Here is a 48,952-nt window from a genome sequence, read left to right on the forward strand (position 1 = left end):
CCGAAGGGGGCGCACTCGAAATGCGCTAGGTCGGAAACGGCGCCAGGGTTCAAATCCCTGCATCTCCGTAATGTAAAAAACTCAAAACCATCGGGAATCATGATTCCGTGGTTTTGAGTTTTTTTATTAACAGTAGCATTACTGATATATGATCTTTCAGCCGGGGCAGGAACTATTACGATACTGTCATTCCTAAAGAGAGATGATCTTGAGCTTCGTAACAGGCTTCGCACGAAGCTGCCGGGGATTATATGTATTATGGTAAATGTCATAATGATTTTTATAACTCTTTTTATAAATGACAAGAGTATATACAGGGAAAAATAAATCAGCCTCGCCGGTTGGGCGAGACTGGTTTTGAATCAAACTACCTTTGTGGTCCACTTGGTGCAGTCCCAGATGTCTGTTGCGATGTCTCTGTAGAATTCGGGCTCATGGCAGACCATGAGGATACTGCCTTTGTACTCAAGAAGGGCTTTTTTCAGTTCTTCCTTTGCATCCGGGTCCAGATGGTTTGTGGGCTCGTCCAGAACCAGAATGTTAGATGGACGGTTCAGGAGCTTGCAGAGACGTACCTTGGCCTGCTCTCCTCCTGAAAGAACACGGATCTTGCTTTCTATATGCTGGCTTGTGAGCCCGCATTTTGCCAAAGCTGCCCGGACTTCGGACTGATTAAGTCCCGGGAACTCATCCCAGATTTCCTGAAGACTGGTGTTGTCATTGTCACCCGCAGTCTCCTGCTCGAAATATCCTATGTCGAGATTGTCACCAAGCTCAACTTTTCCGGAAATGGGCTCGATAAGTCCGAGAAGACTCTTGAGAAGAGTGGTTTTTCCGATACCGTTGGCACCTGTCATGACTATGCGTGAACCGCGCTCAAATTCAAGGTTCAGAGGGCTTGAAAGAGGCTCATCGTAACCGATAACCAGGTCATGAGTTGAAATCAGGTACTTGCCGGGAGTTTTTGAGTAAAGGAAATGGAACTCGGGTTTCGGCTTTTCCTGAATCTTGTCAATACGCTCCATCTTATCCAGCTTTTTCTGACGGGACATGGCCATATTTCTCGTGGCAACACGGGCCTTGTTTCTCGCCACAAAATCCTCAAGATCCGCTATCTCCTGCTGCTGGCGTTTGTAAGCGGCATCCTGCTGAGCCTTCTGGGCCGCATAAACCTCTTCGAAGTGGTTATAGTCTCCCACGTAGCGGTTAAGCTGCCTGTTGTTCATATGATAGATAATGTTTATGACGCTGTTCAGGAACGGGATGTCATGGGATATCAGGATGAAGGCATTTTCATAGTCCTGAAGATACTTTTTGAGCCATGCTATATGATCCTCGTCAAGGTAGTTTGTGGGCTCGTCCAGAAGCAGGATCTCGGGCTTTTCAAGAAGAAGCTTTGCAAGGAGCACCTTGGTTCTCTGTCCGCCTGAAAGTTCTGTTACATCCCGGTCAAGTCCCAGATCCAGGAGTCCGAGAGCTCGTGCCACTTCATTGACTTTGGCATCTATAAGATAGAAATCATGGGCTGTGAGAAGCTCCTGAAGGGTTCCTGCCTCATCCATGTACTCAGCCATCTTCTCTTCGGAGGCTTCAGCCATCATGCCGTAAAGCTCATTGCAGCGTTCATCCCAACGGTATAGCTCGTCAAATGCGCTCTGAAGGACGGTTCCGATGGTCATTCCTGCCTGAAGCACCGCATGCTGGTCAAGATAACCCACCTTCACGTGCTTTGACCACTCTATCTTTCCTTCGTCAGGCTGCAGTTTTCCTGTGATAATGCTCATGAATGTGGACTTTCCTTCACCATTGGCACCCACAAGGCCGATATGCTCTCCCTTTAAAAGCCGGAAGGAAACGTCATCAAAGATGGCGCGGTCGCCGAAGCCATGGGTCAGGTGTTCAACATTTAAAATACTCATAAATATAAATACTCCGTTCTGCCGGATTTCCGGCAAGTGCTGGGAAAAATCATCTTAGCCGACACGAATGGGTTCTGTGAAGTACGTTATCCGGAGAGTCGGCCTGTTCAGTTCTCGTCAGTGGAAACATCAGTCCGGTGGGATGCGCTTCGCGCGGGCCGGTGCTATGGCAAGTCTCCTTCCGGAAACTGTCACAGGCCCAGAAGGACTGACATTAAATTCCGGATTCCTGCGGAAGCTTCCGCGAGAAGCTTTCACGAGTCTGGTGTGGCATGTCATATTTTTATACAAAAGAAAACCAGTATCAAGTTTCCTTGAATACTGGTTTTATGCCGGTAGCCGGGGTCGAACCGGCACGCCCATCACTGGGCACGGGATTTTAAGTCCCGAGCGTCTGCCTATTCCGCCATACCGGCAGCACCAAATTATAATATAAGATATTTGGCTGCTTGTCAATAATAAGAAATATTAATTATGCTCCGGCGAAGAAGAAATACTAATTATGCTCCGGGACCGCCTGAGGGTCCTGCGGTGTCTCCCGCCGGAATTCCGCCCGGTCCTGCAGATGGGCCGTCGGAAGGTCCGAAAGAATCACCCGAATTATCCCCGGGATGTGACGGGAATTTATCCTGAGAATCTTCGGATTTTCCGGTGTTCTCAGAATCACCGGCTGTTTCTTTATCTGCCTTTTGTGAAGAGTCTTCTTTACCGGAATCGGTTTCTTTATCTTGTGCCTCTTCCTTCTTAGTCTCTTCGGCAGTCTCTATCTCTTCTATGGTCTCGGAAGTGGTCTCCTCTTCTGTTTCTGCCTCAGTGGTGGTTTCAGCTTCGGTTGTTTCCTTTGTCTTTGTTTCTTCGGCCTTTGTTTCCGTTGTTTTGCTTTCGGAGTCCTTCTTCGTTTCTGCCGCTGTTTCATCGGAGGCTCTGGTGATTCCGGTTCCGCCTCCTATTTTCGGGATGTCGGCATTCTGAAGCTCGCCTATTCCGGTTTTTTCCTGAATATGGGCGGAGATTTTCTTAACTGTATCATTCAGAGTGAAGTTTGCAGCGTCATCACCGTAAAGGAAGGGGTGAAGCTGCAAAACGTTTGAAGCCAGGGTTGCCGGAACTACCACGTCCATCTTTCCGACGAGAGTTGTATCTCTTGAGAACGGGAAGCCAACAGCATTTGCCAGATTATAATTCTTGACATTCTTTGCCATATCCAGCACATCATCAAGGCCTATGCTGGTCTTTACCTCTGACATCACCGTCATGGCAGTTGCTGCCAATGTCTTCTTATCCGCTGTTTTGGCCTTCTCTATAGCGAGCTGCAAAACCTTACGCTGACGGGCTGTACGGTTGAAGTCTGTATCCATGAGACGGAGTCTTCCGTAGGCAACAGCCTGCACACCGTCCAGATGGTTCATTCCGCTGTGCTCAAGCTGTACCGAACCAAGTCCGGTGGAGTTTACAGTCTCAGTGATAAAAGCATTGATATACTTGAACTCTGAGTCACTGATGTCGAGATCAATGCCGCCAAGCATGGTTATTCCCTCTGCCACCGCTTTCCAGTTGAAGGTTACGTAATCATCGATATCAAGCTGCAGATTGCGCTCCAGTGCCGCTATGGCCTGCTCGTAGCCACCCTTGAAATAGGCCTCGTTTATCTTGTGGTAGTTGCCTTCATCATCGATCTGGAGGTAAGAATCCCGGTATACGGAGGTAAGATTAACATCTCCGGTCCTTCTGTTGATACTTGCCACCATGATGACATCACTGAGGGCTCCGGCGCCTAAATTTCCGTCACGGGAATCCACACCGAAAACCGCTACTGTCCAGTATTTAGGCTTCATGAGATTCTTTATCTGGCTCCATGCAAAGAAGCCTCCGACAATTACAAGCACACATATAAGAACAGTTGCTATAATGCGTTTTACAGGGCTTTTGCCTCGTCTTCCCGGGCGAATAACGGAACCGGATGCAGTGTTTCTGCCGCGTGCTGCCGAACCATTTCTGACTGAACCGGGACGTACGGTATTGTCTTTTTCGTAAAGCCTCTCGTTTTCAAAGGCCTCCTGTTCAAGATCAGCCAGATTCCTGTTTACGGCGCTGCTTCTGTAGCCGGTATTTCCGGATCTGCCGGGATTCGGTCTCCTGTCGGCTGATTCCGCTCTGTATCTTCCGTCATAGCTTTCGTCGTATCTGCTGCCTGATGATCTTCTTCCGGTATGATTTGGAACATCTATGAAATCATCCTCGTATGAAGCTTTATTTCTTTCCGACCGGGCACGCATTTCTGAAAGGCGTTCTTCGGAACCCTTAGACCGTGCTGTCCTTCGCGGAAGACGGGAAAACTCGTCGTAATCTGAAGTTTTCATAATATCTCCATTCCTCTGTTTTGTGCTTCAGACTATCTGAAGCCTTGATGGTTTGAGTACCATAAGTATCTGTCATTCAAATGGATGCCTGCATGACTCATTCATCCTGACATCTGTTTAAAGCAGAGGAATTATAGCAGAGTGCCAATGGGAAAAAAAGCGTTTTAACAGTATCGACAGTGGAAATTAAAGCGAAATTAATAAAAGATGTGAGTGTCAAAAGTCGATAGCGGCCCCCTTCGTGCTTCCGTTTATATCAAAAAAAAGAGCTCCGCGTCGCTGCGGAGCCCTTTCGTAAACATTATACGTATCGAAAGATCGATTACTTGATTGTTGCTGTGTTGAGAAGCAGCATGCAGAATACCAGTGCGAAAAGAGCAACTGTCTCGATGACACCGATTACTACGAAGTAGTTTGCGGTACCCTTTCCGGTAGCGCCAAGAGCGTCAGCAGAAGCTGCTGCAGCCTTGCCCTGGAAGAATGCTGAGAATCCGATTGCGATTCCGCCGAAGATACCGATACCCAGTGAAAGAGCCGGATCAATGGTTCCTGCGTTCCATGCACTTGCGATGAAGTTCATAAGAAGGAAACCGTAAATTGTCTGTGTAAGAGGTGCACCTGCAAAAGCTGTCATGATGAATGGAGCCTGCTTGCCGGCTGCGTAGCACTTCTTCCATGCTCCTACTGCTGCCTGTCCTGCCATACCTGCACCAAAAGCTGATCCTAATGCAGACAGACCAAGTGCTGCTGCCATACCAATATAAGCGATATTCATAGTCTTTCTCCTTTAAATTTAGATTTGAACTTAATTCTTTATTTTATCGTTCATTTTAAATGGATCATACGCTGTACCTGTCCACTCGAGACCAACCTGTCCGGAGAACTCAAGTACGTTAAGACGTACGCCATGAACTACTACTGAAAGGATACACATAACGATATTTATTACGTGTCCGATGATCACAACTATAGCTCCCGCTATGATGAGCGGTCCTGAGGACATACCGGCTGCCATGTTGTTGAAACTCTGTGAGATCGCAAGACCTGCCATTCCGACTGCAAAAAGTCTGATGTAACTCATTACGTTACCGAAACAGCTGATGGTGTTCAGGAAGCTTGTGAATGCTCCTCCGAGACCTGCCTTAACTCCCTCAGCAAAGCTCATTCCCGGAGCCATGCCGCTGAAAAGAACTACAAGCACGAAGCCTACGCCGATTGCGGCAAAGACCGGTGCGATCTGGATGCTCTCTCCTATTACCAGGTAAAGTGAAAGGAGATACATGCCTACGATGGTGATCATCCATCCTATATCCGATACAAAGCTTAGATCCTTTTCTCCCAGCTTCTTCTTAACAGCAAGCAAACTTCCGACTTCCATCTGAAGTGCTCCGATTGAGAAGGAGAATTTCATGATGTTGCTCTGCTGCTCTGCTCCGGTAAGTCCGAAATATTCAGGATAGTTCGCAAATCCCGGAAGTACCATCGCCTTTAAGACAGGTACGTTCATTGCCGATTCCATACCGAACCAGGTTCCTGTAACGGCACCCCAGATAACGGTTGAAATAGAAAGGACAAGAAGCAGGAATACAGGTGTTGTAAGCTTCTTGGTCTTTGCAATAATTGCGATGGCGGCAATCAGGAAGATCATTCCGTATCCTCCGTCACCGATGATCATCGCGAAGAACAGTGCAAAGAATATCAGGAACCAAAGCGAGATATCCGCCTCTCTGTAACCGGGAAGGATTCCCAGCATATCGTAAAGCGGTGAAATAAGCTTAGTCACCTTGTTATAACGGAGCTTTGTAGGGATGGTTTCATCTTCCGGTGAAACATCTTCTACGGCATAAGCCCAGTTGTTTGTCTTGGCACCCGCCTTGAATGTCTCGAGATCGACTTCGGGGATATAACCGGAAATCCAAACCAGCTTTTCATCGCATTCTGCTGTCTCACTGGCGGAAGAAAAGTCTTCTTCGTTCTGAGCCTTCAGCATCTGAGCCTGGAAGCTGTTTTCATATGCGGCTGTATCTGTAAGTGTCTTGACACATTCGGATTCTTCCTTTCGGAAAACATCCATATCCTTACGGAGTTCATCCAGTCCCTTTTCGGGAAGGGAGAATTCCGTAGCCGGAATATCCGGCGGAAGTGTTCCAATTACTGCAAGTGTATCGGTCTTTTCTACTGATGCGAGTCTGATGGACTTAATGTTCTCGTCCTTAAGTATCTGTTCACACTCAGCCTGACCTACCCTGTAAAAATGGAGGTCGAAGCCGAGCTTCCGGAGCTCTCTTACATCAGAAGGAGAAAAACTTCCCCAGGGCTCAATTCTTTCAATCTCGGCCGCGGTACTGGATATCTCCTGAGAAAGACTGTCTTTTTTACTGAGCGCCGCTTTGGCACTCTTGTACATTTTGTCAAATGCTTCGTCAGAAAGAACCGGAGGAACCGGGGTTTCCTTTGATTTCTTATCCGGCGCATAATCGAGAAGTCGGGAAACTGTTTTTGCAAGATCACTGAACTTTTCTGTTGCAGCGTGGGTTGCGCTCTTCCTCTCTTTAATGTGCAGGAGACCTAAATCACGTAAGCCCTCCAGCATTTCATCTTTATGAGAAACAGTGGTAACGACGTGGACCATTTTCATCTTTTCTATCATCGGCCTACCTCCACAAGTTTCTTCTTTGAAATCTTTCCGCGTACAACTGCGGCAGTCTGCTGGTCACCGAGATAAACACCGATGACGCGGATATTTTCCTTTGCCTCCGGTATCTTGACCTTTTCGAAGAGGTTTACTCTCTGTGATGTGGAGCGAAGCTCCTTATCCAGAAGTTCAACCTGCTTTCTTAAGGTAGATACCAATGCATCCAGACGCGCAATCTCACGCAGTTTTATAAGTGCAGTATCGACCCATAAAGGATAGTCATCAACGCTGTAGGATATGTCCTTGAAGGTGAGCTCCTTGAAAGCCGGGAGCTTTACACCGGCGATGTTCTCAGTCGTAACAATTACTTTGTCAGGCTGCACCAGGTTGTTCAGCTGCTTCTCTGCGTCGAACAGGGTGTTCTCCGCGAAAACAGCGATCCATTCATCAAGGTTTCCTATCATATCCTCACGCTCAGACTGCTTCTTTTCAAGATCAGCCTTTATCTGCATGATTACCGACTGAAGCTGCTGTTTCTTTAGCTGCAGGGTAGGCAGATAACGTTGATACTGTTTCAGGTGATCTTTCTGCACTTTCTGTTCATTTTTAGTGAGTTTGATCGCCATAAACTGCTCCTTTAATCATCCAATGTCTTTGGCCATCTTTCCTTGATAAGACTTGTCTTAAGACCGGTTTCGTTAGGCTCAAAGCAATCTGCAAGGATTTCCCATCCGAGATCAAGAGCAGCTTCCAGCGGAATGTTTACACTGAGGTCCATAAGCTTGGACTCAAACATTTCACCATACTTAAGAAGCTTGTCATCCCATGCACTCATGGTAAAGCCCATTGACTTCTTCTCAAGACTTTCCTTGTACTGTGCATAAAGCTTGATCATACCATCCATCAGTGCACGATGGTCATCACGGGTCTTGCCGTTGACGTTCTGCTTAAGTCTGGACAGAGAACCGAATGGCTCGATATGTCCGTTCTTTAAGTAGAACTGACCCTCTGTGATATATCCCGTGTTATCAGGTACAGGGTGGGTAACGTCATCACCCGGCATGGTAGTAACACCGAGGATAGTGATGGAACCTGCGCCTTCGATGGCAACCGCCTTCTCATAACGGGAAGCGAGCATACTGTAAAGGTCTCCCGGGTAACCACGGTTGGAAGGAACCTGCTCCATGGTGATTGCGAGCTCCTTCTGAGCATCACAGTAGCTGGTCATATCTGTAAGAAGTACAAGTACCTTCTTGCCCTCAAGAGCGAACTGCTCTGCAACGGCAAGTGACATATCAGGAACCAGTGTACTCTCAACGGTAGGATCCGCAGCAGTGTGAATGAACATAACTGTGTGGCTCATAGCGCCGCCCTTTTCAAGGGTGTCCTTGAATGACAGATAGTCATCATACTTAAGACCCATACCACCGAGAACGATTACGTCAACCTCTGCCTGAAGAGCGATTCTTGCAAGCAGCTGGTTGTAAGGTTCTCCGGATACTGAGAAGATAGGAAGCTTCTGGCTCTCTACCAGTGTATTGAAGAGGTCGATCATCGGGATACCGGTACGGATCATCTTCTTCGGAACGATACGCTTAGCCGGGTTGAATGAAGGACCGCCGATATCGATCATGTTATCCTTGAGAGCAGGGCCGTTGTCTCTTGGAACACCTGCACCGTTAAAGATACGGCCTAAAAGGTGCTCTGAGAAAGAAACCTGCATGGGTCTTCCGAGGAAACGTACAGGATCGTTAGTACTTACACCCTGAGCGCCTGCGAAGACCTGAAGAGAAACCATATCTCTGTCGAGCTTGATAACATTGGCATAGCTGTCACCAACGAGAGCGAGGTCTCCGTTACGGATGCCATCGGCTCTGACGGTGATAACGTTGCCGACTATTGACTCAATTTTTGTATATACTTTCTGCATAAGACCTCCTAAGCTAATGCCTTTGATTTAAAGAAATCTGTGATCTTATTCTTCTGAGCTTCAAATTCAGGTGTTTCAAAAACAGTTCCGTGCCAATCAAGGAATTCCTGTCTTAACTGGTTGAAGAAAGAACGGATCTCATCTTTATCTTCGAGGTCATATTTAAGCATCAATGCTTCGTAGAGAACATCGAATTCAATACGCTGTCTCTCCGGAAGGCATGCTGCATCGATAGGATCAAATGAGTTCTGCTGCAGATAAACGGCATCCAGCAGCTCACCCTTCTGATAAGTGATGTAGTCTTCTGCTGTGGTACCTTCCTCACCGATAACCTTCATCATCTGGTTGATCTCGATACTTCTGCGGAGGATTCCGCGGGCCTTTTCAACGAGATCCATATCGATGATTCCCGGATACTTTGACCAGGACTCCATAGGGTCGATGGCAGGATACTTACGTGCATCGGATCTTTCACGGGAAAGTCCGTGGAAAGCACCTACAACCTTAAGAGTTGCCTGTGTAACAGGCTCTTCGAAGTTACCGCCGGCAGGTGATACTGTACCACCGATGGTTACTGAACCAATAGAACCATCCTTCAGACGAACCTTTCCGGCTCTCTCATAGAAGGAAGCGATGGTTGACTCAAGGTAAGCAGGGAATGCTTCCTCGCCCGGGATTTCCTCAAGACGTCCGCTCATCTCTCTCATGGCCTGAGCCCAACGTGATGTTGAGTCTGCAAGAAGGAGAACATTGAGTCCCATCTGTCTGTAATACTCTGCGATAGTTACGGCTGTGTAGCAGGATGCTTCTCTCGCTGCAACAGGCATGGAAGAAGTGTTACAGATGATAACTGTTCTTTCCATAAGTGAACGGCCTGTACGAGGGTCATCCAGCTCAGGGAATTCTGTAAGAACTTCAACTACCTCACCGGCACGCTCTCCGCAGGCAGCGATGATAACGATATCCGCTTCTCCGTTTTTAGCCTCCATGTGCTGAAGAACTGTCTTACCGGCTCCGAAAGGTCCGGGTACACAGAAGGTACCGCCCTTTGCTACAGGAAGGAATGCATCTACGCATCGAAGCTTCATGATAAGCGGCTCATCAGGCTTCAGTCTCTCTTCGTAACACTTGATAGGCTGCTTTACAGGCTGAGTGATGACCATGGAAAGCTCCTTCTCCTCTCCTGCGCCGTTTGCGATAACGCAGATTGTGGAACGGACATTGTATGAGCCCTTTTCCTTAATAGACTTAACTGTCCAGTCACTTCCCTTTAATGTGAACGGAACCATGATACGGTGGGTGAAGATACCCTCCGGAACAGTTCCGATAGTGTCTCCTGCGGAAACCGGGTCTCCGACCTTCGCTACAGGAGTGAATTCCCAATCCTTATCCGGGATAGCGTCAAGGTATACACCTCTCTGAAGGAAGAAACCGCACTTTTCTGCAAGCTCAGGAAGTGGGTTCTGAAGTCCGTCATAGATCTGAGTCAGAATTCCCGGTCCCAGATCAACGCTCATCAGTTCTCCGGTGAATTCTACCGGATCCCCGATTTTGATGCCGTTTGACATCTCATAAATCTGCATACTGGCTACACCGTTAGTAATACGGATGACCTCGCCCTTCAGGCGCTTATCGTCTACAAGAATATAACCAACCTCATTCTTGCGGACAGCACCTTCAAAGCTGACATTCGCCAAGTTACTGTTGATGCCAGTCACATGTCCTGTTACTGTTTCCATATAAGTCTCCCGATAAATTTATCAAAATTACAAATTGTAAACACGCTGCTGTACCTCACTGAGCAGTTGTCTGAATTCCGAAGAACCCTTGTCGTGATCAAAGCAGCCCTGACGTTCAAGTAATTTCAGCTTCATGGCATATCCGAACAATACGTGATCGTCGAACATGTGAAGTCCTACAAGCTCGTCAAGCTGCTGGAATTCATAATCCAGCATGATTTTTTCTGCTTCGAGGGGGTCCTTTGCTGCCAGTGCGGAGCTTACAACCTGAGCAGTCATGAAGTCCTTATTTGCCGGAGCGGGATAAGATTTTCCCAGTTTCATGCTTCGCTGATAATTAAGCTCTTTAGTCAGTGAACCATAAACGCGGTTCCACTCCTTTACGAGAGGACCGTCAGTTGAAGAAAGTGTAAGATCCTTAAGGAGTCTGTACTTATCTTCGCTTACTGTTGACACACACAAATCAAGGAATTCCTGATAGCTGAGAGGCATTTCTCCGTCACTTCTGAGTTCCGGCAAGCTCGATACTAGATAATAATATGCAGCCATCATTCACCTCCCGTTAGATGTCAAGGTTTCTGAAGTATGGCATCACCATCTCGGCAATTTCAGCTTCGGTACAATCAAAATATCCGGATCCATCCTTCGCTGCGAGACGGAATCCTGCCTTGACGCCCTTTGTAGGTCTGATCTCAAGACCATCCTTGATCTCCTGAGCCAGCTGGCTCTTTAAAGCATCTGAAACCTCAGCTATCTCTGCGGTGTACTTGGATACATCCTCACCGGTGACAGCTGCTTTGATAAGTTTTCCGAGAGCCTCTCCGGTCAGCGCCTTTTTTACGTCGTCCTTGAGAATTTTCTCGTATGCAGCCTGTACCTCTGTCTTAAATGCAAGCACAGCATCCCGTTTTGCCTGCTCGGCGCTGACAGAAGCACTTTCCTTCATGATTCCGATTTCCTTTTCAGCGGAAGCCTTCACACTTTCAGCTTCTGCCTTAGCATCGGAAACAATTGCATCTGCTTTTTTCTTTGCTTCTGCAATGATAGATTCTGCTTGTGCGTTGGCAGCATCGATACCCTCTTTACGGATCGATGTGACCAAATCCTGAATCTGTAATTCCATAAGTTTCCTCCTAGTAAAAATCGATACGCTTTTGATCATACTTTTCTACACTTATCGCTTGTGCCACAGATAAAGCTAATGAAATTGCATATTAGGAATGTCTGTGCAAGGAATAAAGAGCAGATGCCGCCTGCCTGCATCTGTTCCGGGAAAAAGATGCGGTTTGACAGCTTACTAAAAAGTACATCGGCGTTTTACGGAATAAAATTAGTTTTCACAAATCATAAATGCATAATAATTTTAAGTGAAAAAGAAATTAATTTCTCCGTGTCGATGTATACAACGATAAATTCTACACCAATTTTTTAACAATGGCAATAAAAGTCAGGACTGTGGTTGGACAGAATCCTCTATTTTGGCAAATCAGAGCAGGTTTTTATTGGTGCTTATGTACAAAAGCCAGAAAGCTTCAAGCAGGCAGGATGAAACCTAATCCCAAATATCTACTGCGTATTTCACAAATGTGGTAGGATGCTGACGCTTTATGGAGGGGTACAGATAATGAAGTGGGGAGAGATTGTTAATATAATAACGATAAAAGCCTTTAATGGATTCTATAAGTTTTTATCCCGTGTTTTTTAAAAAATACATAGAAAAACGTATAAAAAAAGAGAAAACTCATCCCCTATAAAGGAGTGAGTCTTCTCTTCTTGGTCTATAGAAATTATTTTCTATCAGGCGTTGGCTGTATCTTTAGGCTGCTCTGCCTTTTCAGCAGGAGCTGTTGCCGAAGCCTTGGCTTCTACAGTTGCTTTTGCCTTATCGGCTGTAGCAGGTGCTGCCGCAGCGGCCGGTGCCTTGGCACCATCAACAGGAGCCTTTGGGGCAGCCGGTTTTACCGGACGCTTACCTGTTATAGCGCCTACCGGGCACTTCTGTGCACAGATGCCGCAATCCTTACACTTGTCATTCATGACTGCAAGACCGTCGATAACGTGAATTGCATCGAACGGACAGTTCTTCTCACACATTCCGCATGCGATACATCCTACGGCGCAGGCATCCTTAACAGCTTTGCCCTTAAGATGATTCTGGCAGGAAACGATGTGCTTCTTCTTATAAGGAACGAAATCGATGATGTGCTTAGGACATGCCTTAATGCAGGCTCCGCAGGCAACACACTTTTCCTTATCTACCTTTGCTACTCCGTTTACTATATGAATAGCATCGAACTTACAAGCCTTAACGCAGGAACCGTATCCGCAGCAACTGTACGGACACTCTTTCTCGGAACCGTTAGGTACTACAGCAAGATCTGAACAATCTGCGATACCTGTATAGTGGAAAGCCTGTTTTGCCTTTGAACAGTCACCCTGACATCTTACGTAGGCAACCTTCTTATCTGCTGTATCGCCTGCAGCATCGGTTCCCATGATGGCAGCGATCTTCGCTGCTACAGGTGCGCCTCCTACAGGACACTGATTAACAGGAGCAGCTCCGGTAGCGATAGCCTTGGCACAGCCGTCGCAGCCCGGGAATCCGCAGGCACCACAGTTATTACCCGGAAGTGCCGCTCTTACCTTTGCTTCTGTCTCATCAACTTCTACCTTGAACTTCTCGGAAGCAACTCCGAGGAACAGTCCAAGTATCAAACCGGTCGCGCCGACAAGGCCGGCAGCGACAATAATAAATGTTACTATCATGTCGTTACCCCCTTATACCAATCCGGCAAAACCGAAGAATGCTATGGCCATAAGTCCTGCGGTAAGAAGTACGATGGGAGATCCCTGGAAAGACTTAGGGATGCTGTCATTGCCCTCAATAACGTTCTCACGGATATATGCCATCAGGATAAGAGCAAGTGCAAATCCGATGGATATACCAAGACCATAAACAAGACACTCTGCGAAATTGTATCCATAAGTTACATTGTTCAGTGCAACACCAAGTACGGCACAGTTTGTTGTGATAAGAGGAAGGAAAACACCGAGGGCGTCATAGAGACCCTTCATGTTCTTCTTCATGAACATCTCAACAAGCTGAACAAGTGCAGCGATTACAAGGATGAATACGATGGTGGTGAGGTATTCAAGACCATCCTTCAGTCCGAGAGCCTTGCACAAAGGAGATGATGCAGCCATGAATGCCACGTAGATCGCGTGGGAAACCAGGGATGCAAGTACGATTACGAAGATAACGGCTGCGCCCATTCCCTTTGAGGAATCAACCTTCTTCGAAACACCGAGGAAAGCACAGATACCGAGGAACTGAGCCAGTACTACGTTTGATACAAGTGAATATTTAATTGCTATTAACAGTAAATCTATCATGCTCATGCCTCCTTCTTTACGTCAGAAGCTGGAGCTTCTACCTTGTTAAATGCACCCATTACATCACCGGATGTAACGAACTCAGGAACTTCCTGTCCGCCGTTTGTTGCTGAAGGAAGCTTAAGCTTGTTCTGGATCGCTGCAAGGAACGCAAGAACGATGAAGGCTCCCGGAGCAAGTGCGAAGATACCGATTGAGAACTCCTCAGGAATAAGACGGAAGTTGAAAACAGTACCCTTACCGATGATCTCACGGACAGCGCCAAGCACTGTTAATGAGAATGTGAATCCGATACCCATGCCGAGACCGTCACAGAAGGAAAGGACAGGAGTATTGAAAAGTGCATAAGCCTCTGCTCTTCCAAGGATGATACAGTTAACTACGATCAGAGGAATATAGATACCCAGTGACTCGTATACAGCAGGTGTGTAAGCCTGCATAAGAAGCTGTACGATGGTAACGAGAGATGCTATAACTACGATCTCGCCCGGGAGACGTACTCTGTTAGGAATTACGTTTCTTAAAGCAGAGATGACCATGTTTGAAAACATAAGTACGGCAGTAGTGGAAAGACCCATACCGATGGCATTGAACGCACTTGTTGTTGTGGCAAGTGTAGGACACATACCAAGCATAAGAATGAAGGTAGGATTCTCCTTGATGATGCCGTTATAAATTCTTTCAAGATACTTATTCATTTATCACGACCTCCTTCACTTAACGATATAGTTCTGTACAAATTCTGTTGCCGCATTTGTTGAATTAACAACAGCTGTTGAAGTCATGGTAGCACCGGAGATGGCATCGATTTCGTTCTCTCCTGCTCCGCCGCCCTTCTTGACACTTAAGCTTGTGCCCTTTCCTGCAAACTGCTCATAGAATGCAGGCTCAAGAGCTCTCTGGCCGAGACCTGCTGTCTCAGGAAGAGTCTCAGGGAAGGAAATACCTGTTACCTTGAGGTCGGAATCAACACCGATAACGACTACAACGTTTCCGCCGTAACCTGCAGCCTGAGCCTTGACGATATATCCGATCTCAGCTCCTGATGCATCCTTTGCGGCTACTACCGATATAAGCTCTGCTCCGCCGTTGTCTGCAGAAACAGTTCCTTCTGTCTTTGCGGTCTCAAGAGCTTCAAAATAGGTTTCGTCATCATAAGTCTCCGCAGCCATAACCTGCTGGTAGGAAGCTATGGTGGAAGCATTGTTAATAGCCTCGATCTGATCTTTGGTCAGGCCATATACGGCACCGAGAAGAAGTCCCGATACAAGTGTGATGGCTGTAAGGATGAGGGCATCTTTTACAAATGAATCTTTTTTCATTTCTTATCGCCCTCCTTTCCGAATGCTGCCGGTATTGTCTTTAAGTTGATGACAGGAACGATGATGTTGGTAAGGATGATGGCATAGGATACTCCCTCTGCTGAACCACCGAAAAGTCTGAAAAGACCTGTCATGATACCAAGGATAACACCGTAGATGATCTGTCCCTTTGGAGTGATGGGTGATGTAACATAATCGGTAGCCATAAAGAATGCACCGAAAATGAGTCCGCCGCCCAGAATCTCGCTTAAGAGATAGGTCATGTCAAATCCGTGTCCGCCGAACAGAAGTGTGAATACTGCTACTGTTCCGATATAGATAAGAGGAATCTTCGGAGAGATAACCTTCTTGATGATGAGGTAAGCTGCACCGAAAAGCAGGCAAAGCTTTGATACCTCACCGATGGTTCCGGGAATACGTCCGAGGAACATGTCGAAAAGGCTGATCTTTGCCATATCTCCGCCTGCCTTAAGGTAAGCAAGAGGTGTTGCACCTGAAAGCGCATCGGCACCGATTGTTGTCCAGCCTGTCATCTTTCCTGCGAAAGAGATAAGGAGGAAACATCTTGCGCCGAGAGCCGGGTTCATCCAGTTCTTTCCGAGTCCGCCGTAAAGCATCTTGATAACGATGATTGCAAATACAGCACCTACGCAGGGAATCCATACAGGGATGTCAGGCGGGCAGTTAAGAGCAAGGATAAGTCCTGTTACTGCTGCTGACCAGTCGCCGATGGTGATGGGAAGCTTCATGCACTTCTCATATAAATACTCTGATAACACAGCGATGGCTACGGTACAAAGTACAACAAGTGCAGGATTAAAACCCCACTGGATGATACCGTAGAGAGTTGTGGGAATCATGGCTATGACAACGTCACGCATGATCTCCGCTGTGGTTACTTCATCACGAATGTGAGGATTTGAGGAAAGATTTAACATCTTATTCATTTCTTCACCTCCTCAGTAGTTTTTGTTTCAGCGGCCTTGGCCTCTTCTGCTTTTTTCTTTTCAGCAGCTGCTTTACGCTCTGCGTTGACGCGGCGCTTCATTTCCTTGAAGCCCTGTGTGAGAGGTCTCTTGGCAGGACATACATAAGAACAGCATCCGCACTCGATACATTCCATTCCGTAAAGAGTTGAGAACTTTTCTGTATCCTTGCTGAGGGCAGCCTTCATGAGCATGGTAGGAATGAGGTTTTCAGGACATGCCTCTACACAACGTCCGCAGTTGATACATGCTGTTGTAGGCTGTGCTGAAACCTGATCATGAAGAAATGCAAGTATAGATGAGGAATTCTTTGCAACAGGAACATCCAGCTTGAAAAGAGGGATACCCATCATAGGTCCGCCGCAGATGATCTTTTCAGGATCACCCTTGAAGCCGCCGGCCTGGTCGATGATCTCCTGATAGTTCATGCCGAGAGGAACCTTGAAGTTACCCGGCTTTGCTACCGCATCACCTGTAACTGTAAGAATCTTGCGAACCAGTGGCTTGGATTCGCATACAGCCTCATAGATAGCAACCATGGTGTCGGCATTGTCAACGATGCAGCCTGCGTCAGCCGGGAGCATGGATGAATTGATCTTTCTGCCTGTTGTTGCGAAAATAAGCTGACGCTCTCCGCCCTGTGGATATTTGGTTTTGAGAGATACAACCTCGATCTTTGACTCGCCCTGTGCCTTCTCGGAAAGGAGTTTGACAGCCTCAGGTTTGTTGTCCTCTATGCAGATAAGTCCCTTTGCGTTGGGGAAAATAGAGAGCACAACTTTAAGACCTCCGATGATCTTCTCAGGGGTCTCCATCATGTCTCTGTAATCAGATGTAAGAAATGGCTCGCACTCTGCACCATTTACAATGAAATAATCAATCTTGTTGATATCCTTAGGCGCGAGCTTTACGTGTGTCGGGAATCCGGCACCTCCTAATCCAACGATACCGGCATCTTTAACGATGTTGACGATTTCCTCACGGCTGAGCTTTGTGTAATCTCTGGCCTGACCAAATCCCTCGATCGCTTCATATTGCTGGTCGTTGTCAACGACGATTGCGTCTACCATGGCTCCACCGGCTGAAAGTCGCTTCTCGATAGCCTTTACGGTACCTGAAACGGAACATATAACCGGGCTGGAAATGAATCCACCTGCTTCAGCAAGCTTCTGTCCTACAAGGACACGATCTCCCTTGGCCACAAGTGGCTTTGCAGGAGCACCAATATGCTGAGAAAGCGGATATACCATGAGTCCCTGCGGCTTAAGCTCTACTATAGCCTGATCCTTTGCAAGATCCTTGCCGTCATAGGGATGAACGCCACCCTTAAAAGTGGTAACACCCATGTTCGTATACCTCCCAAAATAATTTCATAGACTGTTAGTATTATAACGAAACTTACCAATCATAACAATAAAAAACGTAGATGTGTACAGTATTTAGTGCATATTTTCTACAAAAATATTGTTAAAACTTTGTCGTTTTCTACAAAAATGCAATACGGAGATGCGAAAAATTCACGGCTTTGGGATATTGTATACAATAATACAAAGAAAACCCCCGCAAGGAATTCCGGCATTTAACCTGTTCTTGGAAAAAACGATAAGAATACAATGATACACACGGCGCTAACAGCATATATATCGGAAGAAAAGCAGTTAAAGATTACATGATTATGCAGAATGTATTGTATTTTTATGATTATTTAAAAAAGGAGAACGTGACAGCGCCACCTTCTCCTTTTGGTTATGTTTGTTATATAAACGTTTATGTATTCATCCGTCGAGTATTGATGGATAAGTGGTCCGTAGTTTTCTGATACCGGACTCAAACATTATCATCACTCTACTGTTACAGATTTTGCAAGGTTCCTTGGCTTATCTACATCAAGACCCTTGGCAACACTCACATAGTAGGCAAGAAGCTGTAAAGGAATCACTGCAAGTGAAGTTGAGAAGTACGGATTTGTTGTTGGAACATACACTGTAAAGTCGGCTGTGTCCTCGATGTTGTAGTTTCCGTAGGTTGTGAGGCCCATGAGATAACCGCCTCTTGACTTCACTTCAACCATATTTGAAACCGTCTTCTCAAAAAGCTCAGGCTGAGTGAGGATTCCCACGATGAGCACTCCCTTATCGATAAGGGAGATGGTTCCGTGCTTCAGCTCTCCTGCTGCATAGGCCTCGGAGTGGATGTAGCTTATCTCCTTAAGCTTAAGTGAACCCTCAAGACCGATTGCGTAGTCAACTCCTCTTCCTATAAAGAATACGTCCTGGGCATTTGCCTGCTTTGCGGCGAACCACTGTATACGCGCCTTGTCCTTGAGGATATCTTCGATCTTCTCCGGAAGTGCCTGAAGATCATTTATAAGATCTCCGTAAGTTGTCTCGTCGATGGCTCCTCGTACCTTTGCGAACTCCATGGCCAGGGCATATCCTGCGATAAGCTGTGTTGAATAAGCCTTTGTTGTGGCTACTGCGATCTCAGGACCAGCCAGAGTATAGAATACATTATCGGCTTCACGGGCGATGGAAGAACCGATGACATTAACGATACCCAGAGTCTTCAGGCCTCTCTCCTTTGCCTCCCTGAGAGCCGCAAGTGAATCTGCTGTTTCTCCTGACTGGCTGATGATGATAACGAGACCATTTGGATCCAGAATAGGATTACGGTAACGGAACTCTGATGCAAGCTCTACACGAACCGGAATTCTGGCAAGACCCTCGAGCACATACTGGCATACAACGCCCACATGGTAGGCTGAACCGCAGGCCACTATATAGATTTGGCTAATGTTTCTGATCTCGTCTTCACTGAGACCCACACCGCTTAAATCCAGCTTTCCGTCCTTTAAAACAGAGTTAATGGTATCACGGACTGCTTTAGGCTGTTCGTGGATTTCCTTCATCATGAAGTGCTCATAGCCGCCCTTCTCTGCTGCCTGGGCGTCCATCTTGATCTCAACCAGTTCCTTTGTCACAGGCTCCTGATCAAGTGTGAAAAACTCGGCATTACCCTCTGTGAGCTTTGCAATCTCCTGATTGTCAATGTAGTAAACGTTCTTACAGTACTTTAAAATGGCAGGAACGTCAGATGCGATATAGGTTGAACCGTCCTGAACACCGATGATCATAGGTGCGTCTTTGCGGGCAACGTAAATCTCTCCGGGACAGTCTGTAAACATGAACTCAAGTGCATAGGAACCACGGATGCGGACCATGGCGCGGGAAATGGCATCAATAGGTCCCTGACCGTACTTCTGATAGTAGTAGTCAACAAGGTTTACTGCCACCTCTGTGTCTGTCTCTGAATAGAACTCATAGCCCTTCTTCAGAAGCTTGTCCTTTATCTCCTGGAAGTTTTCGATGATACCGTTATGAACTGCAACAACCTGATGATGGAAGCTCATGTGAGGGTGAGCATTGGTCTCGCTCGGTTCACCGTGTGTTGCCCATCTGGTGTGACCGATACCGCAATCGCCCTTAAGTGCCTTACCGTCATCTGTCTTCTCGGAAAGGTTCTTGAGACGTCCCTTTGCCTTTACAACTTCAATTTCTGATTTATCGTTTCTTACGGCGATTCCTGCTGAGTCATATCCTCTGTACTCAAGCTTGCTGAGTCCGTCCAAAAGGATAGGTGCCGCCTGTTTATTTCCTACAAAACCTACAATTCCACACATAATAAAAAAATCTCCTCTCTCATTGAACAAAGATAATGTGGGAAGATGTTGATAATTGTTGCTGATATTCCGGATATATATCATTATATCCTGCTCTTTACAGAATCTTTAAAGAAACAACGCATCAAAACAATCAAATCATAATTGTTAAATAATGCCGAGCTTATTATCAACATATCAAAACCGATATAGCAAATCTTTCCGGGACATCATATACCTGAATCCTTAAAGGAATCTGGAAAACAGAGAATTCCAAAAGAACAGATCAGGTTTGAATGCAACAAAAGAAAGAGGCTGCTACACCGTCTCTTCTACACATATATCAAAATGTCAGTGAGTGAGAAAATTTCTGTTACGGTTTTGATTCCGCTTTTTCTTTTTTCTCTTTCGATTCACAATTCCGTGACAGCATCCGCCGAGTCTTTCGATAACTGTCATCCTCGTCGACCAATTACGGTCCTGGCGCTAACGAGAGACGCTTTCCTCCAAATGTCCTGTCTCCTGTTTGGACGTAATATAACATAAAAATCAAAATACGGCAAGTAGAGGGAACAGGGCGGAAGGCATAGGAATCCTACTGCTTTTCATTCAGTGAGCTGTCAATTGACGCATATACGGCTCGTATGGCATCTTTGTATCTTTCCTCAGGCACCCCTATCAGGAGATTCAGTTTTCCGGCTCCCTGATTTATGGTGCTGATCTCAATACCGGCTTCATCGAGAGCGTGGAGGACCTTGACATTGGCATCACTGGTCTCTGTGCCTCTTTCTCCCACAACAGCTATCATGCTTAAGTTTTCTTTGATGCCGAGGTAGTCGGGGCTTAACTTTGTTTTGATTTCTTCCATAAGCTCAGCCTTGCATGGCTCCAGAAGATCACTTCGGATAACCAGGGTAATGGTGTCGATACCTGTGAGGCACTGCTCGAAGGGAAGCTTACGCTCCCTGAGTATATCCAGCATAACGGCGCTGAAACCTGAACCGTCGCTGACCATGACCTTTTCCACCTGAATCACAGACATACCGAGGCGACCGGCAACTCCCACCACAGGGTACTTGATCTTTCCTTCCGGAAGTTTTCTTACGATGGTGGTTCCGGGATCATCAGGACTGTTTGTGTTCCTGATATTTATGGGAATTCCGAGATTTGATGCGGGAAGAACAGCATCTGTATGGAGAACTGAGGCTCCCATGTAAGAAAGAGTACGAAGCTCACGATAACTGAGATACTCAACTGATTTTGGAGAATCTACGATACGGGGATCCGCAGCCAGAAGGCCGGAGACGTCAGTCCAGTTTTCATAAAGGTCAGCCTGTATGGCGCTTGCCACAAGGCTTCCCGTAACATCGGATCCGCCCCTTGAAAAGGTATGGATCCTCCCCTCGGAATCAGCCCCGTAAAAGCCTGCAACAACAGCATTTTTAAGAGGGCGGAGAGCAGCACTCATGGCACGTTTTGTCATGGCAGCATCCAGGGTTCCGTCTTCATTGAAGCATACACACCAGGCGGGATCCACAAAGGTAAATCCGATGAATGCCGCAAGTATCCGGGAATTCAGGTATTCCCCTCTGCTTGCCATATACTGACTGTCAGGCTCTTCACTGAGATGTTTTCTGATAATGTCTATTTCATCATCCAGAGTGAAATCAATGTTCAGGGCATCTATGATATCCTGAAAACGTTTTTTTATTTCAGTTAAGTCCTGATCATAATCCTCTCCGTTTTTTGCATGCTGATAACATCTTAAAAGCATGTCGGTTACCTTTATATCCTCCGGAAATCTTTTCCCCGGAGCTGATGCCACGATGAACCTTCTTGAAGGATCCTTTTCCAGGATGCGTTTTATCTTTTGAAACTGTACGGCGTCAGCAAGAGATGTTCCGCCGAATTTTGCCACAACTGTTCTCATAAATTTCCTCTATATAAATTTCAAATCAGATTGGATCTTATCCAAGAAGTAGCTGTCATTTTTCAGATTATCCATAAATCTTTATCCCATCCTTAAGCACTTCCTTTAGCAGTGCTTCGTTGTTCAAAAGCTGCTTTACGTCCAAAAGATCAACTTTCTTATGAAGGCTCTCTCTTAAGCGTTCAGTCATTTCAAAAAAACGAAGTCCTGTTGTTTCTGTATATATCAGAAGATCAATATCACTTTCTTCCGTCGCTTTTCCTTTGGCATATGAACCAAAAAGGTAGCAGAAATCAACCTTGTAAGTTGCAAATATCTCTGCACACTTTTCTTTGATTTCTTCAAGTCTTACTATACCATGAGTTTCATCCACTATGTTTATCTTTTCCAGTTCCTGAAGGAGGAACCTATATTTGGGATTGCCTTCTTTATTCGGATCATTTTCATACATAACATAGGAGCGTAGTGAAACACCAATCCTTCTGGATGCTTCCTGCTGAGTCAGATTTTTTTCGATTCTGCGAAGTTTTAGTTCATTCATCTTTGCATTCCTCTCTACTATTATAGTATGCAATAATTACACAGTTTAGTCCAATAGATAATGCAAATAATGCATATAGCCTATCTTTTTAATATGCAAATAATGCACATTGATTATTATGAGACATGCAAAATATTTGACTCCAGCTCTCTTCCGCTGTACTTCGTATTTTCTATCATACTTTTCATCCAGGGTCCGTAATTGTGATTCCAAAGAGCTTTCAGCATATCATCATAAACAGGATCTGCTGTGAGCTCTGCCCTGTGTTCTGCAAGAGAGCCTTCTTCATAGTACCTGAAAAATCTGTTTATCAGGTTAAGGATGTTGCCCTTTTTAAGACCTGTCACTCCCTCCTTTTCCAGAAGTTCTGATAATGTCTTATCCATGAAATTCTGGCTCTCCAGTTCCAGCTCATAAAGCTTTTCTTTTACAGAAGTGCCGTATTTTGAAAAGTCTACAGGTTCAGCGCTGTAAACCAGTCTGTCACTGGCTATGGCAAGATTTCCCATGAGATGTTTTCCTGAAAAGGGCATGCCGCTTAGGATTTCCCAAAGTCCCTCCTCTTCCAGAATATACTGGGAATGCATATGACCTGTTATGGCAAGTCTGACACCGCCTTCACGCAGCAGCCCGGCTAATTCCGGGTTGTGTATCAGGTTTGAGTTCGTACTGTTCTCTCCTGCCCCATACAAAAGGTTATGATGGGAAAGAAAAATGATCCGGTGGTCTTTGTATTTCGAAAGCATATCCTGAAGCCACTTGAGGGTTTCTGGTGAAAACTTTCCCTGAGCTCCAAGCTTCAGGTCTTTATCATCCATTGCAAGGAACAAAACATCTTTAATCATGGCAGTGAAGCTAAGGGAAGCAGGATCTCTGTCTGAAGGTTCAATAAGACCGAAATAAGCCTTCTCATATTCTTCTTCATTCATGAGATCAAAGTCATGATTTCCCGTGGTCACTATGACAGGTATGCCGCTGTCCTTTACAGTCTGAAGCTTTGACACAAGGGCATCCACATCTTCGGAATATCCGCTGTTGGTATTGTCCCCTGTCATGATAAAAACGTCCGGATGTACTGATATCACTTCTTTGATGATGGCATCGGTTATCTCTTCAGAAACTGCCATTCCCGGAACGCTCAGATGATCCACTTCCTTGTATCCCGTGTAATGAAGATCAGAAATGATAATGGCTTTTAAGCTTCCTTCATCAGTCCAGAGGGAACGTTCTCTTACCGATGATTTTTCGGATTCCTGCTCAGCACGCTGCTGAGCAGGTTCGGTATCTTTTTTGCATGAAATCAAGCAGACAAAAATTAACAAAACCAGGAAAAATCCTGATCCTGATATTATTTTTTTCCATTGCATGTGATGATCTGACATTAACTTCTCCTCTGACAGCGCAGGTATTAATCCGTAATTTCTGAACACATTTCTCAAGAACTTGATGATTTTGCATCCGAAAGCTCGCATTAATAGGTATTGTTTAAGGTGATATCGATATAAATATTCCATCATATCGACACATTTTCGTGAAAATATAGGTGATTTTGATATAAGAAAACTCCTCGCACCAATGGACGAGGAGTTTGAACTATTTAAATCACTATTCTGTTTTTCAGACTATACTTGTTAGGTAAATAGCTTTCAATACATTTTATGTATAACGAGTAAACCCAGGCCGGGTTTATTCAGAAACTACATTTAATCACTTTAATGAGTATTTATTATTACTGCTTTAATCTCAGGATTTGGGATTTTTGGACTTTCCTTCATCCTTGCCACCGGAATTTTGTTCGGTTCCCGGTCTGCCGCCATGGTTACCGCCCGGGCCGCCGCCGTTTCTTCCGCCTTGTCTTGGGGCTCCGTTTTGGTTCCCGTCAGCCGCATCGCCGCGGTTATCCTTCGGAGCACCGCCGCCCTGGCTGCCCATATCACTGATGGTGATGCCTGAAGCATCTACTTTTGAGGATCCATCCTGCTCATCTGTGATGGTGGAGAGTTCTCCTGCAAGCTGTTTCTTGATGCTTTCGGCTCTCAGAGCGATAAATTCCTTAATAGTTTCAAAAGCAGTCTTGAATTCATCGGCACTGTAGAAGGCTGTAGGGTCTTTCTCTACATATGGAAGGAGCATCTCATAGAGTCTTTCAAGTTCTGAAGTGAACTCATCTCCGGTAACGTACTCTGCAAGTTCTGCAAATCTTTCGTGGTACTTCTCAAGATATTCATCATTTGAAGTAATCCATGACCACATAGGTCTGTCAGATTCTTGGGCACCGGAAAGAGGCGAATCTATACCATAATTGATGATATAAGTTGCATTATTCTCACTGTTCTTTGATGCCTGTTTTTCGGAAGAGCTTTCATCTGAAGCGTTGCTCTTATTAACCTTAGATTCACTGTGGTACTTAGCATTCGCTTTATCAGAAGAAGCTGACTTTTTATCAGACTTTTTGCCGGATTTCTTGTCATCTGCTGAATCAGTTTCGGACTTGTCTTCGGACTTCTCAGAAGATGCGGATTTATCCTTTTCAGTGGAGTTGTCAGTCTGATCGGTATTCTTATCATCAAAAGGATTTCCCTGTGGTCCGCCGCCCGCATGCATGAAGGCACCGAATCCAAGGTTGTAATCCCATGGAATCATCTGCAGCTTACCGTTTTCCTCATAGAGGTAATAGTTATGGAGCATGTTTCCGGTGTAGCTGTCATAGTTCATGACGAAGTTGTGGACTACGAAATAATTGATGACGCTGTCAATGTCTACACTGTCTTCGATATTTCCTTCCGAAAGATTCTTGAGTGCGGCAATGAGTCTTGTCTTATCTTCGTCCTTTATCTTGGTTTCAGCATTATCAAAGATGTCTGAGTAACTGTCGAATTCGTCATCGGTATACTTGAGAGAAGCGCCGGAATCGGATCCTCCGAAGCCTCCCGGACCACCGTTTCCTCCGAATCCTTCAGGCATTTCGCCATTTTCGAAGTCCGGCATATTTCCATCGAAACCTGCAGGAGGCTGCATTCCACCCTTTTCCTTGTCCGGACCGCCGTTGCCCATATTGGCGAGACCTGAAGTCTCAGGCTTGTAAAGTTCGCCCTCTGTATTGCCGGTTCTTTCAAGGAATGAGTCATCCACATCCTCGATGGCGAGGTACAGACCCCGGCTTTCTCCGTTTACAGTTACCTTGATGAAACTGGTGAGAGGGGCGTCCACATCCATATAATTAAAAAGCTGATAACTGAGATAATCCTTTAAATATGTGGCATCGGCATAGATATTGTTGAGATTAAGCTTATCCAGTCCGTAGTAGGTCTGGCCGTCCACGTATTTCCCGAAGTTAAGTTTTAAGCTGTATCTGTCAGTGGTATCGTCGGAGGCGACGGATGTAAGGGAAGTGTTGCCCTTGGTGGCGATGGATACATCGTCTATTTCCTCTCCGTCGATAGTGACATTGACCTTATACTTTGTCTTGTCTGTTGGATTTGCAAGAAGCTCTTCCCAGTCCTCTTCCGCTATTTCTATGTCAATGCTGTGGACGTAACTTGTATCGAAGAGCTTTGAAACGTATTCAGCCTCTGTATTTTCAGATGCTGAAGCAGAGGTCTCCTTTCCTGCGTCTTCAGCTGAAGATTTCGATGAATCTATGGAGTCCAGAGTGGATTCCTTTACTGTATTTTCAGGACTTGATGTAGTGGCCTGAGGCACGGAAGTTCCGCAGGCTGACATTATCATAGCGGCACTAAGTGCCAGGGCGGTCATGCCGTAAAATTTTCTTCTCATGATATTCCTTTCCGATCTCTCTATACGCGTAAACGAAAATCCTTTCCGATACAGTCAAGGTATAATGGGATCTGTTTATGAAATGATATCGGGTATTTCTGTATTTTTATGTCATCATTAAAACACGCGAAACTGAAATGTACCTTAAAAAAACGGATTATTCCGTTTTATCTGGAATAATCCGTTTCCCGGTGAGTTCATATACCGTTTGTGAGATTGATTTTATCAGGGTTTAACTAATGATTTATAAGTAATTAAGTATCATTTGCAGGTTTAGGATTTTTTTCCGGCAGATTCTGTAGGTTCAGCATCGGCAGAAGATTCTGTTTTGCTGTCTGCTTCCGATGAAGCTGTATCTGCAGGCGGAGTGGTCCCGGCAGAGACATTGGCACCCTTATCAGGAGAGGTTTCTATTGTGTTACCGGCACCTGAGTCAGCAGGTTTTCCGGTTGGAACAGGGCCTCTGTTAGGGAAAGAATTCATGCCGTTCATTCTTGCAGCCATTTCCTGAGCTCTTTTTTCAGCCTTCTTCTTGTGATTACGGATGATTGTACGGCCTATGAACCAGAAGATGGCACCGAGAATCACCCAGAAAATAAGAATAGGAAGGCTGGAGATGAACCATACAAGGAAATCAGTGATGGCATCCAGAAGATCACCGAGGTTGCTCTCAAATCTCGAACCAACACGATCCCAGAAAGTGGTTTTCTGTGTCGGGGTGTAAACCTTGGCTTCCTTGACGTCTACATTAACTGTGGAATATTCCACCTGATTGTCATACATACGGAGGTCTGATTCAAAACCGTCCAGCTCATAGCGGATGTCTGAAAGGCGCTCTTCTATGGTTATGATGGCATCCACTGACTCTGCCTGGGCGATGAGTTCCAGGAGTCTGTCGTACTCCTCCTTAAGAGCTTTCTTACGGGATTCTGTATCGTGGTATTTTAATGTTATGTCCTGGCTGTTCTCGTACTTCCTTGTGAGGTTGGCACCGCCTTCGGTGAAGCTAAGGAAAGTGTCCAGGTTTGGCTTAGGGATACGAAGTGTGAAGTAGGCAGAACGGCTGGTACTGGTTTTCTCGTTTCCGCTGATATCACTGGACTCTACATAGCCCCCAAGCTCTGTGGTTTTGTTCTGGATATCACGTACAAATGTATCAAACTCAGTGGTTTCAAAGGTGAGACTTACGGTCCTTATGAGCTTTCTGTCGGAAGGAACCTTGGAAGGATCCACACCATCCTGAACGGAATTGCTGCTTTCGTAAGATGAAGAATTATCCGCGGATTTCTCTGTCTCAAAATAACTATCCCCATCCTCGACCATGTTTGCGGAAAGCATGGCACCGGCACCCGCCGCTTCAGGAGCCGGGGCCATATCCATGGCCTCTGATGCTGCATAGTTGGATCTGTCATGACCGGAGGACTTGTAGCCGCCGTCCTTGCTGCCACCGCAGGCGGTCAGTGAAGATGCAACTATCATTGCTGCCATAAACAGGGCGGTCAAACGTCTCAGTCCGGCACCTGCTTTGTTATAAGATGTTTTTCTCATGTTTATTCTCCCTTCTATATGTTTGAATTCATTAATTCAGATATTCAGTGAGTATCAGTCGATTTCCGAGATCAGCTTTGTGATTTCTTCTTCAGTGAAGTGACTGTTTTCGTCCACAATCACAGCGTAGTTGAAATTATCCTTTGACCATACTGCGACGAATACGTTTTCCCCATTCGCTTTTATATGAGCGTTGATATCAGAGACGGTTATATCCTTTTCTGTGTCATAGACAGTGTAATCTCCGCTGATATCCTCATCGCTTTGGTGAGCCTTTCTTATGCGGAAAGCTTCCTTGCCGTCTGTGCCGCTGTAAATGATTTCAAGCATATCATCCTTTACAGAGCGGTAAACCGTTGGCTTGCAGCTGTTTACTGCTTCCGGTATCCTCATATCGAAGCCTGCATCGGCTTCGGCTTCGGAAAGGCTTTCAGAGTCCTTCCAGGGATTTGCAATCATTACACGGGACTGAACACTGTTTTCCTCCGTGGCTGAGTTCTCGTCTTCTGCCATTTCGGCTCCAACCATTGCAGGAGCTGCAGTTTCATTCGAAGACTTAAGACCGGCAGCGCTATCGGTATGTATCTCAAATTTAGCCGAATCCGGATTTCCTGCAGCTTTTTCCTGCATAGCTTCCTCCGGACCATTTACGGATTTCTCCATTGAGGCTTCGTCTGCTTCGGCAGGTGCCATCATTGTGGAGGCCTGTTCAGGTATATTCATCTTCATATAAAAGCCTAAGCCCAGGATGACTACTGCTGCGGCAGCAATGATTCCCAAAGGCTTACGGCTTCGTCTTGCCGGGATTCTGATCACCTTTTCGGGTTTGGCCTCTTCTATATATTTTTCGTCTATATCACCAATTGCATTAAGAAGTTTTTTTTCTTTCTCCATTTTTTCTCCATTTCCGGACACCGGCTCAAATCCACTGAGGGAATACAGGATATCGGAAGCATTATTTGAACTTATCAGGTATCAATTAATACCCGGTATCGGTATAAGCATCTGAAGAGATTTGATTCTAAACAACTATTTCTTCCTTCTCCAACTCCTGCAAAAGTGCAGCTCTCATCCGGCTCAATGTCATTTTTACCTTGCTTTCACTGAAACCGTATTCTGCGGCTATCTCACTTACAGGTGACATGTACCAGTACCGACGTACAAATATCTTTCTGGAATCTGCACTCTGATTTTCCAAAAAACGGTTGATGCATTCTGTCAATGTTATCTTGTCGGGAATATCATCGGGTCTGTCGGTTTTTGTGTCCGCTATACATTCCGAGAGTTCATCCAGAACTGCGCTTGTTTCGCCATTGCCGCGTTTTTGTGCGTTCTGTTTTTCATAGAGGTTAAGAGCAAGGTTTCTGGTTATCTTTCCGAGAAATGTTCTGAGAATGGAAGGTCTCGCAGGTGGAATGGCATTCCATGTGTTCAGCCAGGTGTCATTGACACACTCTTCACTGTCCTCTTTGTTGTATAGGATGTTCATGGCAATATAGCTGCAGTAGCTTCCGTATTTTCTAGCAGATTCATCAATGGCAGATTCTGACCTTGCAAAATAAAGCTCTATGATTTCCTGATCAGTCATTTAATGTCCTCGTTTCTGTTTTGGATAATCTGACTTATAGTCTGATGCTGCATCTCCGGTTTCCGATGCTATCCTTATGTTCTTCATCCTAATACACAGGAAATGGAGTTTACAGGTCACACTTTGAAAAAAATATTTTGTGTATTACGATAAAAAATTATGCCGCATTTATTACATAATTTTATGACATATAGTGAAGGCTGTGAAGAAAATATTTTTGCAAAATAAAAAATCGCGGAAGTTATCCGCGATTTTTGTTCATGTAGTTATTTTAAAAATACAGATGGATCAATTCCTGCGCTTTCAAGAGCCTTCTTAGCAGCTTCCTTGATGGCATCAGATGTAATGGTGGCGCCTGAAATGGCATCAACATTAATGTTGTTGGCAGAAATGATCTTTCCCGGAAGCTCTTCAAGAGCCTTGGTACCGATACCCGGTGTCTCCTTGTCTCCTGTTGCAACAAGCTTGATAATCTTGTCAGCGATAGCTGTGATCTCAACCTTTACAGGACCGCCAAGACCCTGAGCCTCGCCTGTAGCTGTAACTTCATCGGCAGCGTCTTTCTTTGAATCGGCGTCTTTCCTGGTTTCAGCTTCCTTTGAATCAGCATCCTTTTCGGTTTCAGCTTCGCTCTCTTCAGCCTTAGTCTCTTCAGCTTCAGTTTCCTGTGCAGCTGCTTTATCAAAATCTGCACTCTCAAGAGCCTTCTTGGCAGCTTCCTTGATGGCCTCTGATGTTACTGTAGCACCGGAAACGGCATCAACATCCAGGCTGTTAGCTGAAACGATCTTTCCCGGAAGCTCTTCAAGAGCCTTGGTACCGATACCCGGTGTTTCCTTGTCTCCTGTTGCAACAAGATCATAGATCTTGTCGGCAGTGGCTGTGATTTCAACCTTTACAGGACCGCCAAGACCCTGAGCCTCGCCTGTAACAGTAACTGCATCAGCAGGAATATCCTTCTTTGAATCGGCATCCTTCTTGGTTTCAGCTTCACTTTCCTTAGTCTCGGCAGGAGCATCCTTTGCATCAGATGAAGCGCCGGTAAAGTTAGCAGCATCAAGACCTGCACTCTCAAGAGCCTTCTTGGCAGCTTCCTTGATAGCATCAGATGTAACGGTAGCGCCTGAAATAGCATCAACCGAAAGGCTGTTGGCAGAAATAATCTCTCCTGGGAGCTCTTCAAGAGCCTTGGTACCGATTCCCGGTGTTTCATTGTCACCGACAGCTGTGAGGTTATAAATCTTGTCAGCAGTAGCTGTGATTTCAACTGTAACAGGACCGCCAAGACCCTGAGCCTCACCGGTAACAGTAACTGCATCAGCAGGAATATCATCTGTATTAACAACGACTTCCTTCTTCTCTTCCTTTACGAAACCGAAGTTAGACGGATCGAAGCCTGCATTCTCGATAGCCTGGGCAGCAGCATTCTTGATGGCTGTTGACGTTATGGTAGCACCGGTAACAGAATCAACAGCAAGGCTGTTTGCCTCGAAGATGCTTGCAGGAAGCTGATCAACAGCAAGTGTACCGATATTAGGTGTTTCTCCGGAAGCGTCTAAGACATTGATGGAGAAAATCTTCTCGGCATTGGCGATAACCTCAACCTTTACAGGACCGCCAAGACCCTGAGCCTCACCGGTAGCTGTAACTGCATCCTTCGGGATCTGGTTTTTTCCGACACTTGTGGATGTTCCTAAGTTTGTTGCCTGATATCCTGTAATGGCAGCGGCAACGATACCAACTCCGATTACACCAAGAGCTAATATGTTATTCTGTTTCATTTTAAGTCCCCCATGACCTAAGTATAATTACAAAATATGATGCGAAGAATCATAAATGACAGCAAAGCATCACAGAGTGAGCGTCAAATACTTTTGCCGCTCACATCATTTCATGCCTGATTGTCTTTTTAATATAACACAGTTAGATAGGGTTTTCATAGAAAAATGTAAATAAAATAACAATATTTATCATGATAATGTAATAATTCATCGGTATTTCTGTCAAAGACTAATAAAAAACAGTTCCAAACCGATTTGGGAATGGAACTGTTTGAAATAGCGGGTTTATAAAGTTTAATAGGAATATCAGCCTGCAAGCATGATCATCATGCCGTAGTGGCACATGGAACCTGCAATAACAAAGCAGTGGAAAACCTCATGGTTTCCGAAGTACTTCGGCATGCGTTTGAAAATAGGAAGCTTAAGGGCATAAATTACGCCGCCGATGGTATAGATGACACCTCCTGCAAACAGAAGCCAGAATTCAGGATCGGTAAGAGCCGAACGGATCTTAAATATGGCGAATATACATGCCCAGCCCAGGGCGATGTAAATAAGTGAATTCAGCCATCTCGGAGTATGGATGAAAATGATGTTCACAGTCATGCCTATGACGGAAAGAATCCATACAATCAAGAGAAGTCCCCAGCCGGTTCTGTCGCCGAGGGCTATGGCACATACAGGAGTATAGCTTCCTGCAATCAGCATATAGATCATCATATGGTCGATCTTCTTCAGTGTATCATTTACCTTTGGAGAAATATCGAAAAGATGATAGGTTGCGCTGGCTGCATACAAAAGAACGATGCTGAGAGCAAATATACCGAATGCAAATATTCTGTCCATACTCGGATGCTGTGCCACCCTGTAAAAGAGAGGAACCGCAGCGATAATGGATAAAATCATGGCGATATAGTGTGTAAGGAAGCTTCCCGGGTCTTTTATCTTCAGAAAAAAGGAATTCTCTTTAAAAATCATGGCTGTCCTCCTTGAAAAAGTGCTGTACAGTGATGAAAACATATTCCCGATAACTCATGGGAAAATGAGTGTCATAAGTACATGAGTGAAACATAGAACTTGCACCATTCAGTGTAGGTTATAACAAGTATAGTCTTGTGATATAGATATTTTATCATGTAGTTATTAAAACTACATCAGATTATATCAACAAATTTAAATAATTCAATAGCTATTTTGACTAAATATCATAGGAGTCTGACCGGTTTATTGATTGCAGGATGTATTTCTGAAACAGAATGATAGTTAAAAAGCATGAAAAAAGCGGGTCTTGAGAAGTTTATCTCAAGACCCGCTTGTCACATATCTGGTTATGAGTGTAAGCCCTTTGAAAAAATCAAATGCAGTTACAGTTGTTTTACTCGAAGTATTCCTTTGCTGCCCTGAAGAGTCCCATATCGTAATTTCCGGGAACGTTCTTGTAGAGGTTGTGGCCCCATCTCTCAGCGTGGCCCATCTTACCGAGTACTCTTCCATCAGGTGAAGTGATACCCTCTACCGCATAGTAGGAACCGTTTGGATTGTATTGGATATCCATAGTAGGATGTCCGTCGAGATCCACATACTGTGTGGCGATCTGGCCATTCTCCACAAGCTTTCTGAAAAGCTCAGGCTCACAGAGGAAACGGCCCTCTCCGTGAGAGATAGGAACACTGTAGATATCACCGGGATTTGTATCTTCAAGCCATGGTGACATATTTGATGCCACACGGACATTAACGATTTTTGACTGGTGACGGCTGATGGTGTTGAAAGTAAGAGTCGGACAATGCTCATCTGTATCTCTTATCTCTCCAAACGGTACGAGACCAAGCTTTATAAGTGCCTGGAAACCGTTGCAGATACCAAGCATGAGACCGTCACGCTTGTTCAGCATATCCATGGTAGCAGTCTTTATAGCTTCGTTTCTGAAGAAGGAAGTGATGAACTTTGCAGAACCGTCCGGCTCATCTCCCCCTGAGAAACCGCCGGGGATGAAAATAAGCTGTGACTCTTCTATGCGCTTTGCAACGTAGTTTACAGAATCAGCAATATCCTGCTTTGTAAGGTTCTTAACAACCACTATCTCAGGCTCGAGACCTGCATCAGCCATGGCCTTTGCTGAATCGTACTCACAGTTGTTGCCCGGGAATACAGGGATAAGTACCTTTGGCTTTGCAACCTGTACAGCCGGTGCTGCCCAGTTCTCTTCGCTATAATCATCGATAGTCACATCACTTTCATCTGACTCAGCATCCTTATCAAGATTCATATTGCACTTAAATACCTTTTCAAGCTTATCTTCGTAGGCTCTTTCAAGGTCTGAAAGCTTAAGAACCTCATCATTGTAACGGATTTCGGCATCCTCTGTTGTTTCACCGAGATCGGCAATGATTATGCCTGTTCCCTTAAGCTCGGGAGCGTTGTAAATTTCATCGAGAGTAGCGTTGTCATTAAGCTCAAGAAGGAAGCTTCCGTACTGGTATCCGAAGATATCCTCTACTGAAAGGCTCGGTGCAAATGTGAAGCCGTAAGCATTACCCATGCACTGCTTGAGAACTGCCTCTGCTGCTCCGCCGTAAGTCGGTGTGTAGATGGAAGCAAGCTTACCCTCGAGAACCAGCTTATGAACGTAGCTGAAAAGTGTAAGGAGTGTTTCCTTTGTGGGAAGCTCGTTCTCATACTGAGGCTTAAGCCAGAGTACCTTGTGGTTTGCTCCCTTGTACTCAGGGCTTGTGATGTACTTTGCGTCCTCTGTTGTGATGGCAAAGGAAACAAGTGTTGGAGGAACGTCCAGCTTCTCGAAGGTTCCGGACATTGAGTCCTTACCGCCGATGGCAGCGATTCCGAGATCAAGCTGGGCATTGAAAGCTCCGAGAAGAGCTTCAAGAGGCTGACCCCAACGTGTGCTCTCATGACCGGGCTTTCCGAAATACTCCTGGAATGTAAGGTAGGTATCCTCGAATCCCGCACCTGTGGCGATAAGCTTTGCGGCAGACTCAACTACTGCGAGATATGCACCCTTATAGCAGTTCTTCTCTGTGATGAATGGATTGTAGCCGTAAGCCATAACTGAAGTGTCATCGGTGTGACCCTTCTCGACGGAAATCTTCGCAGCCATGGCCTGAATAGGTGTGCGCTGATTCTTTCCGCCGAAAGGCATAAGGACTGTTCCCGCACCGATAGTGGAGTCGAAACGCTCGCTGAGACCTCTCTTTGAGCAGACATTGAGGTCCTCTGAAAGAGCTGTCATGTTCTCACTGAAGCTTCCCTTAACCTCGCGGACAATGCTTCCGCCCGCTGCTGTCTTCACGTCTATGTGCTTCTCTGCACCGTTAGAGTTAAGGAAGTCACGTGACAGGTTGATAATGTCTTTACCGTTCCAGTGTGCGATAAGTCTGTTTGTATCTGTTACGGTAGCTACATGTGTAGCCTCAAGGTTCTCCTCATGGGCAAGTTCCATGAATCTCGCCATATCCTGTTGTTCAACCACAACAGCCATTCTCTCCTGAGACTCTGAGATAGCAAGCTCTGTTCCGTCGAGACCCTCGTACTTCTTTGGAACCTTGTTAAGGTCAATGTCGAGACCGTCAGCCAGCTCACCGATGGCAACTGAAACTCCGCCTGCACCGAAATCGTTGCAGCGCTTGATAAGCTTTGAAGCCTCTGCATTACGGAAAAGACGCTGAAGCTTACGCTCCTCGGGAGCATTACCCTTCTGAACCTCTGCACCGTCCTTCTCAAGGGACTCAACATTGTGAGACTTTGAAGAACCTGTTGCACCGCCGATGCCGTCACGGCCTGTACGTCCACCTAGAAGAATGACTACGTCTCCTGCAGCAGGAACCTCGCGGCGAACATTCTCAGCGGGAGCGGCAGCCACTACTGCGCCGATCTCCATACGCTTTGCCGCATATCCCGGATGATAAAGCTCGTCTACGAGACCTGTAGCAAGACCGATCTGGTTACCGTAGCTTGAATAACCGTCAGCGGCTGTTGTAACAAGCTTTCTCTGAGGAAGCTTGCCCTCCATGGTATCCTTAACGGAAACTGTAGGGTCTGCAGCACCTGTTACGCGCATAGCCTGATATACGTAGGATCTTCCGGAAAGAGGATCTCTGATGGCACCTCCGATACAGGTTGCAGCACCACCGAAAGGCTCGATTTCTGTAGGATGGTTGTGAGTCTCGTTCTTGAAAAGAAGGAGCCAGTCCTGAGCTTCGCCGTCAACGTTTACCTTTATCTTGACTGTGCAGGCATTTATCTCTTCTGACTCGTCAAGCTTTGTAAGCTTTCCTTCCTTCTTAAGGACCTTTGCGGCAAGAGTTCCGATGTCCATAAGGTTGACTGGCTTTGTACGGTTAAGATCCTTGCGGGCTTGGATGTAACGGTCCCATGCCTTCTTAATCTGTTCATCTTCGAAGGAGACATTATCAATGGTTGTAAGGAAGGTGGTATGACGGCAGTGATCTGACCAGTATGTGTCGATCATACGGATCTCAGTGATGGAAGGATCACGATCCTCTGTCTTGAAGTAATTCTGACAGAACTTAAGATCGTCAAGATCCATGGCAAGGCCCATATCCTTTAAGATAGACTTGAGCTCATCCTCTGAAGCATGGATAAATCCTGTGAGAGTATCTACCTCTGTAGGGATATCGTACTTTACATCCAGAGTTTCAAAGGTATCGAGGGAAGCTTCTCTTGCTTCTACAGGGTTGATAACGTACTTCTTGATATCGGCTATCTCCTGCTCTGTGAGATTACCGTAAAGGAGATATACCTTTGCGGAACGAACCTTGGGACGGTCTCCTGTTGTAAGAATCTGGATACACTGAGCTGCTGAATCCGCACGCTGATCGAACTGTCCCGGAAGGAACTCCACAGCGAAAACATAAGCATCCTCATGCTTTGGAAGTTCTTCAAAGGTGTCGTCAAGCTGTGGCTCACTGAGGATAAGCTTTGTAGCCTTTTCAAATGTCTCTTTATCCAGACCCTCAACATCATAGCGGTTTAATAGACGTACGTCTGTGAGGTTCTTAATGAGAAGTATGTGACGGATGTCATGACGAAGTCCCTGTGCCTCGTGACGAAGACCTTCCTTTTTCTCAACATAAACTCGATTTACCATTTGTATCTCCTTATCTTTGTGTAATGGCTGTATGCGATACCGTCCGGAAAATGTTCGGGATGTGCGCCGGCCCACGAGATTGAAAGTACAGCCTCGCAGTCATGTTCGCCCAGAATGTACAGGGATGTGCATTCTGATCGTACATGGCTGCAAGTCCGTTCTTTCAACTCGCAAGCCTAGGCACTCATCCCGAACATTTTCCTACACAGTTTCGGCGGTAAAACTAAAATATTTAGTACAGCATAAATAAAGTATCTAGCACATAAATGATACCATTCTAACTAAGTATTCTTCGATATTACAGTATAAAATGTACAGATACTTATATTCTATGCACTGTTGTTACTGAAGTGCTTTCAGTGCTCTCTGGCCAATATCTTTTCGCATGTGCATATCCTGGAATGTAACCTTTGATGCACTCTCATATGCCTTATCAATGGCTTCCTTAAGGGTAGGTGCTGTTTCAACCACTCCAAGGACTCTTCCTCCGTGGGTGTAAAGCTTTCCGTCCTTGAGATCGGCGCCCGCAACATAGACATTGTCAACCTCATCCACACCGGTTATTTCATAGCCTGACTTGTAGGAAAGAGGATATCCGCCGGAAGCCTCTACTATGCAGCAGGCAGAGCCTTTCTTCCATTTAACCTCAGTCTCTGCAAGTGTACCGTTTGTTGTGGCCTGCATGATGGTGAGAAGATCGGAATCAAGAAGAGGAAGAACAACCTGGGTCTCAGGATCACCGAAACGGCAGTTGTATTCGATAACCTTAGGACCGTTTTTTGTAAGCATGAGACCGAAGTAGAGACAGCCCTTGAAGGTTCTGCCCTCCTTATTCATGGCCTCGATGGTAGGCTTGAAGATTTTCTCCATACACTCTTCAGCGATTTCATCCGTGTAGTAAGGATTTGGAGCGATGGTACCCATTCCGCCGGTGTTGAGGCCCTCATCGTTATCATTGATACGCTTGTGGTCCATGGATGAAATCATAGGAACCACAACCTTTCCGTCAGTGAAGCTGAGAACGGAAACCTCAGGTCCCTCAAGGAACTCCTCGATAACTATCTGATCACCGGAAGCGCCGAACTTCTTTTCTTCCATGATAGTCTTAATGCCATCAAGTGCTTCTTCGCGCGTCTTCGCAATGATAACTCCCTTTCCGAGAGCAAGACCGTCAGCCTTTATGACTGTAGGTATCGGACAGGTCTTAACGTACTCTTCTGCCTTTTCAATGTCATTGAAAACTTCGTAAGCAGCTGTGGGGATGTTGTACTTCTTCATGAGGTTCTTTGAGAAAACCTTTGAACCCTCAATGATGGCAGCCCTGGCCTCAGGACCGAAAGCAGGAATGCCTGCCTTTGCAAGCTCATCCACGGTACCGGCAACCAGAGGATCATCCGGAGCCACAACCACATAGTCAAGAGCCTGCTCCCTGCAGAACTTAACGACATCAGCAACATCCGTAGCCTTTATATCAGGAACGCACTCGGCATCCCTTGCGATACCGCCGTTACCCGGAATCGCATAAATCTTCTCGATAGAAGCATTCTTCTTTAATGCCTTAATGATGGCGTGCTCACGACCGCCGCCACCTACAACACCAATCTTCATTGTTATCCTCCATTTGTTGAATGGGTCGAGAAAAAGCTTCCGGCGTGCGCCGGCCCACGAAATTGAAAGTACAGCCCTCTTGTTCTGTTCGTACCGGTTGCACCTGAGTGCAACCGGACACGTACAGTCCTGCGAGTGCCGTTCTTTCAATTCGCAAGCCCAGGCACACATCCTGTCGCATTTTCTCTTACGTATTGATAAACGTTAAATGTATCACAATATTAAACAGGACCTTATGCTTTTGCTTCACGTATCTCCCGGCTCATCATCTCAGCGGCCTTCGGAAGCAGCTTCCATTCAGCCTGTTCCATGACACGCTTCTGAAGAACCTCAGCTGTGTCCCCCGGCTGGATCTCAACAGCCTTCTGGAGAAGGATACGTCCGCCATCAGGAATCTCATTGACAAGATGCACCGTGGCGCCGGTAACCTTAACACCTCTTGCAAGAGCCGCCTCGTGAGGCTTCAGCCCGTACATACCCTTTCCGCAAAAACTCGGGATAAGTGAAGGATGAATGTTAATGATCCTGTCCGCATACTTCTTTGTGAAATTTTCACTGAGAATCGTGAGATAACCTGCAAGAATTATAAGCTCTATGCCATGCTCCTCAAGAACACGTATAAGCCTCTCCTCATCCTTCTGCACAACCTCATGCTTTATTCCTGCATTCTCAGCCCTCTCAAGAGCATATATCCCGGGCCTTGAACCAACCACCAAAGTGATCTCTCCGTCAGGAATCTCCCCGCGTCTCTCAGCATCGATAAGCGCCTGCAGATTAGTGCCGCCCCCGCTCACAAGAACAGCAATTTTAGTTTTGTTACACATATATTTTACTTCTCCGTATTTTGATCGTTCTGCCTCACCGTATTTAATCCATGTAAGAGAAAATGCCCGGGATGGGTGCCAGGGCCCACTCGGCATTTTCCCGCCCCATTTATAAATCAGTGATGGAACAGTCTCATACCGGTGAAGCATACTACCATGTTGTATTTGTCTGCGGTGTCAATAACATGGTCATCACGGATAGATCCGCCCGGCTCAGCTACATAAGACACACCTGACTTGCGGGCACGCTCGATATTGTCACCGAACGGGAAGAAAGCATCAGAACCAAGAGCTGTACCTGTAAGAGTTGCAAGATACTCCTTCTGCTCTTTTCTGGTGAAAGGAGCAGGCTGCTCAGTGAAGTACTGCTGCCATGCACCATCAGCGAGAACATCATCACATTCCTCTGAAAGATAAACGTCGATAACATTGTCACGATCAGCTCTTCTTAAGCCATCCTTGAAAGGAAGATTGAGAACCCTGTCACACTGACGAAGATGCCAGTGATCAGCCTTGTCTCCTGCAAGACGTGTGCAGTGAATTCTTGACTGCTGACCTGCGCCTACACCGATGGTCTGACCATCCTCGGCGTAAGCCACTGAATTAGACTGAGTGTACTTAAGGGTGATAAGGGCGATAGTCATGTTGAGACGGGCTTCCTCAGGGATGTCCTTATTCTTTGTCACGATGTTTGCAAATGCCTCGTCCGTAACCTTGTAGTCATTTCTGCCCTGCTCGAAAGTCACACCGAATACCTGCTTGTGCTCTGATGCTGCAGGCTTGTAGGAAGGATCGATCTTTATAACATTGTAAGCGCCCTTTTTCTTTGACTTAAGGATCTCAAGAGCTTCGTCTGTATATCCGGGAGCGATAACACCGTCTGAAACCTCACGGTGAATGATCCTGGCTGTTGTGGCATCACAAATATCTGAAAGGGCAATGAAATCGCCGTAGGAAGACATTCTGTCAACACCGCGGGCTCTTGCGTAAGCACATGCAAGAAGTGAATCATCAAGTCCTTCGATATCATCCACGAAGCATGCCTTCTTAAGCTTATCTGAAAGCTTACGTCCGATTGCTGAACCTGAAGGAGAAACATGCTTGAAGGATGCAGCAGCCACATGACCTGTAGCCTCCTTAAGATCTGAAACCAGCTGCCAGCTGTTAAGGGCATCCAGGAAGTTGATGTAACCCGGACGGCCGTTCAGGATTTCGATAGGGAGCTCTGATCCGTCATGCATATAAATCTTTGCAGGCTTCTGATTTGGATTCATACCGTACTTTAATTCAAATTCTTTCATGGTGTTCTCCTCTTTAAACTCAAGTTTCATCGTTAAATTCTGACGTAAAGATGTCAATAGGATTTACTGCAGTCAGTTGATCTTTTCAAACTTGTTGACCAGCTTGTTCTCGATATTTCCGCCGGTAATGTCTATATAGCGAACATAAAGTGAAATCTTGTTCTCTTCGTTAAGATTGTTCCATATAAGCTGCTTAAGCTCCTCTGCCGAGTTAGGAATAGCTACGCGCTCAGGCTCACCCTCGAAGGTAGGAATAGGGTTACCGTTCTCCTTGTAGGTGTGAATGAAATGTCCGAGACCATTCTGGAGCTTGTATGAAAATGTATATCTTGCGCAATCAGTACCCTCAGCATCCTGTGACTTAAGGATGGACATCTTGTAGCTCTCTGAATCATCAAGAGTAACAACGCCGCTGATTCTCGGAGTCCAGTTAGGACCGTCCGGCTCAAACTCTCTTGTTTCAAGGGCCTCTTCAAAGGTATTGCCATCTTTCATGAAATCATAGATGGTGTCGGTCTGGTCACCGTTTGTAACGATGAGATTGTCGCCGATCTTTCTTATAGGGCTGTATATGATGAGGCTTGGATCCTCAACTTTGCTGGAATCAGCAGGATAAATGGTTACTGTGTCGCCATTCTCTGTGAATACACGGTTTCTTGAGTTTGCTGAACGGCCCATGATGAAATATGCGATGGCGATGGACCTTCCGTCCTCTGACTTGCCGATTACGATTCCGCGGCCGGGATATTCATTGTTTTTAAGAAGATCTCCGAGATTTGCTACGTCATATGTTTTCATAATTTTTCTCCCCTTTACTCAAGAATAACCTTGTCCTCTGACTTTACGATCTCGCCGAGGTGATAAGCCTCCACGCCGTTAGCTCTTAGAACCTTAAGTGCAGTTTCCTCATCCTCCTTTGAAACCACAACGCTCATTCCCACACCCATATTGTAGGTGTTGAACATATCACGGGTTGTGATGTCCCCGGTCTTCTGGATGAGCCTGAAGATAGGAAGAACCTTTACATCATCCATCTTTATCTTTGCTCCGAAGCCGTCAGGAATGGATCTCGGGATATTCTCGTAGAAACCGCCTCCTGTGATGTGGCTGATGCCTTTGACCGTAACGCTCTCAAGGAGCTTAAGAACAGGCTTTACATAAATAACTGTGGGAGTAAGAAGCGCCTCGCCGAGAGACTTGCCATCAAGCTCTGCCAGTGGCTTTTTGAGCTCCTCTTTACTGATGTTATCGATATCAAAAACCTTTCTCACAAGTGAGAAACCATTGGAATGAACACCGGAACTCGGAAGTGCGATAACAACATCGCCCTCTTTCATGGAGTTGTTGTCAATGATATTTTCCTTATCAACGATACCTACAGAGAAACCTGCAAGGTCGAATTCGTCTTCAGGATAGAAGCCGGGCATCTCTGCAGTTTCACCGCCTACAAGAGCACTGTCACTCTGAACGCAGCCCTCAGCAACACCCTTAACGATATCAGCAATCTTCTCGGGAACGTTCTTTCCGCAGGCAATGTAGTCCAGGAAGAAAAGGGGCTTTGCACCGCAGCAGATAACATCGTTTACGCACATGGCAACACAGTCGATACCCACAGTGTCATACTTCTCCATAAGGAAAGAGATCTTAAGCTTTGTACCTACGCCGTCTGTGCCGGAAACAAGAACAGGGTGCTTATAACCCTCAGGAAGCTCAAAGAGGCCGCCGAAACCGCCGAGACCTGAACAAACGCCCTCGGTCATGGTCTTTGCCACATACTGCTTCATTAGCTCAACGGACTTGTATCCTGCTGTGATATCAACACCTGCATCCTTGTATGCTTCGCTATAGCTCTTTGTATTCATGATTACTCCTTTATGTTTAATTAATCCTCGAATTTTTCGATGTACTCTCCGTCTGATGGATGATCAGAAGCCTTAGCGGTATGCTGATCTCTCCACTCCTTTGAAATCTTCTCTTCAAAGCGGTTCTTTGAAGTTACGGAAGGAATCTCGGTAGGATACTTTCCGTCAAAGCAGGCTGTACAGAATCCCTTCTGACCTGTAGGATCAGCGATCTTGATGACATTCTCAACGGATATGTATCCGAGGGAATCGGCACCTATGATCCTTGCGGTTTCTTCCACTGAATGCTGACAGGCGATGAGATTGTCCCTGGAGTCAATGTCTATGCCATAGTAGCATGGATTCATGAAAGGAGGCGCTGTTATACGCATGTGAACTTCCTTTGCGCCGGCCTCACGTACTATACGGACCAGACGCTCACTGGTGGTACCTCTGACGATGGAATCGTCCACAAGAATTACACGCTTGCCCTCTATCTCGGAACGGATGGCATTGAGCTTTATGCGAACCAGATTTTCACGTTCTGTCTGACCCGGTGCTATGAAGGTACGTCCTATATATTTATTTTTAAGAAGTCCGATACCGTAAGGAATTCCGGATTCACGGGAGTAACCTACAGCAGCGTCAAGACCTGAATCCGGGACACCGATGACTACATCCGCATCAACAGGATGCTCCTGGGCAAGGAATCGGCCCGCCTGCACTCTCGCCTCATGAACAGAGGCACCGTCAAGGATGGAATCGGGACGGGCAAAATAGATATATTCGAAAACGCACATTGAGCGCTTTACTTTATTGCAATGATCTTTTATAGAGCGGATACCATTGTGATCTACAACCATGATCTCTCCGGGCTCCACATCACGTATAAGCTTTCCGCCTACTGCCTCGATGGCACAGGACTCACTGGCGAAAATTACAGAGCCGTCCGGAAGCTTTCCGTAGCAAAGCGGATGGAAGCCGTGCTCGTCTCTTGCTGCGATGAGCTTGGATGGAGACATTATTACAAGAGAATAAGCACCGTGAAGCTTATCGAGAGCGTTGTTCACTGCCTGCTCGATGGAGCCGGTCTTTATACGCTCTCTTGTAATGATATATGAGATAGCCTCTGTATCCGTTGTTGACTGGAAGATACAGCCGTTCATCTCAAGATCGGAACGGAGCTCATAAGAATTAACAAGATTTCCGTTGTGGCAAAGAGCCATACGGCCCTTGACATGATTTACAACGATAGGCTGAGTGTTGATACGATTGGTGATTCCGCTGGTGGCGTAACGAACATGGCCTACAGCCATCTGACCGTTTCCAAGGCGCTCTATTTCGCTGTTTGGCATGGCCTCGCTGACGAGTCCAAGTTCTCTTCTGAACCGGAAAAGACCCTCATCATTAACAACGATACCTGCGGATTCCTGACCTCTGTGCTGTAAAGCATAAAGTCCGTAGTATGTAAGACGTGCCAATGGCTTTGTGTCTCTGGAGAAAATACCGAAGACACCGCACTCCTCATGAAGTTTACCCATAAATCTCCTTAATAAAACAAAACTTTGATGTGGTCGGATAATGCTTACATCATCATCTGACTGTTGCAGTACTGTTAATACAGAAAAACGCTATGTTCAGTTGAACTGAGCTTCTATCGCTGCATTCTTCTCGATTATCTTCCTGTGATTTTCATCACGCTCAGCCTGAAGCTTTTCTGCAAGACTTTCGTCTTCCACAGCAAGTATCTCGATGGCAAGAAGTGCAGCATTCTTTGCTGTATTGACTCCTACTGTTGCAACAGGAATTCCTGGCGGCATCATAACTGTGGAAAGAAGTGCATCCATTCCATCCAGAACCTTTGATGAACAGGGGATACCGATAACAGGAAGTGTGGTGTTGGCAGCGATGGCGCCTGCAAGGTGAGCAGCCATTCCTGCAGCTGCAATGATGACACCGAAGCCGTTCTTTCTGGCAGATTTTGAAAACTCAGCGGCTTCCTCCGGAGTTCTGTGGGCACTGTAAACATGTACCTCAACGGGTACACCATAGTCCTTAAGTACGGAAATGCCCTTTTCTACAACAGGAAGATCTGAATCGCTTCCCATGATGACAGCAACTTTTCTCATAATTCTCCTTTTCACATAACAGAAAAGGGGAACAGCATATAGCTGTTCCCCTTAGGTTATACGATATTCTTGAATACATTACGGCAGATTACACGATTTCCGATAGAAATATACGCGAAAACAGACGCGCAGAAAATCGCATGAAGAACATGCTGACCAGAGGATATGAGGGCAGAAAATGCTTCACAGTGAACAGTATTGAAAAATCCCATTCGCTTCATCCTCAAAATTCCTTTCAACGTAATCTGCTGAACGACAACACTCAAAATTATATTAAATGGAGATACCTCAGTCAAGGGTGTAAAAACGCTGTAATATTTTGTATTTTAAAGTGCTAATTTGGAATTATATTGCATTGACATTCAATCTGCCATCTTTAAGAGAATGTCATTTGATCTCTCGATGAATTTTGTCATCTCTTCAGCAGGTAATGGTGACTGCTGGATTCTTGCAAGATCATAAAGCTGCTCGGAAATAAGAGTGATAGTCTCCTTCTTTGACTCATCATGCCCGTTGTTCATGAGGTACTTAACAAGAGGATGCTCTGTGTTAAGGATGAGAGTCTCCTGTACAGGCATAGCACCCATACTCATGCCGCCCATAGCGTACATCTTCATCATGTCGTTCATACGACGGCTCTCCTCTGAAATAGAAAGCATTGCAGCAGTCTTTTCCTGAGTAAGCTTCTGAAGCTTTACAGTGAGGCTGTCCTTCTTTGTTGCAGTACGGATCGCTGTCTCCAGTTCCTTGGACTGCTCATCAAAGAGCTTCTGCTCATCTTCTGTAACCGATGCCTTGAACTCATCTGTAAGATCGGCGTCGATTCTTCTGAAATGAACGCCCTGATTCTTTGCCTCAAGCTCAGAGATAAACGGCTGGTCGATACGCTCTGAAAGAACTACGGCATCCTTACCTGAATTCTTGAACATGGCGATGTACTGGCTCTGCTGTACCTCATCTGTTACGTAGTAGATAACCTTGTTCTTCTCTTCTTTAGCCTTGTCAGAAGCATTATCCTCTGACTTGGTATCGGCAGCAGTTTCCGAAGTCTTCTGCTCAGTGTTCTCACCCTCAGCCTCCTCGACGTCGATCTTGTTTACTTCAAGACACTCAGGAAGAGCGAGGTACTTACCGTTGATATCCTTGAAGAGGATGTAGTCTGTCATCTTCTGGCAGAACTTATCGTCGCGGAGACAGCCGTACTTGATGAATGGTGCGATGTCATCCCAGTACTTCTCATAGTTCTCGCGGTCTACCTTGCACATGCCGGAAAGCTTGTCAGCCACCTTCTTTGTGATGTAGTCAGAAATCTTCTTAACGAATCCGTCATTCTGAAGCTGAGATCTTGAAACATTGAGAGGAAGATCCGGACAATCGATAACACCCTTAAGGAGCATCAGGTACTCAGGGATTACTTCCTTGATGTTATCGGCAACGAATACCTGGTTGTTGTAAAGCTTGATGGTTCCCTCTGCAGACTCATACTCCATGTTGATCTTAGGGAAGTAAAGGATACCCTTCAGGTTGTATGGATAGTCCATGTTCAGGTGGATCCAGAACAGAGGCTCCTTATAGTCATGGAATACCTTGTGGTAGAACTCGATGTAATCTTCCTTCTTGCATTCGCTTGGAGACTTTGTCCAAAGAGGATGTGTGTCGTTGAGAAGAACAGGACGCTTTTCGATCTTCACTTTGGCAGGAGTTTTTGTTTCCTTACCGTCCTTGTCGGTTTCTGTCTTCTCAGGGATCTCCTCAAGAACAACATCTGAATCAAGCTTCTTGTCGGCATCGATGGTCTCTGAATCCTTAGGGAGTTTTGTGATATATATCTCAACAGGCATGAAAGAACAATACTTATCTATGATCTCTCTCATCTCCCACTCATTATCATACTTCAAAGCATCGTCGTTTAAGTGAAGTGTGATAACTGTACCGATGTCAGTCTTTGTTCCGTCTGTAAGCTCGAAATCAGTTCCGCCGTTACAGTTCCAGTGAACAGCCTTTGCGCCGTCCTTATAAGAAAGGGTATCGATCTCAACCTGGTCGGCAACCATGAAAACGCTGTAGAAACCGAGACCGAAGTGGCCGATAATCTGGTCGTTGTTGGCCTTATCCTTATAGGTATTGATGAAGTCGGTAGCGCCTGAGAATGCGATCTGGTTGATATACTTATCAACTTCCTCTTCAGTCATACCGATACCGTTATCCTTGATGGTAACAGTGCGCTTTTCGGAATCGACGATTACATCTACTCTTCCCTTATAATCGGAAGGCTTTGTCCATTCACCGATAAGGCTTAACTTGTCAAGCTTTGTGATGGCATCGCAGGCATTGGAAACAACCTCTCGAACAAAGATATCCTGATCTGAATACATCCACTTCTTTATGATGGGGAAGATATTCTCTGAATTGATAGATAATGAACCTTTCTTAGACATTAAAAACACCTCTCTAAAATTTAATGATGTATAGGATAATGCTTTTTTTCGGAATACTCATATCCCGACACTTTGCTAAAGTCGCGAGAAAAAATAATTCCCGGAAAGTCACATTTCCGTCAAACATCTTAGTTAGTATGATCAACGAAATGTAGTATAACACCGCTGTTAGCACTCTGCAAGGGTTACTGCTAACAAAAGGCGGCTGGAAATCCTGCATGAAGGTAAAATGTTTTTGTTTATGTATTTATTAGAATTAAACAGTTTTATATTAGTGAGACATTTTGTCGAAAAGAATTATAGTAGTGGCAAAATGGCTTTTGAGAGGATAATAGTCATTAAATGAAACAGTTACAGACCATATATACAAATCAGGAAGAGCTTAGAAAAACCTTAACGGAATGGAAAAAAGAGTTGGAAAACACTGATCATAAGGCTATTGCGCACATTTTTCAAAGGTATGATGCTATGCCGGAGTCCTATTCTGTTTATCAGGAGATTACGGGACTTTTCAGAGAGATACTACCGGATGTGGCTTTTGCGGTTTTTTCGGGTGCAGGGGTTATTGCAGATCAAAAGATAACGGAGAACTCATTCACTGTTACATTAACGGTTTTTGAAGATAAAAACAGTCATGCAGAGATAAGACTTCTTTCCATGGAAGATCCGGAAACAACCAGGGAGATTCTCAGAAATCAGATATTTAATAAGCAAGATCTGTGCGGTATAGAGATAATCTCAGCATTGACATGGGAAAAGATGTTTGCACTGATGGAGATACTGGATGAGCTTCCGGAAAGCATTTCCATCTTTGGCGGTGTTGCGGTTAGCGATGCCGGATGTCCATCCTATGTTGCATCCAGTGATGATCATTCCATGATAGATGCATTTCTTATTACAACTTATTGCGGAACAGATATGCATATTATGACAAGTCGCGTAAACGGCTGGAAGCATATAGGTTTTCCTATAAAAGTGACTCATTCTGTCGAAGATGTCATATATACGCTTAACGATGAACCGGCTTACAATATTTACAGACGTTATCTGAAGATACCTAATGACAGGAATTTCTTTTACAATGCTTTGGAATTTCCTTTTGAGATCACAGAACCCAATGGTAATACATATATCCGTCATGCGAAAAGCAGTACCGAAAACGGAGCTATAGTCATGTCCTCTTTTGTACCTGAGGGAAGTACGGTCAGGTTTTCTTATGGAGATCCGGAAGCTATAAGACAGGATGTTCGTATGCAGGTTAAGGCTACAGCGGAGTTCAGACCGGAAATATTGATTATGTGCAATTGTCTTGGACGAAAATTGTTCTGGGGTGATGATGCAAGCATAGATATATCTCCATTCTTAACAATTGCACCTATGTCGGGAGCATGTTTCCTTGGTGAGATACTCAGATATCAGGGAAAGACGTACCTTAATAATCTTTCATTGGTGGTTGTGGCCTTTAGAGAAGGAGATATTTCGGAACATCCGGAAAGTGGTTATTCGGATTCGGATTCAGGAGTGCTCTCTCTTGCCAGTCGCCTTGCAAGTTTTATCAATACCATGACAGGAGAACTTCAGGATGCCAATGAACAGCTTACTATTCTGCTGAAGCAGGCTACTACAGATGCTCTTACAGGTATTTACAATCGTGGAGAAATCACCAGAAAAATTGATGAGTGTTTCCTTTTAAGCAAGAATGGTAAAACATGGTCACTGATTATGATGGATATTGATGATTTTAAGCAGATAAATGATGAGTACGGTCATGCAGAAGGTGATAATGTTTTGAAAACTGTAACTTACGTTATTCAAAACACGATTGAACGTTTATATCCTGTTGCTTCTCTGGGGCGTTGGGGCGGTGAAGAATTTATGATACTTCTTCCTGATGCGAATAGCCAGCAGGCAGCAAGTTTTGCAGAGATTATCAGGCTTGCTGTTCAGGAAACTCATTTTAATGAGAATCGACATATTACAATGAGCTTTGGTGTTACAGAGTATATTGAGAATGAAAAGATTTATGACACGTTTATTCGTGTTGACAAGGCCCTCTATATGGTTAAGAACAGCGGAAAAAATGCCGTAAAAGTGTTATAAGTATATAAGATAAGCCGGAGCTGTTGGGTATTCTGACAGCTCCGGCTGTTTAATGCATTAGATTAGTATGATGACAAAAAAAGAGGCAATCCATAAGGATTACCTCTAAAATGGAACCGCGGGGACTCGAACCCTGGACCGATCGGTTATGAGCCGACTGCTCTAACCAACTGAGCTACGGTTCCATCATCTTATATTTCAAAGATAAAAGCCGGGATTCGGACTCGAACCGAAGACCTACTGATTACAAATCAGTTGCTCTACCAACTGAGCTATACCGGCTTAACTCCTCCAGTTGGACTCGAACCAACGACACCGCGGTTAACAGCCGCGTGCTCTACCGACTGAGCTATGAAGGAATATCTTATTTTACTCTGATAGAATCATAATGATTCTCATGTAACGCTTTTAGCAGGCAGTTATATCAGAGAAAGAAGGTTTATCATACCTTCAAAACTGTACACCACATTTTATAA

Annotated in this window: 36 protein-coding genes and 5 tRNA genes (1 of these 41 running past the window's edge); 2 read left to right on the forward strand and 39 right to left on the reverse strand. The window is 45.5% G+C overall.

Going from position 1 to position 48,952, the window contains the following annotated elements:
• A tRNA-Ser gene (locus T515_RS09280) sits at positions 1 to 68 on the forward strand; it begins 18 nt to the left of the window's first position.
• A 294-nt stretch (positions 69 to 362) separates the two neighbouring features.
• On the opposite strand, the gene T515_RS09285 is transcribed toward T515_RS09280, so the two are convergent.
• The 36 genes from T515_RS09285 to htpG form a co-directional block, all read right to left on the reverse strand.
• Positions 363 to 1,919, reverse strand: coding sequence for an ABC-F family ATP-binding cassette domain-containing protein (locus tag T515_RS09285; RefSeq protein ID WP_036610176.1), 1,557 nt, complete (start codon positions 1,917 to 1,919; stop codon positions 363 to 365).
• 330 nt (positions 1,920 to 2,249) lie between these two features.
• Positions 2,250 to 2,335: transfer RNA gene (locus T515_RS09290), tRNA-Leu, on the reverse strand.
• A gap of 84 nt (positions 2,336 to 2,419) precedes the next feature.
• Positions 2,420 to 4,279: an LCP family protein gene (locus T515_RS09295; RefSeq protein WP_051671600.1), complete on the reverse strand. Its 1,860-nt coding sequence runs from the start codon at positions 4,277 to 4,279 to the stop codon at positions 2,420 to 2,422.
• A 322-nt stretch (positions 4,280 to 4,601) separates the two neighbouring features.
• Complete coding sequence (locus T515_RS09300) at positions 4,602 to 5,054, reverse strand: ATP synthase subunit K (RefSeq protein WP_036610178.1); 453 nt, start codon at positions 5,052 to 5,054, stop codon at positions 4,602 to 4,604.
• 30 nt (positions 5,055 to 5,084) lie between these two features.
• Positions 5,085 to 6,929 (reverse strand): V-type ATP synthase subunit I, encoded by a 1,845-nt coding sequence (locus T515_RS09305; RefSeq protein WP_036610181.1) that lies wholly within the window; start codon positions 6,927 to 6,929, stop codon positions 5,085 to 5,087.
• Positions 6,926 to 7,540, reverse strand: coding sequence for a V-type ATP synthase subunit D (locus tag T515_RS09310; protein ID WP_036610184.1), 615 nt, complete (start codon positions 7,538 to 7,540; stop codon positions 6,926 to 6,928). Before T515_RS09310 ends, T515_RS09305 begins: the two co-directional genes overlap by 4 nt.
• An 11-nt stretch (positions 7,541 to 7,551) precedes the next feature.
• The gene (locus T515_RS09315; protein WP_036610188.1) at positions 7,552 to 8,844 is read right to left on the reverse strand and encodes a V-type ATP synthase subunit B; all 1,293 of its coding nucleotides are present in this window, start codon (positions 8,842 to 8,844) and stop codon (positions 7,552 to 7,554) included.
• An 8-nt stretch (positions 8,845 to 8,852) separates the two neighbouring features.
• A complete protein-coding gene (locus T515_RS09320) occupies positions 8,853 to 10,583 on the reverse strand; it encodes a V-type ATP synthase subunit A (RefSeq protein WP_036610191.1) in 1,731 nt (576 codons plus the stop codon).
• A gap of 27 nt (positions 10,584 to 10,610) precedes the next feature.
• Positions 10,611 to 11,132 (reverse strand): DUF2764 family protein, encoded by a 522-nt coding sequence (locus T515_RS09325; RefSeq protein WP_036610194.1) that lies wholly within the window; start codon positions 11,130 to 11,132, stop codon positions 10,611 to 10,613.
• 13 nt (positions 11,133 to 11,145) lie between these two features.
• The gene (locus T515_RS09330) at positions 11,146 to 11,706 is read right to left on the reverse strand and encodes a hypothetical protein (protein ID WP_036610196.1); all 561 of its coding nucleotides are present in this window, start codon (positions 11,704 to 11,706) and stop codon (positions 11,146 to 11,148) included.
• Positions 11,707 to 12,380: 674 nt separating this feature from the next.
• Positions 12,381 to 13,349 (reverse strand): RnfABCDGE type electron transport complex subunit B, encoded by a 969-nt coding sequence (locus T515_RS09335; RefSeq protein ID WP_081832759.1) that lies wholly within the window; start codon positions 13,347 to 13,349, stop codon positions 12,381 to 12,383.
• Positions 13,350 to 13,361: 12 nt separating this feature from the next.
• Positions 13,362 to 13,976 carry an electron transport complex protein RnfA gene (locus tag T515_RS09340; protein ID WP_036610198.1) on the reverse strand — a complete coding sequence of 205 codons (615 nt, stop codon included), beginning with the start codon at positions 13,974 to 13,976 and terminating at the stop codon, positions 13,362 to 13,364.
• Positions 13,977 to 13,978: 2 nt separating this feature from the next.
• A complete protein-coding gene (rsxE, locus tag T515_RS09345; RefSeq protein ID WP_036610199.1) occupies positions 13,979 to 14,674 on the reverse strand; it encodes an electron transport complex subunit RsxE in 696 nt (231 codons plus the stop codon).
• 15 nt (positions 14,675 to 14,689) lie between these two features.
• Positions 14,690 to 15,298, reverse strand: a complete 609-nt coding sequence (locus T515_RS09350) for an FMN-binding protein (RefSeq protein WP_036610201.1) — start codon at positions 15,296 to 15,298, stop codon at positions 14,690 to 14,692.
• A complete protein-coding gene (locus T515_RS09355; protein ID WP_036610203.1) occupies positions 15,295 to 16,245 on the reverse strand; it encodes an RnfABCDGE type electron transport complex subunit D in 951 nt (316 codons plus the stop codon). The genes T515_RS09350 and T515_RS09355 overlap by 4 nt, the downstream gene beginning before the upstream one ends.
• Positions 16,242 to 17,630, reverse strand: a complete 1,389-nt coding sequence (gene rsxC, locus T515_RS09360; protein ID WP_036610205.1) for an electron transport complex subunit RsxC — start codon at positions 17,628 to 17,630, stop codon at positions 16,242 to 16,244. The genes T515_RS09355 and rsxC overlap by 4 nt, the downstream gene beginning before the upstream one ends.
• Positions 17,631 to 18,124: 494 nt before the next feature.
• Positions 18,125 to 19,963 (reverse strand): glutamine--fructose-6-phosphate transaminase (isomerizing), encoded by a 1,839-nt coding sequence (glmS, locus tag T515_RS09365; protein WP_036610207.1) that lies wholly within the window; start codon positions 19,961 to 19,963, stop codon positions 18,125 to 18,127.
• A gap of 574 nt (positions 19,964 to 20,537) precedes the next feature.
• Complete coding sequence (locus T515_RS09370; RefSeq protein ID WP_036610211.1) at positions 20,538 to 21,872, reverse strand: aspartate kinase; 1,335 nt, start codon at positions 21,870 to 21,872, stop codon at positions 20,538 to 20,540.
• A 67-nt stretch (positions 21,873 to 21,939) separates the two neighbouring features.
• Positions 21,940 to 22,413 carry a type VII toxin-antitoxin system MntA family adenylyltransferase antitoxin gene (mntA, locus tag T515_RS09375; protein ID WP_036610212.1) on the reverse strand — a complete coding sequence of 158 codons (474 nt, stop codon included), beginning with the start codon at positions 22,411 to 22,413 and terminating at the stop codon, positions 21,940 to 21,942.
• A gap of 116 nt (positions 22,414 to 22,529) precedes the next feature.
• Positions 22,530 to 23,795 carry a metallophosphoesterase family protein gene (locus T515_RS09380; protein WP_036610215.1) on the reverse strand — a complete coding sequence of 422 codons (1,266 nt, stop codon included), beginning with the start codon at positions 23,793 to 23,795 and terminating at the stop codon, positions 22,530 to 22,532.
• 361 nt (positions 23,796 to 24,156) lie between these two features.
• Positions 24,157 to 26,190 carry a CotH kinase family protein gene (locus tag T515_RS16625; RefSeq protein ID WP_051671601.1) on the reverse strand — a complete coding sequence of 678 codons (2,034 nt, stop codon included), beginning with the start codon at positions 26,188 to 26,190 and terminating at the stop codon, positions 24,157 to 24,159.
• 273 nt (positions 26,191 to 26,463) lie between these two features.
• Positions 26,464 to 27,738, reverse strand: coding sequence for a DUF4349 domain-containing protein (locus tag T515_RS16630; RefSeq protein ID WP_051671602.1), 1,275 nt, complete (start codon positions 27,736 to 27,738; stop codon positions 26,464 to 26,466).
• A gap of 54 nt (positions 27,739 to 27,792) precedes the next feature.
• Positions 27,793 to 28,632 carry a hypothetical protein gene (locus tag T515_RS09395; protein ID WP_036610219.1) on the reverse strand — a complete coding sequence of 280 codons (840 nt, stop codon included), beginning with the start codon at positions 28,630 to 28,632 and terminating at the stop codon, positions 27,793 to 27,795.
• Positions 28,633 to 28,759: 127 nt separating this feature from the next.
• Positions 28,760 to 29,326: an RNA polymerase sigma factor gene (locus tag T515_RS09400; RefSeq protein WP_036610222.1), complete on the reverse strand. Its 567-nt coding sequence runs from the start codon at positions 29,324 to 29,326 to the stop codon at positions 28,760 to 28,762.
• Positions 29,327 to 29,592: 266 nt separating this feature from the next.
• Positions 29,593 to 31,107, reverse strand: coding sequence for an FMN-binding protein (locus T515_RS09405; RefSeq protein WP_051671603.1), 1,515 nt, complete (start codon positions 31,105 to 31,107; stop codon positions 29,593 to 29,595).
• A 306-nt stretch (positions 31,108 to 31,413) separates the two neighbouring features.
• On the reverse strand, positions 31,414 to 32,085 hold the full coding sequence (gene trhA / locus T515_RS09410) for a PAQR family membrane homeostasis protein TrhA (RefSeq protein WP_036610225.1): 672 nt from the start codon (positions 32,083 to 32,085) through the stop codon (positions 31,414 to 31,416).
• A 397-nt stretch (positions 32,086 to 32,482) separates the two neighbouring features.
• On the reverse strand, positions 32,483 to 36,235 hold the full coding sequence (locus T515_RS09415; RefSeq protein WP_036610228.1) for a phosphoribosylformylglycinamidine synthase: 3,753 nt from the start codon (positions 36,233 to 36,235) through the stop codon (positions 32,483 to 32,485).
• Between the two features lie 342 nt (positions 36,236 to 36,577).
• Positions 36,578 to 37,843 (reverse strand): phosphoribosylamine--glycine ligase, encoded by a 1,266-nt coding sequence (purD, locus tag T515_RS09420; protein ID WP_036610231.1) that lies wholly within the window; start codon positions 37,841 to 37,843, stop codon positions 36,578 to 36,580.
• Positions 37,844 to 38,076: 233 nt separating this feature from the next.
• Positions 38,077 to 38,667, reverse strand: coding sequence for a phosphoribosylglycinamide formyltransferase (gene purN / locus T515_RS09425; protein ID WP_036610233.1), 591 nt, complete (start codon positions 38,665 to 38,667; stop codon positions 38,077 to 38,079).
• A gap of 116 nt (positions 38,668 to 38,783) precedes the next feature.
• The gene (locus T515_RS09430; RefSeq protein WP_036610235.1) at positions 38,784 to 39,968 is read right to left on the reverse strand and encodes a phosphoribosylaminoimidazolecarboxamide formyltransferase; all 1,185 of its coding nucleotides are present in this window, start codon (positions 39,966 to 39,968) and stop codon (positions 38,784 to 38,786) included.
• A gap of 72 nt (positions 39,969 to 40,040) precedes the next feature.
• Complete coding sequence (locus tag T515_RS09435) at positions 40,041 to 40,766, reverse strand: IMP cyclohydrolase (RefSeq protein ID WP_036610238.1); 726 nt, start codon at positions 40,764 to 40,766, stop codon at positions 40,041 to 40,043.
• A 14-nt stretch (positions 40,767 to 40,780) separates the two neighbouring features.
• Positions 40,781 to 41,830, reverse strand: coding sequence for a phosphoribosylformylglycinamidine cyclo-ligase (gene purM, locus T515_RS09440; protein ID WP_036610241.1), 1,050 nt, complete (start codon positions 41,828 to 41,830; stop codon positions 40,781 to 40,783).
• 20 nt (positions 41,831 to 41,850) lie between these two features.
• A complete protein-coding gene (purF, locus tag T515_RS09445) occupies positions 41,851 to 43,350 on the reverse strand; it encodes an amidophosphoribosyltransferase (RefSeq protein ID WP_051671604.1) in 1,500 nt (499 codons plus the stop codon).
• A gap of 96 nt (positions 43,351 to 43,446) precedes the next feature.
• A complete protein-coding gene (gene purE, locus T515_RS09450) occupies positions 43,447 to 43,938 on the reverse strand; it encodes a 5-(carboxyamino)imidazole ribonucleotide mutase (protein WP_036610244.1) in 492 nt (163 codons plus the stop codon).
• A gap of 56 nt (positions 43,939 to 43,994) precedes the next feature.
• Positions 43,995 to 44,150: a hypothetical protein gene (locus T515_RS17385; protein WP_155988344.1), complete on the reverse strand. Its 156-nt coding sequence runs from the start codon at positions 44,148 to 44,150 to the stop codon at positions 43,995 to 43,997.
• A 150-nt stretch (positions 44,151 to 44,300) separates the two neighbouring features.
• Positions 44,301 to 46,376 carry a molecular chaperone HtpG gene (htpG, locus tag T515_RS09455; protein ID WP_036610247.1) on the reverse strand — a complete coding sequence of 692 codons (2,076 nt, stop codon included), beginning with the start codon at positions 46,374 to 46,376 and terminating at the stop codon, positions 44,301 to 44,303.
• A gap of 342 nt (positions 46,377 to 46,718) precedes the next feature.
• On the opposite strand from htpG, the gene T515_RS09460 reads away from it, so the two are divergent.
• Complete coding sequence (locus tag T515_RS09460; RefSeq protein ID WP_036610250.1) at positions 46,719 to 48,476, forward strand: sensor domain-containing diguanylate cyclase; 1,758 nt, start codon at positions 46,719 to 46,721, stop codon at positions 48,474 to 48,476.
• A 111-nt stretch (positions 48,477 to 48,587) separates the two neighbouring features.
• Here T515_RS09460 and T515_RS09465 read toward each other — a convergent pair.
• The 3 genes from T515_RS09465 to T515_RS09475 form a co-directional block, all read right to left on the reverse strand.
• Positions 48,588 to 48,661 (reverse strand) — tRNA-Ile (locus T515_RS09465).
• Positions 48,662 to 48,685: 24 nt separating this feature from the next.
• Positions 48,686 to 48,758 (reverse strand) — tRNA-Thr (locus T515_RS09470).
• Between the two features lie 4 nt (positions 48,759 to 48,762).
• Positions 48,763 to 48,835: transfer RNA gene (locus tag T515_RS09475), tRNA-Asn, on the reverse strand.
• Positions 48,836 to 48,952 lie beyond the last annotated feature (117 nt).

The sequence above is a fragment of the Oribacterium sp. P6A1 genome (assembly GCF_000702885.1).
GTDB lineage: Bacteria > Bacillota > Clostridia > Lachnospirales > Lachnospiraceae > Oribacterium.

What these genes read in the sequence shown, in the direction of transcription:
- T515_RS16630 (WP_051671602.1), bottom strand. Translation starts at nt 27,738, where the DNA reads ATGAGAAAAACATCTTATAACAAAGCAGGTGCCGGACTGAGACGTTTG.
- mntA (WP_036610212.1), bottom strand. Translation starts at nt 22,413, where the DNA reads ATGAATGAACTAAAACTTCGCAGAATCGAAAAAAATCTGACTCAGCAG.
- T515_RS09295 (WP_051671600.1), bottom strand. Translation starts at nt 4,279, where the DNA reads ATGAAAACTTCAGATTACGACGAGTTTTCCCGTCTTCCGCGAAGGACA.
- T515_RS09380 (WP_036610215.1), bottom strand. Translation starts at nt 23,795, where the DNA reads ATGTCAGATCATCACATGCAATGGAAAAAAATAATATCAGGATCAGGA.
- htpG (WP_036610247.1), bottom strand. Translation starts at nt 46,376, where the DNA reads ATGTCTAAGAAAGGTTCATTATCTATCAATTCAGAGAATATCTTCCCC.
- T515_RS09350 (WP_036610201.1), bottom strand. Translation starts at nt 15,298, where the DNA reads ATGAAAAAAGATTCATTTGTAAAAGATGCCCTCATCCTTACAGCCATC.
- T515_RS09435 (WP_036610238.1), bottom strand. Translation starts at nt 40,766, where the DNA reads ATGAAAACATATGACGTAGCAAATCTCGGAGATCTTCTTAAAAACAAT.
- T515_RS09415 (WP_036610228.1), bottom strand. Translation starts at nt 36,235, where the DNA reads ATGGTAAATCGAGTTTATGTTGAGAAAAAGGAAGGTCTTCGTCACGAG.
- T515_RS09405 (WP_051671603.1), bottom strand. Translation starts at nt 31,107, where the DNA reads ATGAAACAGAATAACATATTAGCTCTTGGTGTAATCGGAGTTGGTATC.
- T515_RS09355 (WP_036610203.1), bottom strand. Translation starts at nt 16,245, where the DNA reads ATGAATAAGATGTTAAATCTTTCCTCAAATCCTCACATTCGTGATGAA.
- glmS (WP_036610207.1), bottom strand. Translation starts at nt 19,963, where the DNA reads ATGTGTGGAATTGTAGGTTTTGTAGGAAATAAACAGGCGGCACCTATC.
- trhA (WP_036610225.1), bottom strand. Translation starts at nt 32,085, where the DNA reads ATGATTTTTAAAGAGAATTCCTTTTTTCTGAAGATAAAAGACCCGGGA.
- T515_RS09315 (WP_036610188.1), bottom strand. Translation starts at nt 8,844, where the DNA reads ATGCAGAAAGTATATACAAAAATTGAGTCAATAGTCGGCAACGTTATC.
- purF (WP_051671604.1), bottom strand. Translation starts at nt 43,350, where the DNA reads ATGGGTAAACTTCATGAGGAGTGCGGTGTCTTCGGTATTTTCTCCAGA.
- purD (WP_036610231.1), bottom strand. Translation starts at nt 37,843, where the DNA reads ATGAAGATTGGTGTTGTAGGTGGCGGCGGTCGTGAGCACGCCATCATT.
- purE (WP_036610244.1), bottom strand. Translation starts at nt 43,938, where the DNA reads ATGAGAAAAGTTGCTGTCATCATGGGAAGCGATTCAGATCTTCCTGTT.
- purN (WP_036610233.1), bottom strand. Translation starts at nt 38,667, where the DNA reads ATGTGTAACAAAACTAAAATTGCTGTTCTTGTGAGCGGGGGCGGCACT.
- T515_RS09340 (WP_036610198.1), bottom strand. Translation starts at nt 13,976, where the DNA reads ATGATAGATTTACTGTTAATAGCAATTAAATATTCACTTGTATCAAAC.
- T515_RS09285 (WP_036610176.1), bottom strand. Translation starts at nt 1,919, where the DNA reads ATGAGTATTTTAAATGTTGAACACCTGACCCATGGCTTCGGCGACCGC.
- T515_RS09305 (WP_036610181.1), bottom strand. Translation starts at nt 6,929, where the DNA reads ATGATAGAAAAGATGAAAATGGTCCACGTCGTTACCACTGTTTCTCAT.
- T515_RS09330 (WP_036610196.1), bottom strand. Translation starts at nt 11,706, where the DNA reads ATGGAATTACAGATTCAGGATTTGGTCACATCGATCCGTAAAGAGGGT.
- T515_RS09460 (WP_036610250.1), top strand. Translation starts at nt 46,719, where the DNA reads ATGAAACAGTTACAGACCATATATACAAATCAGGAAGAGCTTAGAAAA.
- T515_RS09430 (WP_036610235.1), bottom strand. Translation starts at nt 39,968, where the DNA reads ATGAAAGAATTTGAATTAAAGTACGGTATGAATCCAAATCAGAAGCCT.
- T515_RS09325 (WP_036610194.1), bottom strand. Translation starts at nt 11,132, where the DNA reads ATGGCTGCATATTATTATCTAGTATCGAGCTTGCCGGAACTCAGAAGT.
- T515_RS09395 (WP_036610219.1), bottom strand. Translation starts at nt 28,632, where the DNA reads ATGGAGAAAGAAAAAAAACTTCTTAATGCAATTGGTGATATAGACGAA.
- T515_RS09310 (WP_036610184.1), bottom strand. Translation starts at nt 7,540, where the DNA reads ATGGCGATCAAACTCACTAAAAATGAACAGAAAGTGCAGAAAGATCAC.
- T515_RS16625 (WP_051671601.1), bottom strand. Translation starts at nt 26,190, where the DNA reads ATGAGAAGAAAATTTTACGGCATGACCGCCCTGGCACTTAGTGCCGCT.
- T515_RS09335 (WP_081832759.1), bottom strand. Translation starts at nt 13,349, where the DNA reads ATGATAGTAACATTTATTATTGTCGCTGCCGGCCTTGTCGGCGCGACC.
- rsxE (WP_036610199.1), bottom strand. Translation starts at nt 14,674, where the DNA reads ATGAATAAGTATCTTGAAAGAATTTATAACGGCATCATCAAGGAGAAT.
- T515_RS09400 (WP_036610222.1), bottom strand. Translation starts at nt 29,326, where the DNA reads ATGACTGATCAGGAAATCATAGAGCTTTATTTTGCAAGGTCAGAATCT.
- purM (WP_036610241.1), bottom strand. Translation starts at nt 41,830, where the DNA reads ATGAATACAAAGAGCTATAGCGAAGCATACAAGGATGCAGGTGTTGAT.
- T515_RS09370 (WP_036610211.1), bottom strand. Translation starts at nt 21,872, where the DNA reads ATGAGAACAGTTGTGGCAAAATTCGGCGGAACATCTCTTGCTGACGCC.
- T515_RS09300 (WP_036610178.1), bottom strand. Translation starts at nt 5,054, where the DNA reads ATGAATATCGCTTATATTGGTATGGCAGCAGCACTTGGTCTGTCTGCA.
- T515_RS17385 (WP_155988344.1), bottom strand. Translation starts at nt 44,150, where the DNA reads ATGGGATTTTTCAATACTGTTCACTGTGAAGCATTTTCTGCCCTCATA.
- T515_RS09320 (WP_036610191.1), bottom strand. Translation starts at nt 10,583, where the DNA reads ATGGAAACAGTAACAGGACATGTGACTGGCATCAACAGTAACTTGGCG.
- rsxC (WP_036610205.1), bottom strand. Translation starts at nt 17,630, where the DNA reads ATGGGTGTTACCACTTTTAAGGGTGGCGTTCATCCCTATGACGGCAAG.